The sequence below is a fragment of the Ruegeria sp. CDSB086 genome (assembly GCF_059611065.1).
In genome coordinates, this window is record NZ_JBXWOV010000004.1 from 227880 (window position 1) to 285550 (window position 57671).

Annotated in this window: 54 protein-coding genes, 3 tRNA genes and 1 riboswitch (1 of these 58 only partly in view); of the genes, 32 read left to right on the forward strand and 25 right to left on the reverse strand. The window is 54.2% G+C overall.

The genetic code is table 11. From position 1 onward, the window contains the following. The 6 genes from AC2FIO_RS10315 to AC2FIO_RS10340 all read right to left on the reverse strand — a co-directional run. Positions 1–1148, reverse strand: partial view of a methyltransferase domain-containing protein gene (locus AC2FIO_RS10315; RefSeq protein WP_496697405.1) — the 5' portion only. 187 nt of this gene lie to the left of the window's left edge; 1148 of the gene's 1335 nt are visible here — the first part of the coding sequence; the start codon lies at positions 1146–1148; its stop codon lies beyond the left edge, outside the window. 363 nt (positions 1149–1511) lie between these two features. Continuing rightward, positions 1512–2387 carry a hypothetical protein gene (locus AC2FIO_RS10320; RefSeq protein ID WP_496697407.1) on the reverse strand — a complete coding sequence of 292 codons (876 nt, stop codon included), beginning with the start codon at positions 2385–2387 and terminating at the stop codon, positions 1512–1514. 12 nt (positions 2388–2399) lie between these two features. Next, entirely contained in the window at positions 2400–3497 is a 1098-nt protein-coding gene (locus AC2FIO_RS10325; RefSeq protein ID WP_496697409.1) for a Gfo/Idh/MocA family protein, read from the reverse strand. A gap of 603 nt (positions 3498–4100) precedes the next feature. Further along, positions 4101–4760 (reverse strand): hypothetical protein, encoded by a 660-nt coding sequence (locus AC2FIO_RS10330; RefSeq protein ID WP_496697410.1) that lies wholly within the window; start codon positions 4758–4760, stop codon positions 4101–4103. 5 nt (positions 4761–4765) lie between these two features. Then, positions 4766–5623, reverse strand: coding sequence for a hypothetical protein (locus AC2FIO_RS10335; RefSeq protein WP_496697412.1), 858 nt, complete (start codon positions 5621–5623; stop codon positions 4766–4768). A 344-nt stretch (positions 5624–5967) separates the two neighbouring features. Then, positions 5968–7101: an aminotransferase class I/II-fold pyridoxal phosphate-dependent enzyme gene (locus AC2FIO_RS10340; RefSeq protein WP_496697413.1), complete on the reverse strand. Its 1134-nt coding sequence runs from the start codon at positions 7099–7101 to the stop codon at positions 5968–5970. A 154-nt stretch (positions 7102–7255) separates the two neighbouring features. Between AC2FIO_RS10340 and AC2FIO_RS10345 the strand changes: the two genes are divergently transcribed. Then, entirely contained in the window at positions 7256–9001 is a 1746-nt protein-coding gene (locus AC2FIO_RS10345; RefSeq protein ID WP_496697415.1) for a GMC oxidoreductase, read from the forward strand. A 162-nt stretch (positions 9002–9163) separates the two neighbouring features. On the opposite strand, the gene AC2FIO_RS10350 is transcribed toward AC2FIO_RS10345, so the two are convergent. Beyond that, positions 9164–9239, reverse strand: a tRNA-Lys gene (locus AC2FIO_RS10350). Positions 9240–9450: 211 nt separating this feature from the next. On the opposite strand from AC2FIO_RS10350, the gene dapF reads away from it, so the two are divergent. Continuing rightward, the gene (gene dapF / locus AC2FIO_RS10355; RefSeq protein WP_496697644.1) at positions 9451–10293 is read left to right on the forward strand and encodes a diaminopimelate epimerase; all 843 of its coding nucleotides are present in this window, start codon (positions 9451–9453) and stop codon (positions 10291–10293) included. Continuing rightward, positions 10290–11546, forward strand: coding sequence for a tRNA (N(6)-L-threonylcarbamoyladenosine(37)-C(2))-methylthiotransferase MtaB (gene mtaB, locus AC2FIO_RS10360; RefSeq protein WP_496697417.1), 1257 nt, complete (start codon positions 10290–10292; stop codon positions 11544–11546). The genes dapF and mtaB overlap by 4 nt, the downstream gene beginning before the upstream one ends. Positions 11547–11637: 91 nt before the next feature. Here the strand turns inward: mtaB and AC2FIO_RS10365 are convergent, their stop codons facing one another. The 4 genes from AC2FIO_RS10365 to AC2FIO_RS10380 all read right to left on the reverse strand — a co-directional run bounded on the left by AC2FIO_RS10365 (position 11638) and on the right by AC2FIO_RS10380 (position 14737). Continuing rightward, positions 11638–12423 (reverse strand): cytochrome c1, encoded by a 786-nt coding sequence (locus AC2FIO_RS10365; protein WP_108860629.1) that lies wholly within the window; start codon positions 12421–12423, stop codon positions 11638–11640. Between the two features lie 17 nt (positions 12424–12440). Next, positions 12441–13772 (reverse strand): cytochrome b, encoded by a 1332-nt coding sequence (petB, locus tag AC2FIO_RS10370; RefSeq protein ID WP_108860628.1) that lies wholly within the window; start codon positions 13770–13772, stop codon positions 12441–12443. 15 nt (positions 13773–13787) lie between these two features. After that, positions 13788–14372 carry a ubiquinol-cytochrome c reductase iron-sulfur subunit gene (gene petA / locus AC2FIO_RS10375; protein WP_058272711.1) on the reverse strand — a complete coding sequence of 195 codons (585 nt, stop codon included), beginning with the start codon at positions 14370–14372 and terminating at the stop codon, positions 13788–13790. 116 nt (positions 14373–14488) lie between these two features. After that, positions 14489–14737 carry a hypothetical protein gene (locus AC2FIO_RS10380; RefSeq protein ID WP_496697421.1) on the reverse strand — a complete coding sequence of 83 codons (249 nt, stop codon included), beginning with the start codon at positions 14735–14737 and terminating at the stop codon, positions 14489–14491. On the opposite strand from AC2FIO_RS10380, the gene AC2FIO_RS10385 reads away from it, so the two are divergent. The 3 genes from AC2FIO_RS10385 (at position 14736) to AC2FIO_RS10395 (ending at position 16444) form a co-directional block, all read left to right on the forward strand. Further along, the gene (locus AC2FIO_RS10385; RefSeq protein WP_496697423.1) at positions 14736–15284 is read left to right on the forward strand and encodes a helix-turn-helix domain-containing protein; all 549 of its coding nucleotides are present in this window, start codon (positions 14736–14738) and stop codon (positions 15282–15284) included. The genes AC2FIO_RS10380 and AC2FIO_RS10385 overlap by 2 nt on opposite strands. Further along, positions 15281–15814 carry a GNAT family N-acetyltransferase gene (locus AC2FIO_RS10390; protein ID WP_496697425.1) on the forward strand — a complete coding sequence of 178 codons (534 nt, stop codon included), beginning with the start codon at positions 15281–15283 and terminating at the stop codon, positions 15812–15814. Before AC2FIO_RS10385 ends, AC2FIO_RS10390 begins: the two co-directional genes overlap by 4 nt. Positions 15815–16000: 186 nt before the next feature. After that, positions 16001–16444 (forward strand): c-type cytochrome, encoded by a 444-nt coding sequence (locus tag AC2FIO_RS10395; RefSeq protein ID WP_282119709.1) that lies wholly within the window; start codon positions 16001–16003, stop codon positions 16442–16444. Between the two features lie 52 nt (positions 16445–16496). On the opposite strand, the gene AC2FIO_RS10400 is transcribed toward AC2FIO_RS10395, so the two are convergent. Both AC2FIO_RS10400 and AC2FIO_RS10405 read right to left on the reverse strand, forming a co-directional pair. Beyond that, complete coding sequence (locus AC2FIO_RS10400; RefSeq protein WP_496697428.1) at positions 16497–17105, reverse strand: glutathione S-transferase; 609 nt, start codon at positions 17103–17105, stop codon at positions 16497–16499. A gap of 74 nt (positions 17106–17179) precedes the next feature. Continuing rightward, on the reverse strand, positions 17180–17791 hold the full coding sequence (locus tag AC2FIO_RS10405) for an FMN-binding negative transcriptional regulator (RefSeq protein ID WP_496697430.1): 612 nt from the start codon (positions 17789–17791) through the stop codon (positions 17180–17182). A 53-nt stretch (positions 17792–17844) separates the two neighbouring features. Next, positions 17845–17992: riboswitch (FMN riboswitch) on the forward strand. Between the two features lie 72 nt (positions 17993–18064). Here AC2FIO_RS10405 and AC2FIO_RS10410 point away from each other — a divergent pair. The 5 genes from AC2FIO_RS10410 (at position 18065) to cobO (ending at position 21983) form a co-directional block, all read left to right on the forward strand. Then, positions 18065–18505, forward strand: coding sequence for a 6,7-dimethyl-8-ribityllumazine synthase (locus AC2FIO_RS10410; RefSeq protein ID WP_496697432.1), 441 nt, complete (start codon positions 18065–18067; stop codon positions 18503–18505). Between the two features lie 94 nt (positions 18506–18599). After that, positions 18600–19700: a chorismate synthase gene (gene aroC / locus AC2FIO_RS10415; RefSeq protein WP_496697434.1), complete on the forward strand. Its 1101-nt coding sequence runs from the start codon at positions 18600–18602 to the stop codon at positions 19698–19700. After that, positions 19684–20346: an HD domain-containing protein gene (locus AC2FIO_RS10420; protein ID WP_496697436.1), complete on the forward strand. Its 663-nt coding sequence runs from the start codon at positions 19684–19686 to the stop codon at positions 20344–20346. Before aroC ends, AC2FIO_RS10420 begins: the two co-directional genes overlap by 17 nt. Before the next feature lie 44 nt (positions 20347–20390). Beyond that, positions 20391–21326: a DMT family transporter gene (locus tag AC2FIO_RS10425; protein ID WP_058272776.1), complete on the forward strand. Its 936-nt coding sequence runs from the start codon at positions 20391–20393 to the stop codon at positions 21324–21326. A gap of 57 nt (positions 21327–21383) precedes the next feature. Then, positions 21384–21983 carry a cob(I)yrinic acid a,c-diamide adenosyltransferase gene (gene cobO / locus AC2FIO_RS10430; RefSeq protein WP_282119716.1) on the forward strand — a complete coding sequence of 200 codons (600 nt, stop codon included), beginning with the start codon at positions 21384–21386 and terminating at the stop codon, positions 21981–21983. 36 nt (positions 21984–22019) lie between these two features. Here cobO and AC2FIO_RS10435 read toward each other — a convergent pair whose 3' ends face one another. The 4 genes from AC2FIO_RS10435 to AC2FIO_RS10450 form a co-directional block, all read right to left on the reverse strand. Continuing rightward, positions 22020–22217, reverse strand: coding sequence for a hypothetical protein (locus AC2FIO_RS10435; RefSeq protein ID WP_496697439.1), 198 nt, complete (start codon positions 22215–22217; stop codon positions 22020–22022). Positions 22218–22591: 374 nt separating this feature from the next. Next, on the reverse strand, positions 22592–22957 hold the full coding sequence (locus AC2FIO_RS10440) for an SPW repeat domain-containing protein (protein ID WP_058272721.1): 366 nt from the start codon (positions 22955–22957) through the stop codon (positions 22592–22594). 109 nt (positions 22958–23066) lie between these two features. Further along, positions 23067–24017: an AraC family transcriptional regulator gene (locus AC2FIO_RS10445; RefSeq protein ID WP_282170693.1), complete on the reverse strand. Its 951-nt coding sequence runs from the start codon at positions 24015–24017 to the stop codon at positions 23067–23069. A gap of 128 nt (positions 24018–24145) precedes the next feature. Next, the gene (locus AC2FIO_RS10450) at positions 24146–25012 is read right to left on the reverse strand and encodes a branched-chain amino acid aminotransferase (protein ID WP_282119717.1); all 867 of its coding nucleotides are present in this window, start codon (positions 25010–25012) and stop codon (positions 24146–24148) included. A gap of 158 nt (positions 25013–25170) precedes the next feature. Between AC2FIO_RS10450 and AC2FIO_RS10455 the strand changes: the two genes are divergently transcribed. The 7 genes from AC2FIO_RS10455 (at position 25171) to AC2FIO_RS10485 (ending at position 31074) form a co-directional block, all read left to right on the forward strand. After that, entirely contained in the window at positions 25171–25683 is a 513-nt protein-coding gene (locus tag AC2FIO_RS10455; protein WP_058272723.1) for a MarR family winged helix-turn-helix transcriptional regulator, read from the forward strand. Further along, a complete protein-coding gene (locus tag AC2FIO_RS10460; RefSeq protein WP_058272724.1) occupies positions 25680–26381 on the forward strand; it encodes a response regulator in 702 nt (233 codons plus the stop codon). The genes AC2FIO_RS10455 and AC2FIO_RS10460 overlap by 4 nt, the downstream gene beginning before the upstream one ends. A gap of 69 nt (positions 26382–26450) precedes the next feature. Further along, positions 26451–27377 (forward strand): histone deacetylase family protein, encoded by a 927-nt coding sequence (locus tag AC2FIO_RS10465; protein ID WP_496697441.1) that lies wholly within the window; start codon positions 26451–26453, stop codon positions 27375–27377. Further along, on the forward strand, positions 27374–27616 hold the full coding sequence (locus tag AC2FIO_RS10470) for an exodeoxyribonuclease VII small subunit (RefSeq protein ID WP_058272726.1): 243 nt from the start codon (positions 27374–27376) through the stop codon (positions 27614–27616). Before AC2FIO_RS10465 ends, AC2FIO_RS10470 begins: the two co-directional genes overlap by 4 nt. Continuing rightward, complete coding sequence (locus tag AC2FIO_RS10475) at positions 27617–28483, forward strand: polyprenyl synthetase family protein (RefSeq protein WP_496697443.1); 867 nt, start codon at positions 27617–27619, stop codon at positions 28481–28483. A 14-nt stretch (positions 28484–28497) separates the two neighbouring features. Continuing rightward, complete coding sequence (dxs, locus tag AC2FIO_RS10480) at positions 28498–30426, forward strand: 1-deoxy-D-xylulose-5-phosphate synthase (protein WP_496697445.1); 1929 nt, start codon at positions 28498–28500, stop codon at positions 30424–30426. A 213-nt stretch (positions 30427–30639) separates the two neighbouring features. After that, a complete protein-coding gene (locus AC2FIO_RS10485) occupies positions 30640–31074 on the forward strand; it encodes a hypothetical protein (RefSeq protein ID WP_496697446.1) in 435 nt (144 codons plus the stop codon). A 78-nt stretch (positions 31075–31152) separates the two neighbouring features. Here AC2FIO_RS10485 and bfr read toward each other — a convergent pair whose 3' ends face one another. After that, positions 31153–31638 carry a bacterioferritin gene (gene bfr / locus AC2FIO_RS10490; RefSeq protein ID WP_496697448.1) on the reverse strand — a complete coding sequence of 162 codons (486 nt, stop codon included), beginning with the start codon at positions 31636–31638 and terminating at the stop codon, positions 31153–31155. 359 nt (positions 31639–31997) lie between these two features. Beyond that, positions 31998–32073, reverse strand: a tRNA-Thr gene (locus tag AC2FIO_RS10495). Between the two features lie 223 nt (positions 32074–32296). Between AC2FIO_RS10495 and AC2FIO_RS10500 the strand changes: the two genes are divergently transcribed. Genes AC2FIO_RS10500 through arsB form a run of 4 tightly spaced genes read left to right on the forward strand, consistent with a single transcriptional unit; the run spans position 32297 to position 36406 of the window. Beyond that, on the forward strand, positions 32297–33130 hold the full coding sequence (locus AC2FIO_RS10500; protein ID WP_496697450.1) for an arsenate reductase/protein-tyrosine-phosphatase family protein: 834 nt from the start codon (positions 32297–32299) through the stop codon (positions 33128–33130). Beyond that, a complete protein-coding gene (locus AC2FIO_RS10505) occupies positions 33127–34125 on the forward strand; it encodes an ArsJ-associated glyceraldehyde-3-phosphate dehydrogenase (protein WP_496697452.1) in 999 nt (332 codons plus the stop codon). Before AC2FIO_RS10500 ends, AC2FIO_RS10505 begins: the two co-directional genes overlap by 4 nt. After that, entirely contained in the window at positions 34122–35387 is a 1266-nt protein-coding gene (arsJ, locus tag AC2FIO_RS10510; protein ID WP_496697454.1) for an organoarsenical effux MFS transporter ArsJ, read from the forward strand. Before AC2FIO_RS10505 ends, arsJ begins: the two co-directional genes overlap by 4 nt. Then, positions 35384–36406: an ACR3 family arsenite efflux transporter gene (gene arsB / locus AC2FIO_RS10515; protein ID WP_496697456.1), complete on the forward strand. Its 1023-nt coding sequence runs from the start codon at positions 35384–35386 to the stop codon at positions 36404–36406. The genes arsJ and arsB overlap by 4 nt, the downstream gene beginning before the upstream one ends. A gap of 26 nt (positions 36407–36432) precedes the next feature. Here the strand turns inward: arsB and glf are convergent, their stop codons facing one another. The 3 genes from glf to AC2FIO_RS10530 are packed head-to-tail and all read right to left on the reverse strand — an operon-like array spanning position 36433 to position 39270. Next, a complete protein-coding gene (gene glf / locus AC2FIO_RS10520) occupies positions 36433–37581 on the reverse strand; it encodes a UDP-galactopyranose mutase (protein WP_496697458.1) in 1149 nt (382 codons plus the stop codon). A 1-nt stretch (position 37582) separates the two neighbouring features. After that, entirely contained in the window at positions 37583–38473 is an 891-nt protein-coding gene (locus AC2FIO_RS10525) for a hypothetical protein (RefSeq protein WP_496697460.1), read from the reverse strand. Continuing rightward, entirely contained in the window at positions 38470–39270 is an 801-nt protein-coding gene (locus tag AC2FIO_RS10530) for a glycosyltransferase family 25 protein (protein ID WP_282119727.1), read from the reverse strand. Before AC2FIO_RS10530 ends, AC2FIO_RS10525 begins: the two co-directional genes overlap by 4 nt. 586 nt (positions 39271–39856) lie before the next feature. Between AC2FIO_RS10530 and AC2FIO_RS10535 the strand changes: the two genes are divergently transcribed. From AC2FIO_RS10535 to rfbA, 10 genes are all read left to right on the forward strand, one after another. After that, complete coding sequence (locus tag AC2FIO_RS10535; RefSeq protein ID WP_496697462.1) at positions 39857–41653, forward strand: ABC transporter ATP-binding protein; 1797 nt, start codon at positions 39857–39859, stop codon at positions 41651–41653. A gap of 309 nt (positions 41654–41962) precedes the next feature. Beyond that, positions 41963–42394: a sugar 3,4-ketoisomerase gene (locus AC2FIO_RS10540; protein ID WP_496697464.1), complete on the forward strand. Its 432-nt coding sequence runs from the start codon at positions 41963–41965 to the stop codon at positions 42392–42394. Position 42395: 1 nt separating this feature from the next. After that, complete coding sequence (locus tag AC2FIO_RS10545; protein WP_496697466.1) at positions 42396–44003, forward strand: HAD-IIIC family phosphatase; 1608 nt, start codon at positions 42396–42398, stop codon at positions 44001–44003. Positions 44004–44005: 2 nt separating this feature from the next. Further along, positions 44006–44230, forward strand: a complete 225-nt coding sequence (locus tag AC2FIO_RS10550) for an acyl carrier protein (RefSeq protein ID WP_496697467.1) — start codon at positions 44006–44008, stop codon at positions 44228–44230. Positions 44231–44241: 11 nt separating this feature from the next. Then, positions 44242–45237: a GNAT family N-acetyltransferase gene (locus tag AC2FIO_RS10555; protein WP_496697469.1), complete on the forward strand. Its 996-nt coding sequence runs from the start codon at positions 44242–44244 to the stop codon at positions 45235–45237. After that, the gene (locus tag AC2FIO_RS10560; protein ID WP_496697471.1) at positions 45234–47810 is read left to right on the forward strand and encodes an FkbM family methyltransferase; all 2577 of its coding nucleotides are present in this window, start codon (positions 45234–45236) and stop codon (positions 47808–47810) included. The genes AC2FIO_RS10555 and AC2FIO_RS10560 overlap by 4 nt, the downstream gene beginning before the upstream one ends. 16 nt (positions 47811–47826) lie before the next feature. After that, positions 47827–48921, forward strand: coding sequence for a DegT/DnrJ/EryC1/StrS family aminotransferase (locus tag AC2FIO_RS10565; RefSeq protein ID WP_496697473.1), 1095 nt, complete (start codon positions 47827–47829; stop codon positions 48919–48921). Then, entirely contained in the window at positions 48905–50314 is a 1410-nt protein-coding gene (locus tag AC2FIO_RS10570) for a hypothetical protein (protein WP_496697475.1), read from the forward strand. Before AC2FIO_RS10565 ends, AC2FIO_RS10570 begins: the two co-directional genes overlap by 17 nt. A gap of 395 nt (positions 50315–50709) precedes the next feature. After that, positions 50710–51750, forward strand: coding sequence for a dTDP-glucose 4,6-dehydratase (rfbB, locus tag AC2FIO_RS10575; protein ID WP_496697477.1), 1041 nt, complete (start codon positions 50710–50712; stop codon positions 51748–51750). A 74-nt stretch (positions 51751–51824) separates the two neighbouring features. Next, positions 51825–52718, forward strand: a complete 894-nt coding sequence (rfbA, locus tag AC2FIO_RS10580) for a glucose-1-phosphate thymidylyltransferase RfbA (protein ID WP_496697478.1) — start codon at positions 51825–51827, stop codon at positions 52716–52718. A 74-nt stretch (positions 52719–52792) separates the two neighbouring features. On the opposite strand, the gene AC2FIO_RS10585 is transcribed toward rfbA, so the two are convergent. The 3 genes from AC2FIO_RS10585 to AC2FIO_RS10595 all read right to left on the reverse strand — a co-directional run bounded on the left by AC2FIO_RS10585 (position 52793) and on the right by AC2FIO_RS10595 (position 57639). Then, a complete protein-coding gene (locus tag AC2FIO_RS10585) occupies positions 52793–53779 on the reverse strand; it encodes a glycosyltransferase family 8 protein (RefSeq protein ID WP_496697480.1) in 987 nt (328 codons plus the stop codon). Positions 53780–54014: 235 nt separating this feature from the next. Beyond that, positions 54015–54091: transfer RNA gene (locus tag AC2FIO_RS10590), tRNA-Arg, on the reverse strand. Positions 54092–54402: 311 nt separating this feature from the next. After that, a complete protein-coding gene (locus AC2FIO_RS10595; protein ID WP_496697482.1) occupies positions 54403–57639 on the reverse strand; it encodes a M10 family metallopeptidase C-terminal domain-containing protein in 3237 nt (1078 codons plus the stop codon). Positions 57640–57671 lie beyond the last annotated feature (32 nt).

Here is a 57671-nt window from a genome sequence, read left to right on the forward strand (position 1 = left end):
ATTTTGGCAGTGCTCACGTCTACGGTGTACTCAAGAAGATCCGTCTTGACGCCACAAAAGTTCAAAAGGGTGTTTCCCTTGGCGGGTGCTCCGTACCCGACGACGAATTTTCCAGCTTCCTGCGCGTCCATCAGGAACCTCAACAGATCCCGCTTTGTTTTGTGAACCTGTTTCGCGTAATCTCGGTATCGATTGAGCGACGTTAATCCCTCAGCCACTTCGCGAACTTCAAGTTCGGCCACGGATGGCAACACCGGATGATGGGTATCCACGTCCTCCGCACGGCAGGCGAACACTCTCAACGACCCACCTTGTGGCGCGATCTCTTGCACCTCGAAGATCTTGAGCTTGTGGCGTTCAAAAATCTCCCGAACTGCAATCAATGAGAGGTAGGAATAATGCTCGTGATAGATCGTGTCGTAATAGTTCTTTTCGATCAGATTCAGCAGATGCGGGAACTCCATTGTAAGCACCCCGCCCTCCGCCAGGGCGGGATGGAAGCCGCTCACAAAATCGTCAATGTCCGGGACATGGGCCAGTACATTTGCACCGTGAAGAAGATTAGCCTGCAGGCCTTCGCTTTGCAGCCACTCACCAGTTTCACGGCCGAAAAAGCGAATTTCCGTTGGCAAACCGTTTTCGCGCGCAACCTTTGCGACTCCTGCCGATGGCTCAATCCCCAGCGTAGGTACGCCAATTGCGTGAAAATACTGAAGCAGATAGCCGTCGTTGCTCGCGATCTCGACAACCCGGTGTTCCGGGCCGATCCCAAATCGTTCGGTCATCTCGGCGACATAGCCTTTTGCGTGATTCAGAATCGTCGACGAGAAGGACGAGAAATAAGCGTAATCCTCATTGAATATGGTTTCGCGCTGTTCGACAGCTGGCAACTGGACCAGCCAACAGTGTGGGCAAACATATGCATGAAGCGAATAAAATGGCTCTGGCTCGAGAACTCTGGACGGATCTACATACGAATTCGCCAGCGGCGTGGCGCCTAGATCGACAAATGTTTCGGCTAAACCTTTGCCGCAACCTCGGCACGAAAGCTTGACGCTCTTTGGAAAAACCTGATCGGGCATAACAACATTCAAAACAATGAACAAACACGAATTTGGTAGCATAGATGGAACGTCACCCAAAGCCATTTTTCCTGACTAGGTAGACTCTTAGGTCGCCAATCAAACCTAAGTATCGGTTTCGTTGATCTGTGAAAAATGAGGCATATGAAACAGCTGGTCACCGTTTGATTCTGGCTTTTCAAGATTAGTCAGGAATCATCGGCGCTTAGCGCTCTGGCCCTTAGACCGGTTTTAACACCTGCACTATGGTTGAAAATCACGACGTCAGCGCGCAAAGCAATGCGCATCGGATTTCGGCCAAACCAATAGATATGCATGCTCCCGGATCCAAAAAACGCAATTGTATCGGGCATGCCTTATTGTTTGCAAAAGTTTGACAATAAGGACATCAGGCGTGTCGGAACGGCCGAGTAGCTTGACGGGCTCAATTCATGCATTGCGTCGCCCGCCAATGTATTTGTCAACCAACGCCTTCGTCCCACGAATATTTCCCGCGCTTGAAGCCCCGAACACAATCGACTCAACGCCCGGGAGCTCTGATATCCAGTGGATTGCTTCATCTGCGGGGATCGCCCCAGAGGCATAAACAGACATAGCGACAGCCCGCACACGTCCGGATTTCAATGCGTCAAGATAGGCATCATATCCGCCAGACATACGGAAGCCGATCTTGTTGATATTCGAACAGATTATTGGGCGTTCAATGCCCTGCTTTTCCAGTATATCAAGAAGCAGCGGCATGTTCATTGTGATGTAAGCAGGCTCGGCGCCGTATTTCTCTTGGATGTGATCGTGGAAAATTCGGAAAGCCCGATGGAACCCCACGCCAATCAACAAATCAGCAAAGACGTTCTGTATGAAAACAACAGGAGTTTTTGCTCCCGTGAACATCTTCATCTCCATATCAATCATTGCCCTGGCGATGCCATCCATTTCTTTTGATGCTAGGGCTTTTGTCCCCGCAAGCGCGGTTGCAAACAGACCATCATTAGGCATGAGGTGTCTTATGGCCCCCAACATACCGTGGTCAGTTACGGCGTTGGCGTATTTATGCGCGTAGGGCATACAGGGGTAGAACTGGAAATCGCTGTAACGAACGGGATCGGCCCGAACACGATCAGCCACTTCTGAAATCTGATCGTGGGTCGTACACATGAAAGTGCGAATACCCACATCATAGGCAACATCCAGAACGTCCATAATCGCGTCAGTTCTCTGAAAACGCATCGCTTGCGCCCGCGCTTTTTCTTCGGACATGTGGTTGACGCCAAAAAACTGATTATCGCCGAAAAGCAACTTATCCACGTCATGCACTCCTTAAAGACGAAACCATCCACGCCTTTTCGCGGGCGCGGGCTGCGTGACGATCGGGGCTTCACCAACAGGCATACCGGTGTCGGCATTGGACAATATCATCGACATAGTTTTGTCGGTTTCGGTGGCAGAAGCAAAATCGTTTAAAATGAGGTCTGGTTTTCCTTGGGCCACAGCGGTGATAAATCCATCAAGCTGGGCTGAGTATTCTTCGCCTCGCAGATAGAACCACACGTCGTCCGTAAGATCTGTCGTATATCTGACGTTCCAGCCTTTGGTATAAGTCGGCAATTCAGGATCAGCATTTCGCAGATAAAGCTGACACTCCTGACGGTCAGCGAAAAGGCGTCCATTGGTTCCAATCATTGTGATCTTCGTCGACATTTTTCGATGGCTCTCGTCAGACCAGTTGACTGAAAGCTGTGCCGTGGGTCCATTATCCCATCGTAGGGTCGACATCACCTGATCATCTGCATCTTCTGAGAAAACGCGCGTGAGAACTGAGCCGGAAACCTGCGTTGGAGTACCAAAGAACCAGTTCAAAAGGTTCAAAGGGTGAGCCGCATAATCATAAAGGCAGCCGCCGCCTTCGGAATTGTCAGTGCGCCATGTGCTACGCCGATGACGCAGTACGACGGGTCCATAAGCTTCGGCCTGCACGTGTGTGATATTACCCAGTGCTCCGGAATTCAGGATTCTCCTGACTTCCTGGAACGCGCCAACATATCTGTAGTGATAGCCAACCTGCGTGACGACGCCCTTGTCTTTCGCCAACTCCGCCAAACGGAGGCTATCCTGCCAGTTAAGGCAAAACGGCTTTTCGCAAAAGACGTGCAAACCTTTTTCTAGGGCGGCGTAGGCCATGGACGCATGCAGACGTGACGGGGTCGCAATGACGACCGCATCCAAATCCTGAGTGGCAAGCATCTTTGCGTAGTCACTGTGAATTGTAACTTGCGCGTTCTTTTTCAGCACATCGCTGATGAATCTGGAATCATCACAGGCTACCGCATTGGCCATCGGATGCACATTGGCTATGGCATAGTGTGACAAGCCCATTTTACCCAGGCCAACAACGGCAATGTTGATTTTGTCCGCCATTCTCCAGTGCACCTCAAACTCATTAAAAAATTGACGCATGTCGCCACGAAGGTTGCACAAACGTAGACAATTCCAGTGTCATACACCACCGGGCGAAATTCAAATTGCAATGCTAGTACTTTTTGACGCAGTGGATCTTCAGATGGGTATGGGTGCCTCGACAATCATTCAAAATGAACCGTAACAACTTGAAGTTCTTTGTTACCAACGCTGTTACATGCTAAATTTGTTGGTGCGACAGTAAATTGAAGTCTGCAATTACAGCCTCAGAATTAACACAGACGCCGCGTTGACAGCGCTACCTTCAATAAACGCAACTCGATTAGACGACACAAACAAAATCGGTAACAGTTTGAAACCACCCTAGTGTTATGTTTCTAAATTCGAAACACTCTTAGGCAGAATCACTCACACGAAGCCACATACAATGGCGACGCCAAAGGCTCATCGACATGACGCTTGGGCAATACCTTCGATCACCCCTGTGCAAAAAGACAAATAGCAAACGCGTGTCGGTTGGGGTTGACGTGCGCATCAAACGGCCGCTGGACCAGATCCATTGAATTTGTGCATCACCCAACATCTGCTGCTTAATAGAGGCCGCTAACGTTTGGCAAAGGCCTTTTCGTATCGGGCGTCAGGCCAGACGCACAGCAGACCGTTACTTACCCGTGCCAACAGTTCGGCGTCATCTTCGTGGTCCGTCACCACTGTGGCATCATCCAATTGTCCAGCATCAAAATACGCTTCGGCATTCGCAAGCTTGCCTGCGCGGCGCCACTTCCAGCCGGATCTTAAGGAAGCTGCTGCAAGCTCAGGTCGGGTTCCGGGGTAGCATTGCAGTAAGGGCGCGATAATAGCTTCATAACCATTTGAGAAAACGACTAACCGCGCCGGCCGAGCCTTGCCTATTAGGTCCTCAAGTGCTGTGTTGGCGAAAGTGCGACCAAGCTTGGGAGCGATGCGTGCCCAACTGCGAAGGGTCCATGGCATCAACGTCGCGATGGCCATCACACGAAGCCAATCACGATAGTCTCGCGCCCGTCGCCGCCCGCCAATGACCCTCCACGGGCGTGTCAAATCAAGACCGCGCAAGATTGCCGCTGCCAAAGGAGCAGGACGCGCATGGGCCAGAAAGCACTCGGTAGAATTGCGCAACCAAAGTGTCTCATCGAAATCGACGATCAGCAGCTTGCCCGCAGCTTTTTCCATGGCATGTGTGAGCTGTTCAGGAGAAGCAGTTTCGTAAAGGGGACGCTGCATCACCATTAACTGTCCATACCGCCTGAAGACGACCATTTGTCGTGCTGTACATGCTGCATCTCACGTACCACTTTTCTTGTTTGCTTGAACCCTCGCAAGCAGAGCCACCCCAGAATAATGCCCCCGTGAATAAGGTAGCTTTCGCTCAGATTGGATGGCAACAACAATAGCCAGATCGACACGAACGAGAGTATTCGCAACACTTTAGACGGAAGTCCTACAAGGCCACTGCGTCCGTATCGGTACACGATGTATGGCACCCAACGGCGCAGGCATTGCGCAAATATGAGGGCTGCGCCCGCAGCAGGCAGGTAAAAGAACAGCAACGGAAACCCGTATTTCAGGATCTGTAAGGGTAAATAGACCCATACGCGGCTCAACTTATCGATACGGTTGTACGCATAATAGACCGCCCGAAGACAACCCAGTAAAGTGATCCAAGTAAGCAGGTATAAGAGTACAAATAGCCCGGTTGCTTCGGGTTCTGTAACCCACGCAGCCAGCAATGCCCCAGGCGCCGCAAACGCCACCGCCCACAACCAAGCTTGGCGTTCGGAGAAGTACGTCGCGGCCCTGTCAAAGCCAGGCGTTACCTTGGCTTCATGTTCAAGGCTTGCCGACACCGCGTCGTTTTCGAAGTAGCCGATCTCGTAGACGGTCCAGAAAGAAATGTGGAAGAAAAAAATGGCTAGGGCGACGCTGATTGGATCCGATGAAAATGGCACGAATGCCAACAGAACCAACAGCAAATCATCGCCAAGATTATCGAGAAAAAACGGTAGGCCGGTAGACTTGTTGCGTTTGAAGCGAAACGAGTAGTCTAGCGGAACATACCTGCGCGGACTTTTTACATTGTTATCCATAAAGAACCTTTTACCGGGGCATTAGACGCACACGCATATCAATCACTATTCGATTATATTTTGACGACTCTACGATTTTTTGACGTGGTCGCAAAACAGATCAAGTTTCGACATAAGACTGCTGCCGCATTTGCGAATAGATGCTGTTTCCCTAAATCATTGGAAGCAGAACGTTTCTTTCAGATGTGAAGAAGGACAGTTTTTGACGTCTCGAGACCTTTTTGGATGTCGACTGCACATCAGTTCGGGCGGCAGGACGGTGCTTTGCGCGTCAACTCTGGGCCCCTTTCAATCTAGATACCTACTTTCACAATCGCGCAAACCAAAGTCCGAGGCGCATGAAATTATCCCTTGGAAAAATCGCGCGCGACCATTTTCACCAATGCGAGTGGATATCTCTCTCCAATCCCGACCCGGCAACTGCGCCGCAAAATATCCAGTGTTCGCGGGCACATGTCCGGAGCATATTCGATCGGCCGTTGCGCCCATGCCCAAGGATCGACCTTTGGATGGAAGGTCCTTTTTTCCAGGATCGGATCCCAGTTTGAATAAACGTGTTTAGTGCTGTCAAAAACACGACTAACCCCGCGGCGTTCGGCAAAAGCCTCGGCTTCGTTTTCCGTATCAAATGTAACGACGACACCAAGTGCATTCTCGGGGTCATTTTGTGGAGTGAGGGGGAAGCGACCTTTTTCTAGTGCTTCTGTCACCACCTCGTATCGCTTCTTCATACGTGAGATAACGCGGTGCAGTTTAGACAGTTGCGTATTCATCATGGCACCAGAAATCTCGTTTGCCCGCAGATTCAGCCCAATGAACAAAGGAGAGGGTTCGGTAAACGCATCATTCCGATAGGAAATCCCGATGTCGTGGTAGTTAAACGCACGAAAGTAGTCGTGATCGCTGCTTAACAAAACTGCGCCGCTTTCGCCGATGGTTATGTTTTTGTGCTGATTGAAACTGAAGGCGCCAGCGTCGCCAATTGCTCCGCAGTACTGACCCCTGTACTTTATCCCGACGGCCTGGCACGCATCCTCTACAACCAATAAACCGTGTTTCTTCGCGGTTTTAAGTATTGCGTCCATGTTGCACGGGCGGTTGCTCATGTGCACCGGCAAAATCGCCCGTGTGTAGGGTGAAATTTTGTTTTCTATGTCCTTTGGATCAATCGCCAGCGTCTCATCAATTTCGACCAGAATTGGCACCGCCCCAACGTGGACGACTGCCGCCGCGCTTGCCATCCATGTATATGCGGGAACCAGCACCTCATCACCGGGCCCGACACCCAAAGATGCAAGGGCCACGGTAAGGGCCGAGGTTCCGCTGTTAACCATCAGCGTTTGTTTCGCACCGGTCAGTTCGGACAATCGTTGCTCAAAACGGCGACAGTATTGGCCAGACCCAGAGTTTCGAAGCAGATCACCCCGAGCGATCGCTGTTCCCGCTGTCAACCACTCTCTAAATCCCAAACGCTGCACGCGACCGTCCCCCTGTCCCTGTTTTCAGATGGCCGTGCGAAGGTTTGCAGATCGCTAAAAAGATGTTTCCAATATTCATCTCTAATTTACTCGCAAAATTCACCAAGTAACTTTTTCCAATCGCGCCAGATAAAAAGCGCTCCGACACAACAATATGGAAATTATTCAACTCCAAGAAGTACCGCATGAACAGGTGATTCGAACAGACGTACTGATCGTCGGCGGCGGAGCCTGCGGTTTGACCATTGCCCGAGAGTTGATCGGGTCAGGTCTAAATGTGGTCGTGGCTGAAAGCGGTCTGCAACAAGAAACACCTGAACATTCAGCGCTCAACACCGTGGACATGCCCGATGCAGTTCGATCCCAAGCTCGGGCCAAATTCAATTCAGGTCTGGCGACTCATTGGGATCAAGACAGCCAGCCATTCGGCGTCCGGTGTCGCGGCCTCGGTGGGTCCACATTGGCGTGGGCTGGGAAGTCTGCAGCTTTCAGCGAAATCGACTATCAGCAGCGGGAATGGGTTATCGGCTCGGGTTGGCCGATTTCACAGCGCGAGCTTGCACCATATATCGAGCGAGCCGGACAAATACTTAACCTTGGTCCACAGGTATACAACTCTGCTTTGTGGGAGCTTTTAGGGACGACTCCGGCGCAACCTTCAATCGACCCGGCGGTATTCGAGGATTGTTTCTGGCAGTTTTCGCGTGGCCGAGAAAACCCTCTCGACCTTTTGCGAATGGGGAGCGAATTCGCCAATTTGACCGCCAAAAACGTGCGTGTTCTGCTCAACGCTACTGCAACTAAGATAAACGTCGACACTACCGGAACCCGTTTCGAAAGCGTGAGTTTTGCAACGCTGTCGCCAGAAATCCGTAATGTTACAATCCATGCGGAAAAATGCGTCCTGTCGGCAGGAGCAATCGAAAACGCAAGGTTGCTACTGGTGTCCAACGATGTTCACCCAAATGGCTTGGGCAACCGTTTCGACTTGGTCGGACGCTATCTTTGTGACCATCTGCAGGCGGAACTCGGTTATTTTGACGCCTCCGACGCACAGAGAATGACGCAGCGATTTGGCTTTTTTGGCCTCCCCACAGATGGGCGCACGCATATGTACTCTAGTGGGCTTGCAACCTCCCCGGCAATTCAGCGAACCGAAAAGCTGTTAAACGGCGCTATCTTTTTTCTGGAGGAACGTTCTCAGGAAGATCCGGTCAGTGCGTTAGGGCGGTTATTGGGCGGCAAGAGCCAATCCAGATTGCAAGACGTGATGGTTGTGGCGCGAAGCCCGGTTTTTGCTCTTAAGGCCGCTGGAATGAAAGCACTGAATAGCGGAAAGCTCCCCAAATCCGTTCGCAATCAGATCGCCGAAGCTGCTGATGCACTCTTTCCAAATTCCTCTGTCCGCGAATTTCGTTATCGAGGGCTCCCACACAAGCTGGATGGCATCGTGGCCCATGCAATAATCGAACAAGCGCCCAATCCTGAAAACAGAGTCGTGCTTTCAGATCGTCAAGATCAACTGGGACAACACCTACCCAAGGTAAACTGGTCGACCGGTTTTGAAGAGCGCCACACACTGCTTCAAATGGGGAAGAACTTTGTATCCGAGTTCAAGAAATGCGGCTTACCACCCCCTCAGGTTTCCGAGTGGCTGCGCAATGGAAAGCCGGATCAGGCGGATATGTTTGATGTCGGGCACACCATGGGGACCACGCGAATGTCACTGTCACCAAGGGAAGGGGTCGTTACAACTGATTTGAGAATTCGAGATATTGAGGGACTTTATGCTGCCGGCGGTTCCGTTATGCCAACGACGGGACACGCAAATCCAACACTTATGATGATGTCCCTATCGATTCGCCTTGCAGATCACTTTAAGCAAAAGGGGGCTTCTTAGGCTGAATACTCGTTTCGCAGGTGTTCAGGATGAGTCCATTCCCAAGCGGTGAACGGACGAACGATCCACTATTTTCTTTCGGCTGAAATCAGATCCCTACATACAATGAATGCTACGGTGCTTCTTTGATCACTTTGTAGCAAGGATGGATAATTAAAAAAGTGGTGAGCCGTGCAGGATTCGAACCTGCGACCCACTGATTAAAAGTCAGTTGCTCTACCAACTGAGCTAACGGCCCACTCTTTTGTTGGATCTTGTCGATCCGTGGCGCTCTTTAAGTCATTTTCCCGACCGGGTTCAAGACCTTATTTGCACCTCGTTTCGCCAAAGTAATCAGTATTTCCGGCGACCCGATAGGCGGCCTAATTAGGCAGGTGGCGCTGGGGGGTCAACCCCCTTTTTAAAGGAATCTGCGTCGCAGGGTGGATTCCTTTCAGGCGCAGGGTTATATGCGCGCCATGCAAGGATTACAGAACACTGGTTTGCCCTTCATGAAGATGCACGGGCTGGGCAATGACTTTGTCGTTGTGGACGCGCGCGCGTCTGCGACGCGGATTAGCCCGGCACTTGCGCGGGGAATCGGGCATCGTCAATTCGGCGTAGGTTTCGATCAGCTTGCCGTGATCGAAAACGGCAGGTCGGATGCGCATCTGGTGTTCTACAATTCAGATGGATCTACCTCGGCAGCATGTGGAAATGCCACCCGTTGCATCGCCCGTTTCCTGATGCAGGAATCGGATAGATCCGACCTGACACTGACGACCGAACGCGGCACTCTTTACGCCAAGGACGCCGGAGACGGCCTGACCTCGGTCAATATGGGGCACCCCCAACTGAACTGGAACGAGGTTCCGTTGTCTGAGGAGGTCGACACGCTGGAACTGCCCATCGAGGGAGCGCCGACGGCCACCGGGATGGGCAATCCGCATTGCACCTTTTTTGTTGATGATGCCGAGGCTATCCCTCTGACCGAGTTCGGTTCGCGTTACGAGCACCATCCACTCTATCCTGAGCGTACGAATGTCCAAGTGGCACAAATCATTGGACCGGACCACATCCGCATGCGCGTTTGGGAGCGTGGCGTGGGCATCACCCTGGCTTCGGGATCATCCTCATGCGCCACAGCCGTTGCTGCTGCGCGTCGCGGCCTGACCGGGCGCAAAGTGCAAATTGAACTGGATGGCGGGACGATCTGGATCGACTGGCGCGACGATGGCGTCTGGATGACCGGACCAACCCGCCACGTCTTCTCGGGCACACTGACACCGGAATTTCTGGAATCACTGGAATGAGCGCGCCGAAGTTCACCACCCTGGGCTGCCGCCTGAACGCCTATGAGACCGAGGCGATGAAAGAGCTGTCAGCGCAGGCCGGGCTCACCGACGCGGTGATCGTGAACACCTGCGCCGTCACGGCAGAAGCGGTGCGCAAAGCCCGGCAAGAGATTCGCAAGCTGCGGCGGGAAAACCCTGACGCGCGGCTAATCGTGACAGGCTGCGCGGCCCAGACCGAGCCTGACACCTTTGCCCGAATGGATGAGGTCGACGCGGTCATTGGCAATACCGAGAAAATGCAGCCCGAGACCTGGAAAGGCATGGCGGCGGACTTTATTGGCCAGACCGAGGCCGTGCAGGTCGATGACATCATGTCCGTCACCGAAACCGCAGGCCACCTGATCGACGGTTTTGGCACCCGCTCACGCGCCTATGTTCAGGTTCAGAATGGCTGTGACCATCGCTGCACTTTCTGCATTATCCCCTATGGCCGTGGGAACTCGCGCAGCGTCCCTGCCGGCGTTGTTGTGGATCAGATCAAGCGGTTGGTGGATCGGGGTTATAACGAGGTCGTACTGACCGGCGTTGACCTGACCTCTTGGGGCGCCGACCTGCCTGCGCAACCCAAGCTGGGCGATCTGGTCATGCGGATTCTGAAACTGGTGCCCGACCTGCCACGCCTGCGGATCAGTTCGATCGACTCGATCGAAGTGGATGAGAACCTGATGCACGCCATCGCGACCGAACCGCGCCTGATGCCGCATTTGCACCTTTCCCTGCAACATGGCGACGATCTGATCCTGAAACGGATGAAACGCCGCCATCTGCGCGATGACGCCATCCGGTTCACCGAAGAAGCCCGCAAGCTGCGCCCCGAAATGACCTTTGGCGCCGATATCATCGCTGGCTTCCCGACCGAAACGGATGATCATTTCGAAAACTCGCTGAGACTGGTGACCGATTGCGATTTGACTTGGTTGCACGTGTTCCCTTACTCCAAACGCGACGGCACGCCAGCCGCCCGCATACCGCAGCAGGTGAATGGGAACGTCATCAAGGACCGTGCCGCCCGCCTGCGCGCGGCCGGTAACGCGCAGGTCACGAAACACCTGCAGACCCAAATCGGCAAAACTCATCACATCCTGATGGAAAACCCGCATATGGGCCGCACCGAACAATTCACCGAGGTCGCTTTTGAGGCACCACAGCCCGAAGGGCAAATCGTGAAGGCAACAATCACAAGCGTCACCGGCACGCAGCTACAAGCCTGATCCGGCCTTCATCTGGCCCCCTACCCGATTGCTACAAAAAAACCCCCGCAGCCGTTGGCGCGGGGGTTCAAACATTTCGGGCCTGTGAAACTCAGTCTCGTTTCTTGCCTTTGACACCCGCCCACAGGCGCTTGTTCACAAGGTACAGAAGCACCGACAACAGCGACAGGAACAGAACGCCGACGAAGCCCGAGTATTTGCGCTCCATCATTTTTGGCTCGGCCGTCCACATCAGGAAGGCCGCGATGTCTTCGGACAAGGCTTCGACAGTGGCCGGGTGGCCATCGGCGAATTCAACCTGATCTTCGGACAGCGGCGGCGCCATCGAGATCCAGCCTCCGGGGAAGGCCTTGTTCTCATACAGGATGGTGCCTGCTTCTTCTTTTTCTTCACCGGTATAGCCGTCCAGCAGCGAGGCGATGTATTCCGCGCCACCCATGCCTTTGAAGAACTGGTTGATGCCCAGACCATAAGGTCCGTGGAATCCGGCGCGGGCCTTGGCCATCAGGCTCAGGTCCGGTGCGCCAACACCGTCATTGACCGGGAAGTGGTCGGTCGGGATGGCCGGACGGAAATCGTCCAGCTCGGGATCGAACACTTCGAAGTTGTCTGCCGAATAGGCGATGACTTCTTCTTCCGAATAGCCCAGCGCTTCGAGATCACGCAGAGGCACATAGCGCAGGCCGTGGCAGGCTGCGCAGACCTCGGTATAGATCTGAAGGCCACGCTGCAGCTGGTTTTGATCCCAGGTGCCAAAGGGGCCTTCAAACGAGAAGTGGAAGTCTTCGATGTGCTGCTCGCCACCACCCGCTGCGAAGGACGCAGCAGGGGTAAGGGCCAAAGCAAACGCGGCACCGATTGCAAGTTTCTTGAACATGTTTCCGGTCCCTCTTCTTACTCGGCCGGCGTGGCGTCGGCGTCGGCCTTGCCATAATGCGCGTTGAAGTCTTCTTCGATGGTCTCTGGCTGTGGCAGCGGTTTTTCAATGACACCCAGGATCGGCAGGATCACGAAGAAATAAGCGAACCAGTAGGCCGATGCGATCAGCGAGAAGGTCGCATAGGGCTCTTCCGCGGGCATTGCACCCAGCCACATCAGGGCAAAGAAGTCGATGATCAGCAGATAGAACCACCACTTGAACATCGGGCGGTATTTACCCGAACGCACGGTCGACGTGTCCAGCCAGGGCGCCAGCGCCATTGCCAGGATCGCACCGAACATCGCAATCACACCAAAGAACTTGGCGTCAACGATGCCACCGGTGATGAAGCTGGCAAATTGTACAACCCAGACCTCACCGGTGAAGGCGCGCAAGATCGCATAGAATGGCAGGAAGTACCATTCGGGAACGATGTGTGCAGGCGTTACCAGCGGGTTGGCTTCGATGTAGTTGTCCGGGTGGCCCAGATAGTTCGGCATGTAGCCGACGATGGCCCAGAACACGACCAGGATCACGGCCAGAGCGAACAGGTCCTTGATCACGAAGTACGGCCAGAATGGCAGCGTGTCTTTCTCGGCATCGGCTTTCGACGTGCGGCGAACTTCAACACCTGTGGGGTTGTTGTTGCCGGTGGTGTGGAAGGCCCAGATATGCACGATGACCAGAGCCGCGATAACAAACGGCAGCAGATAGTGCAGCGAGAAGAAGCGGTTCAGCGTGGCATTGTCCACCGCGGGTCCGCCCAGCAGCCAGGTCTGGATCGCGTCACCCACAAACGGGATCGCGCCAAACAGGCCGGTGATCACGGTCGCACCCCAGAAGGACATCTGACCCCAAGGCAGAACATAGCCCATGAAGGCAGTACCCATCATCATCAGATAGATAAGCATACCGATGATCCACGTGATCTCACGCGGGGCTTTGTATGAGCCGTAGAACAGGCCACGGAAGATGTGGATGTAGACCGCAACAAAGAACAGCGACGCGCCGTTCATGTGAATGTAGCGCAGCATATAGCCGCCATTCACGTTGCGCATGATGTGCTCGATGCTAGCGAAGGCCAGATCGACATGCGGGGTGTAGTGCATCACCAGAACAATACCGGTGACGATTTGCAACGCCAGGCAGAACGCCAGGACGATGCCCCAGATCCACCACCAGTTCAGGTTCTTGGGGGTGGGGATCATGATGGTGTCGTAAATCAGGCCGACGATGGGCAAGCGGCTGTTCAGCCACTTCTCGCCGTTTGTCTTCGGCTCGTAATGATCGTGGGGAATTCCGGACATAAGTTTGGGTCTCCCTTAGCCGAGTTTGATGGTGCTGGCGTCGGTCCACTCAGCGGGCGGAACGGGCAGGTTTTCAGGTGCGGGACCCTTGCGGATACGTCCGGCCAGATCGTAGTGCGATCCGTGGCAGGGGCAGAACCAGCCACCAAAGTCGCCAGCATCGCCCAGCGGCACACAGCCAAGGTGCGTACATACGCCCATCTGAACGATCCACGCGCCCGGCGCTTCGCCCTCGGGCGACGGCATCACGCGGTTGGCGTCGGTTGCCGGAGCATCCGCGTTCAGGTTGGAGTTGCGGGCCAGCGGATCAGGCAGTGCATCAACGCCTTCGGCGTCCTGTTCCTGCGCTTCTTGAATTTCGGCACCTGTGCGGTGGCGGACAAACACAGGTTTACCCAGCCATTTCACGGTCAGCTGCGTACCTGGCTCAACGCCGCTCACATCCACGCGGATCGAGGACAGCGCCTGAACGTCTGCCGATGGGTTCATTTGATTGATCAGGGGCCATACGGCTGCACCCGTCGCGACGACACCTGCGCCGCCTGCGACGTAGTAGAGGAAATCTCTGCGGGTGCCTTCGTGGTCTTCTGCGTGGGACACGAGGTTTTCTCCGATTCCGGCGCCCGGGGGTAACCCGAGCAAACATGCATCAGCACCGCATCAAAGCGGCGTCTCATCGCGGCTATCTATCCGGGAGAATTCGGTTCGTCCAGCGGTCATAGGCGCGCAGTGCGCCACAACAGGGCATTCATGTCACAACGAGGGGCGAAAGTTTCAAGATACGGACCTGTTTTTTGGCAAAAACACTCCGGTCCTCCGGCTTTTCCAAATGTGATTCGATTCGCTTCGGCGGGATAGAACGGTGCAGAACCGGCCCAGCCCCAAAAGGTTTTACAGAATGCCGATCCGCCCATCTTGAACTTTTCGTCATATTCGGGAATATTTCCGTATATGAGAAATTCCATGGAAGCCACCTCTGACAAACTGGCCACGCATTTGCGCGGATTGCGAGAGCAGCACGGCATGACCCTCGACACTTTGGCCGGAAGAACTGGTTTAAGCCGCGCCACCCTGTCGCGGATCGAGAAAAACGAAGTCAGCCCGACTGCCGAAACGCTAGGCCGTCTGGCAACGGTCTATGCGGTGCCGATCTCTCAGCTACTTGCCCCGCTGGAGCAAGGTTTCCAACCGATCGTCCGGCGGCACGACCAGCCGTTCTGGACGGATCGTGGGCGCGCGTTTCAACGTCGCAGCGTTTCGCCCCCCAGTGGGCACCTTTCGGTTGAATTGCTCGAAGGAACCCTGACCGCGCGGCAGCGCATCGCCTATGATGCACCCGCAGTTCCGGGGCAAGAGCATCACCTGTATGTCTTGTCCGGGCAGATCGAAATCACGGTCGAGAGGAAAGCTTATGACCTTCGGCAAGGGGATTGCCTGCGGTATATTTTATTTGGCGAAACCGTATTTGAAACGACCCATAGTCCCTGCACTTACGTGATCGCATTGTCATGACCGTTCAGACACCCAACGTCTTCCGCCTTACCCCGACGGATATCGACAACAATCTGACAGATCTATGCCGCACGCTTGTTGACAGCGTTGCCGATGGCGCCGCGATCAGCTTCATGATGCCGCTCGACCATGACAGCGCCGCGCGGTTCTGGACGGATGACGTCAAACCCGCCATCGAAACAGGCGAGCGGCACTTGTTTGGCGCATATTATCAGCGTCGCATGATCGGTACGGTCCAGCTGTTGCTTGCCATGCCCCCAAATCAGCCCCACCGGGCAGAAATCTCGAAGATGATCGTTCACCCTGATGCCAGACGTCGCGGTTTGGGCAAGGCCCTGATGCAAGAGGCCCTGAAATCCGCACAAGAAGCCGGGAAGACACTCATCACACTAGACACGCGCACCGGAGACGTCTCGGAATCCCTTTACAGGTCTGTCGGGTTCAAACCGGCAGGTGTCATCCCCGATTTCGCATTCGACCCGGACGGAAAATCCCGTCACGCGACGACCTATATGTACCGATACCTTTGACTTAAGCTCGAATTCACGGTGACGCCCGACATAGTAAGACGCGCCGCTTCTGCAGGGCATATAGATGTAGAAAATCTGAGTTAAAAATAGATATTTTACAAAGGCTTAGTCATGTTTGATTTCGATTGAACTTTAGACGCAAATGATCGAAATGCGGGAAATCCCAATCTCTGCAGGACGTCTCTCATGTCAAAGCTCTTTGCACCAACCCTGATCCTCGCACTGACCGTGCCCTTTCAGGCGATAGCGGCCGGTGATCCGGCGAAAGGCGAAAAACTCTACAATCGCTGCTCTTCTTGCCACGCAATCATCAAAGATGGCCAAATTCTGGTCAAAGGCGGCATCACTGGCCCGAATCTTTACGGCGTCGTCGGTCGCGTCGCAGGAACCGAGTCAGATTACCTGAACGGAAGCGAGCGTTTGCCCATCGGAATGTTCACCGACGACATGATCCGGGCGGGCCAGGAAGGGCTGGTCTGGACGCAAGAGAATATCGCCACGTATTCCAAAAACCCGATCGCATTTATTCAGGAGTATCTAGATGACGAAACCGCGCGCCCAAACATGAGCGTCAAACTGAAAAAGGGCGCCGATGACATCGCAGCCTATCTGGCGACGTTCAACGAATGATGTCTGTCGCTGGTCGTTCTGCCATCAAAGCGACCAGCGCATTGATCCCCGATCAGGCCGGCGGTTGCGTTGCGGCCATGCTGGGACGCTCGGCAAATTTTTCGTACCAGGCGGCCAGCGCGTCATTTCCCTTGCGCCATCCGCGCGCATCGTGACGGAAATCGACGTAGCCCAGCGCGCAGGCCACTGCGACCTGCCCCATACCCAACGGTCCGGACAGATGCGCCATCCACCGCTGGTTCAACGCGGCGCAGGCGCGTTCTATCTTGTCCCATTGCGCATCGGCCCAGCCCTCCCATTGCTTGTCTTCGGGCCGCATCCGAGCCTCATAGGTGATCAGCAACGCCGCATCCAGAATACCATCCGCCAGCGCCTCAAGCGTCAGCACATCCCAATGCCGGGCACCGTCCTGATAAAGACCGGCCTGCGCGCGCGCGTTCAGAAACGCACAGATAACGCGGCTGTCGAACAGGGTCGGTCCATCTGGGCGCTCTAACGCGGGCACTTTTGTCAGCGGAGCTTTGGCCAATAGCGACTCGGCCGGGGACATTGGCGTCGTTGCAACGTTCAGCAGTTCGACATCCTGTAACTGGTCTGTTTCATGCAACAAAACCATAACCTTACGGACATAGGGCGAAGTGGGACTGAAATAGAGTTTCATAAGAGATCTCCCTGAATTGCCGGAACTCTACAGCACCAAATTTAAAACAAAACCCGTCAATTGGTGCGCCAACCTCACCCTCTCATCAATTTTTGCAGAGCATCAAGCTCGGACCCGATCCCGTCGTTTGCGATGTGTTCTGCCGCGCTCAGGCGGACTGCATCGGGCTTGTTTTGATTCAGCTTCCAGGTGCCTTGAATGTCGTCAATGCGAAACCGGAACGGCACAATCATACGCATCATCTTATCCAACGCGTCCTTGCTCATCTTGCCGGTAGTCCAAGGGGATTTGGGCAGCAGACGCGCCTCATAAAAGGCGGACTGGCGATTTAGCAGGTCCAGCAACTCTTCTTGCGGGCGCTGTTCTAACTCACCGATCAAATGCACAGCGACATAGTTCCATGTCGGAACCTGGTCGTCGATCCCGTACCAATCCGGCGATACGTAGCCATCTGGCCCCGTGACAGCGATTCTGGCTGGTTTAGGGTCTTTCAGCATGCGGACGATCGGATTGGATCTGACAAGGTGCAGCTCGGCCAGCGCGCCATCCTCAGACAGCAGAAACGGCACGTGGCTAATCAACGGCGCTTCATCCGTCGACACCGCAAGAACCCCGAACGCGCGGTCACGCGCAAAGGCAACATGGCGCTCGGTCTCTTCCGCGCGAAATGCTGGATTGGGATGCATGGCTGTCCTCCTGCGAAATCTCTTGCAGAACCGGCCGCACCTTGGCAAGGTCCGCCCGTTCTCAGGGCGGGGTGAAATTCCCCACCGGCGGTATGCGGGCGATGATCCGTAAGCCCGCGAGCGGCCCCGGTGTGCGGGGTGTCAGCAGATCTGGTGAGATGCCAGAGCCGACGGTTAAAGTCCGGATGAAAGAGAACGTGCAGCGCGTCGGCCCTGGCTTGCGCCTGCCCGTGATCGCCTTGGGTGACGTGTCTGTTGCGAAAGGAGATCATGATGACACACACCCGCTATGCTTTTGTGAAAGCCAACTGGCATTCCGATATCGTTGACCAGGCTCTCGAAGGGTTTCTGGAGCTTGTCCCCGCCGAACAGGTTGACGTTTTCGACGTCCCCGGCGCATTCGAAATGCCGCTGCTGGCCCGCGATCTGGCCCAAACCGGGCGCTATGCCGCGGTCGCCTGCGCGGCGTTTGTCGTGAATGGCGGCATATACCGGCACGATTTCGTCGCGCAAGCCGTAGTCGATGGGTTGATGCGCGCCAGTATGGACACCGGTGTTCCGGTACTGTCAGTCTCGCTGACGCCGCACCAGTATCAGGAAACCGATCACCACAATGCCATCTACCGCGCGCATTTTGTCGAAAAGGGTCGCGAGGCTGCGCAGGCGGCCCTGAAGATCACCCAAACGCGTGCGTCGTTGACGCGTGCCGCATAGGCACAGCTGGTTGGGGTTCCCCTGCCCCAACCGCAAATCCGCTTGAGGCCAAGGGCCTCGCCCGCTAATCACGACGCGCAAAGGAGCATGCCCCATGTCGATGAACAGTTTTGGCCACCTTTTCCGCGTCACCACCTGGGGTGAAAGCCACGGGCCCGCATTGGGTGCGACCGTCGATGGCTGCCCTCCGGGTGTTACGATCGACGAGGCGATGATTCAGCAATGGCTGGACAAGCGCAAACCGGGTCAGAACAAGTTCACCACCCAGCGGCGCGAGCCAGATCAGGTCAAAATCCTGTCGGGCGTGTTCGAAGGGCAAACCACGGGCACACCGGTGCAGCTGATGATCGAGAACACGGATCAGCGCTCGAAAGACTACGGTGATATCATGGACAAGTTCCGTCCAGGGCACGCCGATATCACCTACTGGCAGAAGTACGGCATCCGCGATTATCGCGGCGGCGGGCGCAGCTCGGCCCGGGAAACTGCGTCGCGTGTGGCCGCAGGCGGGCTTGCGCGTGAGGCGATCAAACAGATCGCATCGAATGTGCAGATCACCGGATACATGACCCAGATCGGCCCGCACAAGATTGACCGGAGCAATTTCGACTGGTCCCAGATTGAACAGAACCCGTTCTGGACCCCGGACGCACAAGCCGCCGAAGACTGGGCCAACTACCTGGACGAATTGCGCAAGTCCGGGAACTCGGTTGGTGCGATTGTCGAGGTTGTGGCCCGTGGCGTCCCAGCAGGCATCGGTGCGCCGGTTTACGCCAAGTTAGACACTGATTTGGCCGCTGCGATGATGTCCATCAACGCCGTCAAAGGTGTCGAGATCGGCGAAGGCATGGCCGCTGCCGAACTGACGGGCGAAGCCAATGCGGACGAGATTTTCATGGGCCAGAACGGCCCGCAATACAGCTCAAACCACGCGGGCGGTATCTTGGGCGGTATCTCGACTGGGCAGGACATCGTTGTGCGGTTTGCGGTCAAGCCGACTTCGTCGATCCTGACCACGCGCAAAACAATCACCAAATCGGGTGAAGAGACCGAGATCATCACCAAGGGCCGTCACGATCCCTGCGTCGGCATCCGCGCCGTTCCGGTGGGTGAGGCGATGATGGCTTGCGTGATCCTCGACCACCTGCTGCTGCATCGCGGCCAGATCGGAGAGAACCGTGGACGAATCGGCTGATCTGCGCACGCGCCTGCGCGCCGTCGTTGCGCAACGTATGGAAACCGACCCTGCGCATGATCTGGCCCATCTGGACCGGGTCTGGGTAAACGCGCAGGCCATTGCAAACGACCAGACTGACATGCCGGTGCTGTTGGCCTCCGCTTATCTGCATGATCTGGTAAATTTGTCCAAGGACGACCCAGACCGCCATTTGGCATCGCGCCGATCGGCCGAAGAATCAGAGTCTATTTTGCTAAACTTGGGCTATTCTGCAGGTCAGATCCACGCAATCAAACATGCTATCGAGGCACATAGTTTTTCGGCCAACATCACGCCGGAAACGCTCGAAGCCTGCATTCTGCGCGATGCCGACAGGCTGGACGCGCTGGGCGCGATTGGAGTTGCCCGGAATTTCTCAGTCTCCGGTGCTTTGGGACGGTCGCTTTATGACCCGGCAGATCCCTTTGCTGCCAGCCGCCCGCTGGACGACCTGCATTTTTCAATCGACCACTGGAAGGTCAAACTACTGGGCCTTCCTGGCGATATGCTGACCGAGGGTGGCAAAGAGATCGCGCAGCGCAGAATCGCACGCATGATCCGCTTTCTGGAAGAGTTCGCGCAAGAGATCGGCAGCCCACTGCCGACCGATTGGACGAATCTGTAAACGACGCGTTGATCTTTCCCCGCCAAAAGCGCAGGTTCGCGCCGATGGCAAAACCCTTAACATCGCATCGACCTTTGCTGGCCGTCGCTCTGAAAACGAGCGCGGTGTTTTTGTTCACGGTCATGGCGGCGATTGTCAAAGCGCAGTCCGATCACTTCCCACCTGGCGAGATGGTGTTTTTCCGGTCCCTTTTTGCCATTCCGGTGATTGTCATCTGGCTGATGGCGCGCGGAGAATTGGCGCAAGGGTTCAAAGCCCGCAAACCTTCGGGTCATTTCTGGCGCGGCGTGTTGGGCACCACGGCGATGGGGCTTACATTTACCGGCCTTGGCTTGATCCCGCTGCCCGAAGCGACGGCGATTGGCTATGCCACCCCGATTTTCACCCTGATCCTTGCCGCGGTGATGTTAGGCGAACGCATCCGTAAGATCAGAATCGCGGCTGTGTCCATCGGGCTTTTGGGTGTCCTGATCATGATCTGGCCCAGACTGGGTGGCAACAACATGGAAGCTGCTGCCACCTTCGGCGCATTGTGTATTCTGGGTGCGACCGTTGCCAGGGCCTTTGTGCAGATCCACATCCGGCAGCTGGTGCAGGTCGACCATCCTGCGGCCATTGTCTTCTATTTCTCGATGACGGCGACCATCCTGTCCGGGCTGACTATTTTTTGGGGGTGGGTCATGCCCACATGGGAACAGGCAGGCTTTTTGATTCTGGCTGGTCTGATCGGAGGTGTGGCGCAGATTCTAGTGACTTCGTCCTATCGGTTTGGGCAGGCTTCGATGCTGGCGCCCTATGATTACACCTCGATGCTGTTTGCCATCGTCATTGGCTATGTCTGGTTCAGTGAACTGCCAACGCTGGTCATGCTGGCCGGAGCGGCGCTGGTGATTGTGGGGAACGTCGTGGTGATCTGGCGCGAACATCAACTGGGCTTGGAGCGCGGCAAGGCGCGCGCGGTCACGGATCCCAAAGCCTGACCTTTACCTTTGCAGAACTTCCCCTAGGGTGTGCCCAACACAAGATGAGGGTTTCCCATGAGCGACGCACAGGACCACAAGGAAAAGATGCAAAAGGTGCAGGCCCAGCACCGCAAGAAAGTGTCCGAGGCAGTTGATCCGGACCGCGGGCTGGTGCTGATCAACACTGGCAAGGGTAAGGGTAAGTCCTCGGCCGCGTTCGGGGTCGTGATCCGTGCGCTGGGTTGGGGCCAGAAGGTCGGCGTTGTTCAATTCATCAAAGGCAAGTGGAAAACCGGCGAACGTCGCTTTTTCGAAGAACGCGATCTGGTTACCTGGCACACAATGGGCGAGGGGTTCACCTGGGATACCCAGGACCGCGAACGCGACATTGCTGCCGCAAACGCCGCCTTTGACAAGGCACGCGTCCTCATGTCCAGCGGTGACTACGATCTAGTCGTTTTGGACGAGATCAACATTGCGCTTCGGTACGAATACCTGTCGGTTGAACAGGTGATCGATGGGCTGAAAGAACGGTCTGACAAGACCAGCGTGTTCCTGACGGGTCGGGATGCGCCGCAGGCGTTGCGGGACTATGCCGATCTGGTCACCGAGATGACCGAGGAAAAGCACCCGTTTCAGGCCGGAATCAAAGCCCAGCGCGGCGTGGATTTCTGAGCATCAGGGTCTAAACAGCCCCCCCCTCAGGGGCTGTTAAGCTGGCGGGTTTTCGTTGAGAAACCTGACCGATCCGCGTCGACACGCAGCGCTGTCCGGCACCGGTTGTTCAGCCCTGTCGCCCTGGGCTGCCTTGGGTTTGTCGACATAGGCGCAGTAATCGTCGTCACAGCAACATCCGCAAGCGGTGGCCGCTTCGTGTCGTGCCATGATTTCATCAAGTGAGTCACCCATCGTCATTTCCTATTGCGCGTGTCGTTTCCGAGGCGGTGGCGCGCTCTCACCAGGCTATACGCTAAGCCCGCAGACCGCCTCGAAACCCCGTGCTGGATGCTAACACATCTGGCCTTGATCTTTATCTGATTATTTTTGTCGGAATTTGCAAGATCAAAATAACACTTCCTGGATAGCCCCACAGTTGATCGGCTTGGAACGGAGTTACTTCAGGCGTTTTGAGAATACCAATTTCCTGAAATCTCCCTTTTTAGGTTCACATATGCTGATACACGGCGCGAACAAACAGATCAGCAAGCCGCTTGTCGGCTGGACAAGCGGCTCTGGTTTTTTGAGAATTCACCTTGTTGTGGTGAACACAAGGTGCGTCAGGTTCAGGCCGTAACACCCTGCTCTGGTGCGCTAAGCGAGATGACGGCGACCACCGCAGCCCCGTTCAGCCAGTAGAAAATTGCATCCAGGCCAGAAAACCCAAACAGGCTGGGCGCAGCCAGGAAAACGACACCGACCAGAAGATCGACCGCCAAGTGAAAGTTGTAGGGAAGAACACGCCAGATCCCCAAATGGTGATCCGTCAACACCGTCAGGACAAACGCCGCGACGCCGGTGACCACCGACAGCCACAACGCCATCGGGTTGGATTGCCCCAGTCCAAGCAAAAAGGGCAACCCCATCAGCGCAATGGCAACAGGATAGTCCAGATAAGCGTGAATATTGCGGGTGACAAAGCGGAGAGACATGAGAGTTCCTTTCCTGATATGGGATGACCTCAAACTAGGAAAGGATCTCGGAACGTTTAATTCTGGATCGTCCGTGAAACGTTGCAGATCGTCCAGAGTTTCAATTCGATCAGTGCATTGATCGATAGGCGGCTGGCGATACGCCAACCTGCTTCTTGAACACCCGCGAAAAGGCGGCTTCCGAAGCATAGCCGACCTCGGCCGCGGCATCGGCCACGTTCCAGCGGGCCTCAGTCAATCCGTGACACGCAATCTGCATCCGCCAATCGGTCAGATACTGCATGGGCGTTGTCCCCATCTTGTCTGCGAATAGCTGTGCGAACGCAGTGCGAGACATTCCGGCCTCACGTGCCAGAGACTCGACGCTCCACTCTTGCGCGGGCGAATGGTGAAACGCAGTCAATGCACGCGAAATGCGGGAATCGGCGAACCCGGCAAGCGCGGTTTCGCTGGGGCTTTGATGTTCAAGATGGGCCCGAATGGCCTGCGCAAACAGGACCTCGGACAGTTTCAACGCTATGAGGTCACCACCGATCCGCGCGCCGTTGATCTCGGACCCGATCATACGCAAGGTGGCTTCGATCCAGGCCCCGGCTTCCTCGCCATAGTTTTCGATCAGGATGTATGGGGGAAGCCGATCAATCAGCATATGCCCTGTTCCCTGTCGCCCCGGCGGCCCGGTGAAAGAGAAATGACCGCAGATCAATTGCGTATCGCGGCTTTTGTCTTCGCCGCCATAAATCAGAACCCCGTCGCCCTTGTACCCGGCCTCTTCCAATACGTGTTCAAGCGGCAGGGCATCCAGCGGTTGAACCTCATTGCACAATAACGCATGGGCTGATCCGTGCGGGATCACGATCAGGTCGCCTTGCTTCAATCGCAAGGTTTGCCCTGTGTTAGAGAGAAATACTTTCAACTCTCCGCGTTGTACAAAGTGAAATCTGGCCACATTTTGATAGGCCGGCACCTGTATACCGAAGGGCGGCGTGAAAGAGGTTCGAAAGTAAAACGTGCCCTTCAAGGACAGGCGGGTAAGTATATCGCTAAGCAGATCCAACATTGGATTAAGATAGCCGCGGCTGCGCGTTCGTCCAGCCATGCGGACGATCTGCAAGTCATTATGAACAAATGGCAATGAAAAAGCCCCCGCGATAGCGCGAGGGCTTCTGTCAATGCATCTGAGTGTTATCAGGCGCGGACCAGTGCCTCATAATCGGCGGCGATCTCGCGGGTCAGGTCTCCGACCTCAAACGTATAATCGCCGATCTGTCCCACCGGGGTCACCTCGGCTGCGGTGCCAGTCAGCCAGCACTGTTCGAAATCCGCCATTTCCTCGGGCTTGATGCGGCGCTCGTGGACGGTGATACCTTTGTTTTTCAGCATCTGAATGACGGTCTGACGGGTGATCCCGTTCAGGAAGCAATCAGCCAGAGGTGTATGTACCTCACCATCTTTTACGAAGAACACATTCGCACCTGTCGCTTCGGCCACGTAACCGCGCCAATCCATGAACAGCGCGTCCGAGCAGCCCTTGGCCTCGGCCTTATGCTTCGAGATGGTGCAGATCATGTACAGACCCGCCGCCTTGGCGTGCACCGGAATAGTTTCCGGGCTGGGGCGTTTCCATTCCGCGATATCCAGCTTGGCACCCTGCATCTTGGCGTCACCATAATAGGCACCCCAAGGCCACACGGCGACGGCCATCCGGACCGGGTTCTTGGCTGATGCCACACCCATGTCTTCCCCGGAGCCACGCCAGACCAGCGCACGGACATAGGCGTCCTGCAGACCGCTGGCTTTCAGCGCTTCGTCCTTGGCGGCCTCGATGTCATCCACCGAATAGGGCATAGGCATGTCCAGCGCTTCGGCCGAGGCAATCAAACGCTCAGAATGTTCGCGACTTTTGAAAATCTTGCCGTTATAAGCACGTTCACCTTCGAACACCGAAGACGCATAGTGCATCGCGTGGGACAGGATATGCACATTGGCTTCGCGCCAGGGCACAAGTTTGCCATCCAACCAGATGACGCCATCACGATCATCATACCCCGCCATGCGAAACCTCCTGACATGGGATCAATTTCCGATTATTGCGTAAATTAAGTCCACATCGGACATAAAGTTGCGCAAAAACTGCGATTCGATACCCGTCCACTCTTGGAATGTCAATAACGCTGACATAAACTCGGGTCGAGTAACGAATGAGGCATACTATGTCGGATACCCGCCCCGCCCCAGCCTTTGGTGGCGAGAGCCTGTTGTTTTTGACCGACGAACAGTTGCGGCAGGGGATCGAGGCGATGTTTTTCGCCTATCGCGGCTTTACCGCAGATCCTGATCGCATACTGACCGAAATGGCCTATGGACGGGCGCACCACCGGGCAATCCACTTCATCAACCGCGCGCCGGGTACGACTGTCAACAACCTTCTGGCCATTCTGGGCGTAACAAAACAGTCTCTGAACAGGGTTTTGCGGACGTTGATCGACGACGGTCTGGTCGAAAGCCGGGTCGGATCAGTGGACAAACGCGAAAGACACCTATTTCTGACAGAACAGGGCAAGGCGCTAGAGGCCAAACTGTCTGAGGCCCAGCGCGTCCGAATGCGTGCGGCGTACAAAAAGGCGGGACCCGAGGCTGTGTCGGGGTTTCGTAAAGTGCTTGAAGCAATGATGGATGCTGATATGCGTCATGCCTATACGAAACTGCGGGATACCACCTCATGAACGAAATGGATGCCCATCTGCTGATCGTCGACGATGACGAGCGCATTCGCGATCTGTTGAAGAAGTTTCTGATGCGGAACGGATTTCTGGTCACCGCTGCAAGGGATGCAGCACATGCACGGCGGGTGCTTTCGGGGTTGGATTTCGACATGATCGTGCTGGACGTGATGATGCCCGGCGAGGATGGGGTCAGCCTGACCAAGGCGCTGCGCGAAACCCATACCACTCCTATCCTGCTGTTGACCGCGCGCGGCGAAACCGAACATCGCATTGCCGGACTTGAGGCCGGTGCGGATGACTACTTAGCCAAACCGTTCGAGCCAAAAGAGCTGTTGTTGCGGATCAATGCAATCCTGCGGCGGATGCCGGAAACGCCTGCGCAGGACGCGACGGCGAAGATACTGCATCTTGGTCCGATCCGGTACGATATCGAGCGTGGCGAGATGTGGCAGGGCGAAGACCCGGTGCGCCTGACGGCGACCGAAAGCCAGTTGATGAAGATTTTTTCGGCCCAGCCCGGAGAGCCGATCAGCCGAACCAAACTGGTCGAAGATCTGGGCCGCGACAAGGGTCAGGCGCAGGAACGCGCGGTGGACGTTCAGATCACCCGTCTGCGCCGCAAAATCGAACAGGACCCCAAGCAGCCGCGTTACCTGCAGACCGTCCGCGGCGCCGGATATATGCTGGCACCAGATTGATTCAGCCGTGGCGCGGCGCTTTCTTGCCTTGGGCGAGGATAATTATGGCCAGATGAAGATGGGATCCCGATGACAACCGCCCTTTTGACCCACGCCGATTGCCTTGATCACGTGACACCGCAAGGTCACCCCGAGAGGGTGGCGCGGTTAGAGCATATTCTGCATGCGTTAGAAGGCTTGGAACTGACACGTGTAACCGCCCCTTTGGCGGCGGATGACGACCTGCTGCGCGTGCATCCGGAAAGCCATATCCGTGAAATCCGTAATAGCAGGCCATCCGATGGCTTTAAACAGATTGACGGCGACACCTTCATGTCTCCGGGGTCGGTGGACGCGGCTTACCGGGCTGCAGGTGCGGTTGTGCGGGCGGTAGATATGGTTTTGGGTGGCGAAGCCTCGAATGCGTTTTGCGCCATCCGCCCGCCCGGTCACCATGCCGAAACCGAAACGGCAATGGGGTTCTGCCTGTTTGGAAACGCCGCGCTGGCGGCCAAGCACGCATTGGATCATCATGGATTGAAACGCGTAGCCGTCGTCGATTTCGACGTTCACCACGGAAACGGCACGCAGGATCTGCTGTGGGACGAAAGACGTGCACTGGTGATCACCAGCCAGCAAATGCCGCTGTGGCCCGGATCGGGGCGCCCGGATGAAACCGGCGCTTATGAGACCGTTTTGAACATCCCGCTGGCACCCGGCACTGGTGGGACCGAGATGCGGACAGCTTACGAAACGCAAGCCTTCCCGAGACTGCGCGCATTCAAGCCGGAACTGATCATCATCTCGGCAGGTTTTGATGCGCATCAGGACGATCCGCTGGCCAACTTGAACTGGTCTACAGGCGATTTTGCCTGGGTTACGGCTGAGCTGTGCAAGATCGCCGATGAGCTGTGTGAGGGCCGTATCGTCTCGACTTTGGAAGGCGGGTATGATCTGAACGCCCTTGCCGAGGCCACTCGCGCCCATGTGGAAGAACTGATGAAGGCAGCCCGATGACCGATACTCCTGTTGATCAGATGACATTCGAACAAGCGATGAAAGAGCTTGAGGCCGTTGTCGGCCAGTTGGAGCGTGGTGACGTGGCGCTGGATCAGTCCATTGCGCTGTATGAGCGCGGTGCCGCGTTGAAGAAACGCTGCGAAGACGAATTGAAGCGGGCTGAAGAAAAGGTCGCAGCCATTACTTTGGATGCCAATGGGCAGCCAACCGGGACGACGCCTGTCGAAGGTCAGTAAATGTTCAAGGAAATTCTGGCGCAGGATGCCGCGCGGATTCAGGCTCAGTTCGATCTGGTCCTGAGCGCGCTGGACGAATTGGATGTTACCCGGGCGATGGCCTACACCACCCAGGGCGGCAAGCGATTGCGCGGGTTTCTGGTTCTGGAAAGCGCGCGGATGCATGGCATCGACTCAACACAGGCAATCTGGCCTGCGACAGGCATCGAAGCCCTACACGCCTATTCTCTGGTCCATGATGACCTTCCCTGCATGGACGATGACGATCTGCGACGTGGACGTTCGACCGTGCACGTAAAGTGGGACGAAGGCACCGCCGTTCTGGCCGGTGATGCCCTGCAGACACTGGCCTTTGAGCTGTGCACCCGGCCCGAGGTCGGAAGTGCAGAGGTTCGTGCTGAATTGGCTCTAACCCTGGCCCAAGCAAGCGGTGCGCAGGGAATGGTGCTGGGGCAAGCGCTCGATATGGCGGCTGAAACAGCGGCCGCGCCCCTGACACTGGAGCAGATCACCACGCTTCAGGCTGGCAAAACCGGTGCGCTGATTGAATGGTCCGCCTGCGCCGGTGCGCGTTTGGCCCAGGCAGATCCCGAACCCTTGCGCCAATATGCCCAGGCGCTTGGCCTTGCTTTTCAGATCGCTGATGACATTCTGGATGTTGAAGGTGATGCCGAGAAGGCCGGCAAACGACTGCAAAAGGACGCCCAGGCGGGCAAAGCCACGTTTGTTTCGCTTTTGGGTCTGAACGCCGCGAAATCCCGCGCCGTAGAACTGGTCGATCAGGCCTGCGCTGCGTTGGATGGTTACGGTGCCAAGGCTGAAACCTTGAAGGACGCGGCACGCTTCGTTATTGCCCGGGACAGCTAAGCCAGGAACGCCACATGTCTGACCGCCCGAATACACCCCTACTGGACCTTGTGAACCGCCCTGCGGATCTCAAGCAGTTTTCGGACGCACAGTTGCATAAGTTGGCGCAGGAATTGCGGACCGAGACAATATCGGCCGTGTCCGTCACCGGTGGGCATCTGGGCGCGGGTCTGGGCGTGGTCGAATTGACGACCGCCCTGCACGCCGTGTTCGACACGCCGCGCGACAAGATCATCTGGGACGTTGGTCATCAGTGCTATCCGCACAAAATCCTGACCGAGCGGCGCGACCGTATCCGTACGCTTCGCATGAAGGACGGGCTGAGCGGCTTCACCAAGCGCAGCGAAAGCCCCTATGACCCGTTTGGCGCAGCGCACAGCTCAACCTCGATCAGTGCCGCGCTGGGGTTTGCCGTTGCGCGCGATCTGGGCGGTGTGACGCCCGAGGGATTGGGTGACGCGATTGCCGTGATCGGTGACGGTTCAATGTCTGCAGGCATGGCCTTCGAGGCGATGAACAACGCCGGACACCTGAAGAAACGCCTGATCGTCATTCTCAATGACAATGAAATGAGCATCGCACCGCCTGTCGGCGCGCTGTCCAATTACCTGTCGCGCATTTACGCCGAAGAGCCATTCCACGATCTGAAAGCCGCCGCCAAAGGTGCAGTGTCTTTGTTGCCGGAACCCTTCCGCGAAGGCGCCAAGCGCGCCAAGGAGATGCTCAAGGGCATGGCCGTGGGCGGCACATTGTTTGAGGAGCTGGGCTTTTCCTATCTCGGCCCGATCGACGGGCACGATATGGATCAGCTGTTGCCTGTCCTGCGCACGGTCAAGGCCCGCGCCACGGGCCCGATCCTGATCCACGTGCTGACAAAGAAGGGCAAGGGGTATGCCCCAGCCGAGCAGGCCCGCGACAAAGGCCATGCGACAGCGAAGTTCGACGTCGTCACGGGCGAGCAGAAGAAAGCACCCTCAAACGCACCGTCTTACACATCGGTCTTTGGCAAAACGCTGGTGGAAGAGGCCGCGCGCGATGACAAGATCGTTGCGGTCACCGCCGCGATGCCCGACGGCACCGGGCTGAACTTGTTTGCGGAACGCTATCCGTCGCGCTGTTTCGATGTGGCGATTGCCGAACAACACGGTGTGACCTTCGCCGCCGCTCTGGCTGCGGGGGGGATGAAGCCCTTCTGCGCAATTTATTCCACATTTTTGCAGCGTGGATACGATCAGGTCGTGCATGACGTGGCCATTCAGCGCCTGCCGGTTCGTTTTGCGATCGACCGTGCAGGGTTGGTGGGCGCAGATGGCGCGACCCATGCGGGGTCGTTCGATATCGCCTATTTGTCCAACCTGCCCGGCATCGTGGTCATGGCCGCAGCGGATGAGGCCGAGTTGGTGCATATGGTGGCCACCGCCGTCGCGCATAATGAAGGCCCCATCGCCTTCCGCTATCCTCGCGGCGAAGGTGTCGGCATCGACTTGCCCGAACGTGGTAAAGTTCTGGAAATCGGCAAAGGCCGGATCATCCAAGAAGGCGCGCGGGTCGCACTATTGTCCTTCGGGACACGGCTGGCCGAAGTGCAGAAAGCGGCCGAAGCTCTGGCCGCGCGTGGGATCAACCCCACTATCGCTGATGCTCGATTTGCCAAGCCCTTGGACCGCGACCTGATATTGGATCTGGCCGCCAACCACGAGGCGTTGATCACCATTGAAGAAGGTGCCATCGGCGGCTTTGGCAGCCATGTTGCCCAACTTTTGGCCGATGAAGGCGTCTTTGATCAAGGCCTCAAGTACCGTTCAATGGTTTTGCCCGATACCTTTATCGACCAGGCCAACCCCGCAGATATGTATACAGTAGCGGGCCTGAATGCCGAGCAAATCGAGGCCAAAGTGCTATCCGTTCTGGGTGTAGCAACCATCGGCGAAAAACGCGCCTGAGGCACGATGCTAGGCAACTGAATTTCACCGTTGTTTGAAAATCCGTAAGCAGCGTTTTTGGCGTAATTTTCGGAAAGCCGTCGAATTCATCCGGTTTCGGGTGAGTCCTTCAGAACACAGAAACCACTTGCGTCCCGGCGCGCCGTTCCTGCACGCCCGCTTTTCTGATAATGGTAAGAAAAACGAAAACTCCACCCTTGAGCAGGCGGGCGGATGAGAAACACGATAGCAGCGTTGGCTACGCTCGTTCTGATGAGTATGCCGGCAAGTTCAAAAGAGATTCAGGTTGGCAATGATCCGGGTGGGCGGATTGTGGATCGCATGGTTCAGATCGAAATCGCCAACCGGACAAACGCGCAGTTTCAAATCATCGGAGATTTTTGCCACTCTAGCTGCACTATGCTGCTGGGTGCGGACGAAGTTTGCGTTTCGCCCGAGACTATCTTTGGCTTTCATGGCCCCCATCGCTCGAACCGAAAGAAAATGACGGCAGATGAGTTCGACAGGAAAAGCGCGTCACTGTCCAGCTACTACCCAAACCCGGTCAGAAACTGGTTTATGTCCAAAGCGCGGTTCGCCGGACCAAATGAACTTTTGTTCGTGACCGGCAAGTACCTGATAGGTCTCGGCGTGCAGGAATGTGCTTAGGGCAACGACGCCCTAATCCTGCAACCACCCGCTGATAGGAAACCCTATGCCCGCGGCCATCGTCGCCGACACGACCACCTATTCGGCATCTTCCATTTTGGTTGCATTGAGTTGCGCGAAAAGCTCGGGTCCGACGCGATCATACAGTTCGATCTGAGTCTCCAGAAAGTCGATATGACCTTCTTCATCCAACATCAGGCTTTCGAACAATCCCATCGAGACATAGTCTCCTGCCTCTTTGCAGACATCCCGCGCCTCTTTGTAGAGCGCGCGCGCGCTTTGTTCCGCCGCCAGATCGCATTCCAGCGTTTCCCGGGGGTTTTCGCCGATCCGCAGGGGATCAAGTTTTTGCAGGTTGGGATGACCTTCCAGGAAAATGATCCGCTCGATCAGTTTGTCGGCGTGTTCCATCTCTTCAATGGATTCTTCTCGACTTTTCTTGGCCATGCTGCCAAGGCCCCAATCGTCTTGCAGGCGATAATGCAACCAGTATTGGCTGACGGCTGTTAGTTCGTGGCGCAGAGCTTTGTTCAGGTATTCAATTACCTTTTTGTCACCTTTCATGATGAAACTCCTTGGCTTTGTCTAAGAATTGGCGTGGAAACAACTTTTTAAGCTGAATGCTACCACCAGAGCAGCTTAACCCAAAACCTTCAAATATCTGTTTTAAAACAGGTAATTGAAAATTTCCTGACGATTCTCGTTTGAATCAGAACCCGTCACTTGAAAGCGTTTTTCCACCGCACATACGATTCCCTGATACCTGCTTACCGATCGCAAGCATGGCCCTTGCGGATCAAAATCACGCAGGCAAATAGCTCCGGGGTGTGAACTGCGCCAGCATCCGATGACGGCCCGCAGGATCGAACCAAAAGTGAGATACGAGGTAGGCCGCTAGTTTAGCATATCTATAAAGGAGAAAATGGTGCCTCAAGAGGGACTCGAACCCCCGACCTTGTCCTTACGAAGGACCTGCTCTACCAGCTGAGCTATTGAGGCAAGCGACGGTTCCTTTAAACCCTCGGGCAGATGCGTGCAAGTCTCGATATCCTCGGACGCCTACCGGTGTGTGATGGTGATTCCCGCAGCTCAGATCGCTTGAAGCCCATTCCATCACCACGCTCCAGCAAGAATATCACGCCTGCTCCAACGCTTACGCGCACCTTCGATGGCCATGTATTTTCGGTTGACTGGGTTGTCTTATTTTAATATTTCATGAAATATGATAGAACAGATAACAGACCAATTGGCCATCCTGGGTCATCCGCAGCGTATCCTTGTGTTTCGCATGCTCATGCGACGTTTTCCTGACAGTGTTCCGGCGGGCGAGTTGGCGGCGGAGCTCGACGTGAAGGCCAGCACCTTGTCGAACTATCTGAACGCGCTTCAGCGTTCCGGGCTGGTCAAGCAGGAACGTTCCGGGACATCTCTGCTCTATTCGATTGAAATGAAAAACGTGCAGCAGATGCTCGACTATCTGATTGTCGATTGCTGTCGCGGTCGCCCTGATATCTGCATGCCGTTTGCTCAGGGAAATAAGGCGGCGACGGATCGGAAATTCAACGTCTTGTTTTTGTGTGTGGGCAATTCTGCCCGGTCGATTTTTGCGGAATCCCTGCTGCGCACGCTGGGAGGTGACCGGTTCAACGTTTTCTCGGCCGGCACGCAACCCACATCCGAGCTCAACCCGATGGCCGTGCAAGTTCTGGACGACAAAGGACATGACACATCCATCCTGCGATCCAAGAACATGTCCGAATTTGCAACCCCCGGCGCGCCCGAGATGGACTTCGTCTTCACGGTCTGCAATCAGGCCGCGAATGAGGAATGCCCCGCTTGGGAAGGCCAGCCAATCAGTGGCCATTGGGGCATGCCGGACCCGGTCAGGGCCGAGGGCACGGATGCCGAAAGAAGCCTTGCATTTCAACATGCATATGGCGCGCTCAAGCGCCGGATTGAGGCCTTTACGTCTTTGCCGGTCGAAAGCCTCGACCGGATCGCACTGCAAACTGCTGTTGATGACATCGGCAGGACGCCCACTGAGGACATGAAATGACGACTTATGCTGTGAACGGATTGGGCCGGATGGGAAAGCTGGCCTTGAAACCGCTGCTCGACAAAGGCGCAAAGATCGCCTGGATCAATGACGCAATAGGCGATCCCGAAATGCACGCGCACCTGCTGGAGTTTGACACTGTTCATGGGCGCTGGGATGCCGCGTTCGTGCATGACGCCGACAGCGTTACGATCAACGGCACCCGCCTACCCATTATCGGCACCAGAGATCTGGCGGAACTACCGCTGGACGGTGTCGATGTGGTGATCGACTGCACCGGTGTTTTCAAGACCCAGGCCAAGCTGGCCCCCTATTTCGAAGCGGGTGTTAAGAAGGTTGTTGTCTCGGCCCCGGTCAAAGATGGCCCGACCGCCAACATCGTTATGGGCGTGAACGAGGCCACTTATGATCCGGATGTCCACAGCATCGTGACGGCGGCCTCGTGCACCACGAATTGTCTGGCCCCAGTGGTCAAGGTCATCCACGAAAACCTTGGTATTCGCCACGGGTCGATGACCACAATTCACGACGTGACCAACACGCAAACCATCGTGGACCGCCCCGCCAAAGATCTGCGCAGGGCGCGATCTGCTTTGAACTCTCTGATCCCGACCACCACCGGGTCGGCCACGGCAATCACGCTGATCTACCCGGAACTCAAGGGGCGGCTGAACGGCCACGCGGTGAGGGTTCCCTTGCTGAATGCCTCGCTGACCGACTGCGTCTTCGAGGTTGAGCGTGAAACCACAGTCGAAGAGGTCAACGCGCTTTTCAAGGCCGCGGCCGAAGGTGAGTTGAAAGATATCCTTGGCTATGAGACGCGGCCGCTGGTTTCCACCGACTACACCAACGACGAACGGTCCTCGATTGTGGATGCGCCCTCGACCATGGTGGTGAACGGGACACAGGTGAAGATCTATGCCTGGTACGACAATGAAATGGGTTACGCGCATCGTCTGGTCGACGTTGCCCTGATGGTTGGTGCATCGCTGTGACCCAAAGGCCCGAAGGTATGTCGGCCTATATCACGGTCACAGCAGCCTATTGGGCCTTCATGCTGACCGACGGGGCCCTGCGTATGCTGGTGCTGCTGCACTTTCATAGCATGGGATTCTCGCCGGTTCAGTTGGCATATCTGTTTGTTCTGTATGAGATCGCCGGCATGGGCACGAACCTTGCCGCCGGTTGGATCGCGGCGCGGTTCGGGCTGACCTCGACGCTTTATGCAGGGCTGGCACTGCAGATTGCAGCGTTGCTGGTTCTTACGCAACTAGACCCTAATTGGGCGATCCCGGTAAAAGTTGTCTTTGTGATGATTGTGCAAGGGGCCAGCGGGGTTGCAAAGGACCTGGCCAAGATGTCCTCAAAATCCGCCGTCAAACTGCTGGCCCCGACCGAGGGCGGAGGGTTGTTTCACTGGGTCGCTATTTTGACCGGCTCGAAGAACGCTGTGAAAGGGTTTGGGTTTCTGCTTGGGGCGGCACTGTTGGCGACAGTGGGCTTCATGTGGGCTGTTCTGGCAATGGCGATCATACTTGCCGCATTCCTCGTCGCCGTCATCCTGTTAATGCCGACCGGTCTGCCCAAAGGGCGCAAAGGCGCCAAATTCTCCGAGGTCTTTTCAAAATCCGCCAATGTGAACTGGCTATCCGCCGCTCGTGTCTTCCTGTTTGGGGCGCGGGACGTGTGGTTCGTGGTCGGCATACCGATCTATTTCTACGCGGTGCTGTCGGACGGAACCGAGGATGGCAACCGTGCCGCATTTTTCATGATCGGTACATTCATGGCCGTTTGGGTCATACTTTACGGTGCTGTTCAGGCCAGCGCGCCGAAAATCCTGCGTGCAAAGGAACGCTCGGAAGGGGATCTGATCCACGCTGCCAAGAATTGGGCCGCGGCGCTGTTTTGCGTGCCTGCTACCCTAACCATCGCGGTTCTTCTCTCATCCGGCCCCGAGACATGGCTGACCGTTACGCTGGTTGTGGGCCTATTGGCATTTGGGGCAATCTTCGCCGTCAATTCGGCGCTGCATTCATACCTCATCCTGGCCTTCACCAAGTCCGAGCGTGTGACGATGGATGTGGGCTTTTACTACATGGCCAACGCGACTGGCCGCCTGGTCGGCACTATCCTGTCGGGACTTACCTATCAGATTGGCGGGCTTCCACTGGTTCTGGGCACCGCTGCTGCTATGGTCGCGCTGGCCGCCCTGACATCCGGCAAACTAACCGACCAGACGAATGAGGCATATACATGAGCATTTTCGAACGCTACCTGACCGTTTGGGTCGCGCTGGCCATGGTTGGCGGCGTATTGATCGGACTGGTTGCACCCGGCCTGGTTCAACTGATCGCCTCGGCCGAAGTGGCCAGCGTCAATCTGGTCGTGGCCTTGCTGATCTGGGCAATGGTCTACCCCATGATGGTCGGCGTCGACTTCGGCGCAGTGGCGGGCGTTGCACGCCAGCCACGCGGGCTGATCGTGACGCTGGTGGTCAACTGGCTGATTAAGCCGTTCACCATGGCCTTTCTTGCGGTTCTGTTCTTTGAGCACGTCTTTGCACCATGGATCGAACCTGAAGACGCGGCTCAATATACGGCCGGGCTGATCCTGCTGGGTGCTGCACCGTGCACCGCCATGGTGTTCGTCTGGTCTCAGCTGACCAAGGGCGATGCGACCTATACGCTGGTGCAGGTTTCCGTGAACGACCTGATCATGGTGGTGGCATTCGCCCCAATCGTGGCCTTTCTGCTGGGCGTGACCGACATTCAGGTTCCATGGCAGACACTGGTTCTGGCAACTGTGTTGTATGTGGTATTACCGCTGATCGCCGGCCTGATAACGCGGCGTACCTTGGGATCGCCCCAGGCCATCGACGCATTTTCCGCACGTGTCAAACCGTGGTCGGTCATGGGCTTGATCGCCACTGTCGTCATTCTGTTCGGCTTGCAGGGACAGACTATTCTGGCCAAACCGCTGGTGATCGTCCTGATCGCAGTACCCATCCTGATCCAGAGCTACGGCATCTTTGCCCTGGCTTATGGTGCAGCCTATGCCCTAAAGGTGCCGCACCGGATCGCCGCACCCTGCGCAATGATTGGCACGTCCAATTTCTTTGAGCTGGCTGTCGCTGTGGCCATCAGCCTGTTCGGTCTGAACTCGGGCGCGGCTCTGGCGACTGTGGTCGGCGTATTGGTAGAGGTCCCGGTGATGCTGTCGTTGGTGGCATTTGCAAACCGAACGCGCGCGCGGTTCCCCGAACCTGCGCCGTCGTAGACCTAACTAACGCTCCATCGTGTGTGTCAGAGAACTGGAACAAAGAACGGCTTTAGCCGTTCCTTTTCCGAGATCGCAGACAGCACCGCCCAGGCGGTATCCAGCGACTCGCGGATCGTGACATCCATATCCAGGTATCGATAGGTTCCCAAGCGACCGACAAATGTGACGTTTCGCGTGCTTTCAGCGAGCGCAACATACTCACCCAGTAGCGCTTTTTCCTTTAGCTGACGGATCGGGTAATACGGTATGTCATCCGGACCAGCAGCTCGAGAAAACTCGCGATAGCAGACCGAGCCGTCATGCGTTTCCCATGGCGAAAAGTGTTTGTGCTCGGTAATCCGGGTAAAGGGCACCTCTTCCTCGCCATAGTTCATCACCGCGCAACCTTGGTAGTCGCCGTCATAGGTGAACCGTTCGAAATCAAGCGTGCGATAACCCAGGCGCCCAAGCTCGTAGTCGAAATAGCCATCCAGCGGGCCAGAATAGAAAACGTGATCGAAGCCATCCGCCATGCCGCGATCGAAAGTGGTATTCAGCTTCACTGTGATGCCGGGGTGATCGAGGATGCCACCAATCATGTCGGTATACCCATTCTCGGGCATGCCTTGGAATTTATGGAAAAAGTAATTGTCGTCGTAGTTAAACCGCACTGGCAGACGTTTAAGGATCGACGCCGGCAGCTCGGATGGGTGACATCCCCACTGTTTGATCGTGTAGCCTTTGAAAAACGCCTCATAAAGGTCGCGACCGACGAACCGCATCGCCTGTTCCTCGAAACTCTGCGGGTTGGTGATGGATGTATCAGCCTGTTCTTCGGTGATAAACGCGCGGGCTTCGTCCGGGTGCATGGTCTTGCCAAAGAACTGGTTGATTGTATGCAAGTTCACCGGCAGCGAATAGACCTGCCCGCGCGAGGTGGTCTTGACCCGGTTCTTGTAAGGCAAGAAGTTGGCGTATTGGTTCACATACTGCCAAACCTCTTCGTCATCCGTGTGGAAGATATGTGGCCCGTACACATGGACCATCACGTCAGTATCGGCATCCCGTTCTGTATGGCAATTGCCGCCGATATGGTCGCGGCTGTCCACAACTGTAATGTCGTGCCCCTGTTCAGCAAGTTCCCGACCGATCACAGCCCCAGACAATCCGGCCCCAACCATCAAAAACTGCATATCAGGGGCTTTCCTGTTTCATCGAAATCGTCGTCATGTCGAGGGGTTTGATCAGCTGACGGCGGGCAATCTTGAATATACCCGACCGCGCCTCGCTGGCACTGCGGAACTTCGGCAGGACCGACATCCACGCCCGGCACATGTGCCATCCCAACTGCAAACGGCCGGAGATGGGTTGTCCACCTTGCAGGATCGCGGCAAAGACGACCGGAACGGTACGCCGCGACAGATCAAACATCTGCTTTAGAACGGCCTCTTCTTCCTCTGAGCTGAGGTTATTCGACTCGGCCATCGCAGCTTTCAGGTTCTTTCCGATCGGCCGCGTGTGGTGCATCGCAATTTCGTCCAGAATGGCGGTTCGAAACGCGCCAGCCTCGGCCCATCGGCACCATATATAGTCCAGACCATAGCCGCTCATGGTGCCCTGAAAAAGCGGCAGTGCTTTCTGCAGGATATCCTTGTGCAGGCACGGGGCCATGATCTCAATATAGTTTGTGTACCGCAGCACGAAGCCCGGGCATTGGCTGAATACAAAATGCGAGAAATAGCTTTCGGGGGTCAGCGACGGTTGTGCAATACGCAGTCCGTGAACCTGCATGGCATCAAACAGCGCATTTACATCCGTAGCGCTGATGTCCAGATCGTCATCCGGCAGCCAATAGTAGTCATACTTATCAAGGTCACGGTCAGCGAGGGTTTTGAACAACCCATCCCATTTGCCGCCTTTTACCAGCACAGCCTCGACACCGGGTTCAGGTTTGAATGCCGCAAATGCCTCGTCTGAGAAATAGCTGATCAGAAGATCGTAGGTGCGATCTTCATAGGGAATTTCTTGCCACCGATGGTGCAATGACTTGTTGCCCGCACGGACAACCACAAGGCTATTCTTCATGCGCGGTTCCGAACCCGATTGCCGGCCTGCATCAAAGGGCCGAGCCCTTCAATCATGTCTGGGTTCAACGGATGGCTCAACCGTCCGTACGTGTATTTTGTCTGGTACATTAGGTTTCGAACGAATCTGGCCATGGGCGAGCCGGGTTTCATTTTACTGCGGCAGTGATCAATCGTGCTGTCTACCTCTTTGCGCTCTGCGACCATCTGCTCGGCAAGTGTGAGGATAGGCACGTTGTGTTCCCAATAGAATTTCAGGTCGATGTCGATGGGGCGCGCAATCGGAGCCTCAATCGCCAAAAGCCGAGCGGCAGCACGTCGGCCGATGATATAGCCCGTGGTTCTGGGTGGCAGACGGTCCGACAAGACAAGGTCCTGATCTGCAATTGATTTAATGACCTGCCCGTTATTTCCCGACACGCCGTCGATTTTGATCATGACGTCTTCGAAACATTCACCACAGGCAGCCAGTTCACTGAAAAACGGTCTGGGATCCTGCACGAACGTCGCATCATCTTCCAAAACAAGGCTGACATAGTCGGAAGAGTCAGCAATTTCCTGCCAAATCTGACGATGCCCAAGGGTGCAGGCGACCTCGTTGCGGCTGAGCGGGCGCTTGAATTTAATCCGGTTCATGTCGGCATCATACAAATGATGCAACTCTGAGTTGTTTAGCTGATCTCCGGCAATAGCGTCGCAAAATTCATGATTCAAGCCAAAGCGGGCAAATTCGCTTTCGCAGAATCGTCGCCGTTCAACATCTTTCGGCAAACTCAGAATGACAGCCTTAATCGACACTGTTCCATTACCAATAATACATGCACCGCGTTACTATGGGCCATATTTACCAAGCACAAGGGCAAAAGGTCTACCCTTTTCCCCCTACGCATCAAGGATTTCCAGCGGCAAAAAATCGCTGAATTTCAGTCGTTACTCTCACGCTACGGTAATCTGCCCCACAATATCAGAGCTTCCATTTTTTCAAGCATATACATATCACAATGAATCCAAAAAGGAAATCATTTGACCTGATCACTCGCGGTAACGCGAGAAACTGCCGGCACCTCAATCTACTGGTCAGAATTCAGGGATCTTTCGTGGCAGAAGGTACATTCAGGACGCTATAAAGTTGTGCTGACACCTTCCGGCTTTGACTTTAAGTTCCACGCAGAGGCCCCGCGCGCGAAAGCCCACAATACACCGCGTCATCTTGTCAAAAGAGAACATCAAAACCTTGCACATCGCAGCGCCAGCCCTTATTTGACGGAGCCTCTGCGCAACCTTTTGATTGGGCAACACTGTCGCGCCATTTGATCTGCCCTTTAGGCGGGAATGATTATAGGTTATCTGAGCGAGCGCATGATTTCACGATCTGGAGAATGCAATGATTAAGCGTGCCTGGACCGAATGGCGATCAGGCTATATGGGCCGCCTCATTGGCGAGAGTTTTTTTGCCCAAGGTCCTCTTTATGCTGTCGCCATTGTTGCGATGATCGCCGTTGCCGCGACCACTGCTGGCTCGGCCTTCATGATGGAATACATCGTTGATGCGATGACCAGCCCCGATATGCGTGAGTGGGCGTTTGCAATCGCTCTAGGCGTTGTTCTCTTGTTTCTAACCAAAGCGGTGGCCTCCTATATCCAGTCTATATACTTGGCGCGTGCGGGGAACCGGATCATTGCGATGCAACAAGACCGCGTGTATCGTAAGCTGTTGCGGCATGGCATTTCGTTCTTCGCCCAGAATGAATCCTCTGACCTGCTCATGCGTACGACACACGGTGCACAAGCTGCCCGAACTTTGATTGATGTGGTGGTTACCGGTTTTGTTCGCGACGCCTTGACCCTGGTGGGCCTGATAATCGTTATGGTTTACCAGCAGCCCGTTCTTTCCATCATGTTTTTTGTTGTCGGACCCGTGGCTTTGCTGGGCGTGCGTTATCTGTTGAAAAGCGTGCGCTCGATCATGCAGCAAGAGTTCAAATCGCTGGCAGAAATTATTCGTGTGCTGCAGGAAACCTCGGCCGGCATCAAGATCATCAAGGTGTTCTCTCTTGAGGATCGGATGATCAACCGTATGGAAACAGCCATCCTCAAGGTCGAAGAACGCTCGAACGATATTGCGCGGCTGCAGTCGATCGCTAGCCCGCTGATGGAGTTTCTGGCCGGTCTGGCCGTTGCCGGCGTTCTGGTCGTTTCGACCTTGGGAATTGCAGGTACGGAACAACCAACAGCTGGGCAGTTGATGTCTTTTATCACAGCGTTGCTGATGGCTTATGAGCCCGCCAAACGTCTGTCGAAAATGCGCGTTCAGATTGAGGCGGCCATGGTCGGTGTTGGCATGTTGTTTGGCTTGCTGGATCAAGAAGACACCATGCAAGAAAGCCCCGAAGCGCGCGATCTGTTGGACGGGCCCGGCGAGATCGGCTTGCGCAATGTCACCTTTGGATACCACGGGTCAATTCCGGTAATCGAAAATATGAACGTAACCTTCGAGGCTGGAAAAACCACGGCACTGGTTGGTCAGTCCGGTGGCGGAAAATCGACGATCTTTGGCTTGATTATGCGGTTCTATGACCCTGATGAAGGATCCGTCGAAATAGACGGTCAAAATTTGCAGGACGCCCGCTTTTCTTCGCTCCGAAAAAAGATCTCGTATGTAGGTCAGGACACGTTCTTGTTTTCAGCGTCAGTGATGGAAAACCTGCGCTGTTCGGCACCAGACGCGACAGACGAAGAGGTCATCGAAGCTGCAAAGGCAGCATACGCGCATGATTTCATCTGTGATTTTCCCAATGGCTATGACACTCAGGTTGGTGAAAACGGGACCTTCTTGTCCGGCGGGCAAAAGCAACGGATTGCAATTGCGCGCGCAATCCTGCGCAATGCCGAGATATTGCTGCTGGACGAAGCCACCAGCGCGCTGGACGCGGAATCCGAGGCGCTGGTAAAGTCTGCGTTGGACACATTAACACAGAACATGACGGTGATCGTAATTGCGCACAGACTTTCGACCGTTCTGGAGGCCGATAAAATCATCGTTGTTCAGGACGGCGCTGTCATTGAACAGGGCAACCTCGACGAGCTTATGCAGCTCGAAGGTCAGTTCAAAAAACTCTTCGATCAGCAATTCAAGAAACGCGAACCTGTGGCCGAAGCAAAAGCTGAAGTCGCGGAGTGATGTTCTGCAGCTTCGGTCTGTCCACATCTGCATTCACCTACATTTGGCGTGATGGATAGGACTGACAATGCTCACGTTACACCGGCCAGCACCGGACACCCAAAGTTGGCGCCTCGGACCAAATTCAAAAGTCTGGGTTTCGGTCTGGCCCAATGACGGATACTGCACTCATTTAATGTCAGGCCGACGAACAGGCAAAAAATTCGCATTTTCTGAAATTGGATCGCGAAGGGTGTAACGCTACTATATACGCGCTGCGGAAACGGTGCTAAATCGCAAAAAATTGATTAACCTTTGGATGTGTGCTGCATGGACCGGTCTGAAAATAATTATGATGAACTATTCGGGCTTGTTGAACTACAGGTACGCGGCGATGATCGGGGGAACTTGGTCGTCGTAGAGCAACTCAAAGAAGTGCCATTCGAACTCAAGCGCATGTTTGCAATTTACGGAGCGGTTGGCGACGAGCCGCGCGGTAGTCATGCGAACCTGCGATCACGCTTTGGATTTTTGTGCCTTAACGGGCGCTGCCGAGTCAGGCTGGCAGCTCCTGACGGTGAATTTGCCAGCATAGAGCTGGACTCTCCTTCAAAACTCCTCTGGATTGAAAGAATGGTTTGGAAAGAGATGTACGACTTTAGCGAGGATTGCGTTCTGGTTGTTGTATCAGATAATCTCTACGACCCCGAAGAATACATCCACTCGTATGACGACTACAAAAACATGAAGATAAGTGGCTAAAATGGATAAACTTCTCGAATTTCACAGCCTCACATCAAGTCAAAATCTAAAGCGCAGCGATCTTATTGGCCGGGTGGACGAGCAAGCTCGCAACCTGAAGATCAATGTCATCCGCAACCACTCTTTTGAATTGGTCGCTGCGACTCTGAATGCCTTCCTGGAAATCTCGGGCTTGAAGGCAGAGTTCAATTACAGCGACTACGATGATGCATTTGCAAATGTCGATTTTTCGACAGGTGCAGACGCGCATATTCTCTGGGTTGATCTGGATCGGTATGATGACAAAGGGCGTGAACACATTGCTGCCCGCCTAAATGAACTCAGCCAAAGCGCGGCGGACCCCGTCATTATTGTACCAATTGGTGCGGAATTTGAAGCTCAGGAGCCTCTGTTCAAAGCGGACGTTACGCCCATAGTCACCCGCCTCGGGGACAAGTTCTTTGATGACCGGCTCGCTGATTTCACCGGCACCCGCTGTAGTCCGGCGGCATGTATGGAAATGTCCAGGCTGCTTGGGTTGCGCATCATTCCTGCTGTTATCTTGCCGGGATTGAAAGCAGTTGTAGTTGATCTCGACAATACCCTTTACAAAGGCGTGCTTGGCGAGGACGGCGCAGACGGAGTTGTTCTGGAACCCGGACATATTGCACTGCAGCAGAAGCTGGTTGAACTTGCGGGCCAAGGATTCTTTATTTGCGTTGCGTCGAAGAACGAAGCGGAAGATGCTGAGCATCTGTTCAACAGCCGCACTGACTTCCCTCTTCGCCCTGAACACGTGACCAAGTTTATGGTCAACTGGGATTCCAAATCTTCCAACATCCAAGGTTTGGAAAAATTCCTGAATATCCACCATTCTTCAATGCTGTTTGTCGACGACAATATGGGTGAGCTTTTTGAAGTAAGCAACGCGTTGCCGGACATCAAGCAGTTCTGGGCCTCACCTGACAGCGATGCCAATGCCCGTGGCGTCAGCATATACCCGGGCCTTCTGAAATCGAAAGTCACTGCAGAAGACGCAGCCAGAAGTAAAGACGTGCAGGCAAATGAAGAACGGCGACGCCTGCGAGAGCAGATGTCCCCCGAAGATTATCTGCGTTCGCTTGAGATTAAGATCAGCTTCAAGGCAAACGATCCTGAACAGGTGACCCGGGTTTCGGAACTCTCCCGGAAGACCAACCAGTTTATCTTCAACTACAAGCGATACTCACTTGCCGAAGTAAAAGCCGCGGCGGAAAGCCCGACTTCTTGCGTAATGACCGTTTCGATGAGCGACAAGCTGATCGATAGTGGCATCATTGGCTGTCTGGTTGCGCATAAACACGAGGACACCCTGCAGGTAGAAGACATGTTTGTCAGTTGCCGGGCGTTGGGTCGCGGCCTGGACGACGTTGTTGTTCTGGGCGCTATCAAATGCGCAGCGGATCAACTGGGGTGTTCGAAAGTCGGGATCGAGTTTCAAAAAGGCGACCGAAATGGCCCGGCAGAAGATTTCGTCGCGAAGTATCTAAACGAACACACCAACGTACCTTCGGAGCTAGACTATTCATTCCCTCAGGGAATCGTCGAGATCTCCGCCCCTGAACTAGATGTAGAAGAGCAGAGTTACTAACCATGTCTGAAAACGTTTTGTCCTTTGTAGAAAGCCGTGCGGGCCTGGGTGCAAAATTCCAAGCGCATTACGAAGATGCCGAAGTCTGGAGCTCGTTTGACCGCATCGAACACGCTTTGGCCGCCGAAGAAGAATTCGGGATTCAGTTCTCACCAGAGGAGCTGACGGAACTTGGCTCTCCAAAGAGCTTTGTTGATGCAATTCAATCGAAACTGAACGGAAACTAGGGAGCGGGTTCGTGACAGATGTACTTCGCTCGCGTCGTCTGACGGGGTTATCCTTTCAATTGCGCCCCGTTTCTGAAGACGATGCAGAGTACATCGTCAACTTGCGCAGCGCAGACAGCCAAAAACAAAAGTATCTCAACCCGATTTCCCCCGACGTAGAAGCGCAGCGGGCTTGGTTGCAGAAGCAGGCCCAGGCCGATCAGGATTATTACTTTCTGGTCCTGGATCGTTTCACCCAACAGAAGGTTGGTCTGATCGGGCTTTACGATATCAATGAAGGCCAGGCCGAATGGGGCCGATGGATTATCGAAGATGGCAGTCTTGCCGCCATCGAGAGCGTCAACCTTCTGATGTCGTTTGGCTTTCATGATTTGGGTTTGGCTGGAATCTATTGCCGGACCGTTTCCGAAAATACCAGTGTCGTGAAGTTCCATGATGGCTATGCAAAGCGGCGCGCTGCGGCCGCGCCGAATACCGTGGAATTGCGTGGCGAAACGTTCGAGTTGGTCGAGCATGTTCTAACTAAAGAAGAATATGTTGAAACGACGGCTTCGAAATGGGGAAGTTTTTGTCAGAACATCTTTAACCGTCGCCTGCAGGCAGAGTTAGGTGTCTTTGAATTCCATCATATCGGAATTGCTGCAAAATCAATTGAAGCCGCGGCCGCTGGATATCGCCTCGTCGGCTACACGGATGAGGCTCGATTCACGGACCCCGGTCAAGGCGTACACGGTCTGTTTATGACCGCAAAATCCCAACCCCGCATTGAGCTCCTCGAGAACATGGAAGGCTCGAAGACGCTGGACAGTTGGCTTTCACATAGTGTGGCACCCTATCACTTCGCGTACTATGTAAAAGACATTGAGACGGCCATGAGCACCATGGGACGCCTGGGTATTCGCCCCATAACTCCGGTGAAGAAATCCGTTTATTTTCAGACGCCAATTGTCTTCATGGTAATGCCCAACCGATTTATTGTCGAACTTATCGAGATTTCCGAAAAATGAATTTGCCAATTGTATTCTACTTCCCGTGGCGCGAGGCATCCGGCGGCCCGGTATACCTGACGTCTATTGCACGGCGATTGGCTGAGGTTTATTCCGGCAAGGTTTACTACACAGATTTCAAAGACGGAATTACGGACCCAATGCTCGAGGGGGCCAATGTGGAGAAACTCGAGCTGGAAGACGGGAACTTCGGCGTTGCATTGCAAGAGCCCGTTATGCTCATCATCCCAATTTATTGGGCTCATTGGCTGCCCGAACTTCACCCCGACAGCAAGATCATATTTGTGAATTGGCACAATTTGTGTGTTCCGGTTCTCAAAGATTCATGGAATATAGACTCGGACCGTCTTCTTGAGTTTCTTCAAACGGTCAGTGACAATCATGCCGTTTTCTTTTGCGATGCAGCGCATCGACAAGCGCAAACAGACTATGGGATCCCTTTCGACGAGAACTATGTTCCGATTGGCATCGAACCCAGCTCTACTAGGAAGACAAACTATGTGGCCCCTCAAGGCGAGTTGAAAGTTGCAATCCTCGGGCGCCTGTCAATTGACAAAGTCTTTGCGGTAACAAATCTGGCTCGTCATTTCGATGCCTATCCGTTTGAAGGCAAGAAAACCCTGTACGTCATCGGAAATGGTCCGGAAGAAAGCAAGGTAGTACCAGAGGACTACCCGTCTGTGAACATTGTGTTCACCGGACCCATGTTTGACGAAAAGCTTGATGCATTCCTGATAGAGAATGTCGATGTCATGTTTGCGATGGGCACGTCTGCCTTGGCATCGGGCCGGCTGGCTATTCCCACAGTCGTAGTTTGCAACGAAATACATGACTATGATGACGACATTTTCGTATACCTTCAGGAAGCCAAAGGGTTCTGCCTGGGCTGGCAAGTTGAACAGGCACCGTCCTTTGACATTCCGATCCGTACATGTGCAGAAGTCATGGGCGACATACTGGACGCAGAAAAACAAAAGCAACTCGGCGAAGACGTCTATCAGTACGTTTCTAAATTTCACAATGCCAAATTTGCAGCTGATGAATTCCTGAAAGCGGCCTCGAAATCAACACTCACGTACCGGGACGCGAAAGAGGCTTTCCTTGGGTGGCAAATCGAGAAGAAAACGTACCGACTTGGCTTCAAAGGGAAACTGCGGGCTGTGCGTTATACTAACGGCATGCTGGAGTTGCGGTACAAGGACAAGCTAATTCGGCGCATGAAGTTTAAGAGCCTGGAGTACAAGTTGTGGCTCTTGCTGATTGGATTGATCGCAATTGCTGCTCTTCCGCTTACATTGTTGCTGATCGGGGCGAACATGTTCCGGAAAGCCAAGAAGAACAGTCGGGCCACGAGGGCACTTAACACCCAACTTTTTGATCTTGTGACAAACCGTGTCCCGTCGCTCACCGCCAAGATGGACCAGCAACATAGTGAGCTTGCAAGCCAAGGCGGACAATTGAGCGCTCAGGCTGAGCGGATGGGCAATCAAACCGCTCAACTCGAAAAACAAGCGTCGCAAATCGCATCTCAATCCGAGCGGATTGAGGCGCTGAAGGCCGAGATTGTTCAGGAAGTCTACCAAAACACCTCAGCGACGGTTTTGGGCCCACCAACAAGTTATGTAAATAATGGCGCGCACATCGCACATATGGACACGTGTGAATCAATAATTGATCAAGTGTCCTATGAAAAGTTCAGCGGCGATGTAGAGCAGCTGTATTTGGACTTGATTGCCGGTCTGGACGAGGAAAGCCGCCGCATCATAACTCGGGTCCTGAAACGTATCCGCGACTATGCAATTGACGATGCCGGGGCCTTCCAGCTTACACGCGAAGAGGAAGATAAATTCCGCGAGTTGATGGATTTCCACTACAATCGCATCCTGAGACTATCGGACAAGTGGTATCTATATGACGGAAAATATCGTTTGCCGTCCGCAGATATCTCTTCAACGGTGTTCTATTACAAACACTTCATCACTGAACTTGAACGTCCTGAATTCCTGAAAGACAGGGCAATGATCGATGTAGGTGCATATTTCGGCGATTCCGTGCTGATAATGCGCGAGTTTAGCGACGGCGACATTTGGGCTATCGAACCTAGCCGCGAGAGCTTTGATCTCCTGAATGAGACGATCAAACAGAATAACATACAAGCCGTTCGATCATTGAATATCGGGCTTGGCAGTGAGCCGTCTGAAATGGCGGTGCTGGATCGTGGAGATCAGTCTTGCTTGATAACAGAGTCGGACGATCAGTCCGTCGAGCATGACAAAATTGCCGTCCGGACTCTGGACTCTCTGGTGGAAGAACATGGGATCAAAGTCGGCTTGATTAAGATTGACGTTGAGGGCATGGAATTCGATGTTCTGGAAGGTGCTCGAAAGACAATAATCGAGCAAAAGCCCGTTCTCCTCATCAGTATTTATCACAATTTTGATCAGTTCTTTAAGGCCCGGAAGTGGGTGGAAGAATTGGGTGTTGAATACGAATTCAAGGTTCGAAAACCATTGGACATGTCAATCGCAGTAGATACCAACCTGATCTGCGAACCGCGCGCCGTAGACAGCTGAAAGTAAGGAAGACGCTATGATCAGCTTTTTGAATTTGAAAGAGATTAACGCACGCCACAGCGAAGAAATCGCTCAGGCTATGCAAGACGTTCTCGCTAGCGGATGGTACGTACGTGGTACACAGTATCAGGATTTTTGTCGGGAATTCGCCGAGTACTGCGGCACTCAGCATGCAATCGGAGTAGGCAACGGCCTGGATGCACTAGAGCTTTGTCTGGATGCATTGGATTTGGACGCCGGTGCAGAAGTCCTAGTTCCAGCCAACACCTACATTGCGACCGTCCTTGCCATATCCAGAGTTGGTTTGACGCCCGTTCTGGTTGAGCCGGATCCCAATACCTTTAACCTGTCGAAGAACGGGCTGGCTGAAGCACTGACGCCCAAAACACGGGCAATTCTGGCGGTGCATCTATATGGGCGATTGGCGGACATGCCAGCCATATGCGAATTTGCCAAGGAACACGGATTGTTCGTCATCGAAGACTGCGCGCAATCCCATGGCGCAACTTTTAATGGAATACGAGCAGGAAACTTTGGCGATATCTCGGCGTTTTCCTTTTATCCAGGTAAAAACCTCGGCGCCTTAGGAGATGGCGGTGCCGTCGTGACAAATGACGATGCCCTGGCGGCAAAAGTGGACATGTTGTCGAACTATGGTTCGCGGAAAAAATATGTAAATGAAGCCAAAGGCCGAAATTCCAGACTGGATGAGCTTCAGGCTGCCATTCTCCGGGTCAAGCTGAGATACCTTGACGATGAAAACGCGCGACGCCGCGAAATCGCGCGCGCTTATTGTGATGGCATCAAAAGCAATCACGTGACGTTGCCGGAATTCCCAAGCGATGCGCTGACCAGCGTCTGGCATTTGTTTGTCATTCGCACGAAACATCGCGACCTGCTTGAGAAACACCTGAAAGAACGCGGTGTCCAAACTCTGGTTCATTACCCCATACCGCCCCACCAGCAGGCTGCATATGCTGAACTGGCCGATCTTTCCTTTCCCCTAACGGAAGCCATTCATGAAGAAGTGCTGTCGTTGCCAATTGATCCGACAATGTCGGATGAAGACGTGCGTGATGTTTGCGAGGCGTTGAATGCATTCACGGCGTGAATTGCTATCTAGGACGATTGCGAACGCCCAAAAGTTTGAACGTATTTGTTTTGAACTTGCCGCCATTAAAACGCCTTCTAAGAAAATGAAGGCCATAGAGGTGGCAGCGCATTTTGCCAATGGCACCGGTGCCGGTGTCTATCGGTCGCGCGAACTGGAGGCCGCCCTCTCCGAATTGGCCAAAACGATAAGGCCGCCAATCAATCCGGGGAAAACCGACCGTTCTGGTGTTTTGCACGTTATGAGCACAGCCTTTCCATGGGGAGGGCACACACGCGTCGTGGAACGCTGGATAGCCTTGGATGGTGAAAAGCGTTCACAATCCGTGGTTCTGACGGAACAGGGTACCCAGCCGGTTCCAAAACTATTGAACGACGTCGTGACCAATGCAGGTGGAACAGTACATAGGTTACGTGACAAGAAATCGATCGGAACACGCGCCGAGGAACTCAAGTCCATTGCGCTTGGGTACGCATTCGTTGTTCTGCACATTCATATGCACGATATTGTGCCGTCCCTCGCATTCGGGCTGCCCTCTTTTCCTGTGCCCGTGATTTTTTACAATCATGCCGATCATCGTTTCTCAGTCGGAATGGAGGTGGCGCATGCGGTTGCGGAAACCCGTAGCTGGGGAAGAGCGTTGACCGGGACAAGACGCGGTATTTCAAACAGCAAGCGACTGGGGATCCCTCTGTCCGTCCAAAAAAAAGGGGCAAGCACTGATCAAGGTTTCAGCCGCGACCAATTTTCGATTCCAAAAGAAGCCAAAATCGCGATTGCGTCAGCATCGCAATACAAATTCCAGCCGTTTCTGGATTTGAACTTCTTCGAAACGGTCAAGAAAATACTTAGGCGAAACAACCGGATTTGGATACTTCTCGTTGGTGTGTCAGAGACCTTCTGTCGACAACAATTGATCGCCGTCGGCTGCGACGCGCACGACCTCCAGCGGGTGATACCAATTCTTGCTTGCGACGAAGCCCAGTTCAAGAGCTACCTGAAAGCAGCGGATGTTGCACTGGACACCCTGCCAGAAAACGGCTGCACCGCTGCTATGGACTATATCAGCAATGGTCTTCCGGTGGTTTCCAGAAAGACCTTTATCGGGCAAATGGACTATCTGATCGATCAGCCCGAATATATCCGGACGGACGACGAGTTCATTGACCAGGTTTTGGATTTGATGGACGCAAATGGTGACCGCAAAATCACCGCAGCACGGCAATTTGAAAGCCTGAACAATGACTGCCGTAGGGACGTCTTCTTAGACAGGCTGGATGATCTGTACACCTTGGCAACCGTTCAAAACCCTGTTGGCATGGCTGATGGCAATCTCTTCCACGGTTTTTCGGATTTGGATTTATTTCACACTCATAGAACGACATTAATCTAAAAAGATCGGCGGTAATCCGCGCCAGCAAAGAATGCCACATATTGTCCACATCCGATTGCGATCCGCCCTCAAATTGTCTGGTTATGCTATCCAAGCAATTGACCCTTTTTGTAATGGGAACCAGGTTAAATTACAGCGGTGCGCCGTTGCGATGCCGTCGTCTCAGGACATAACTCCAATCGCTATTGTCAACCTTACTGAAGGGACCTAGAGATCAGAAAGCTATTTGAAACAGTAGCAGTTGGCAGCGTGTTATGAGAAAGCTCACATGAAAAGTCCGGCGGGGGTATCTTTGCTGCTTCCAGGTTTCCTGCCAGATTTAGCAACGTATTAAATTTCTTTTGCACGGAAGCAATCGTGCCATCATACAGCCCACACATGAACGAGGTAGTGACGTGAAAATACTGGTAACAGGCGGAATGGGGTTTATCGGCTCGGCAGTGGTGCGCCTGGCAATCCGTAGCGGTCATTCTGTGATCAACGTTGATTCACTCACCTATGCGGCATGCACCGAAAATGTTGCCAGCATCGCCCAAAGCCCGAACCACATTTTTGAAAAAGCCGACATATGCGACGGCGTTAGAATGCTGGAGTTACTTGAACAGCATAAGCCTGACGCGATCATGCATCTTGCCGCTGAAAGCCACGTAGACCGTTCAATTGACGGTCCGGGCGCATTTGTCGAAACCAATATTGTCGGAACCTACCGGCTACTTGAAGCAGCCCGCCACTGGTGGGTATCGCAGGGTCGGCCAGAAGGATTTCGTTTTCATCATATCTCAACCGACGAGGTATTTGGTTCACTTGGGACAACCGGATTCTTTGTTGAAGACAGCCCCTACCAGCCGAACTCTCCATATTCGGCTTCCAAAGCCGGGTCAGATCACCTGGTACGTGCATGGCATGAAACCTACGGGCTGCCGATTGTGATGACCAACTGTTCTAACAATTACGGGCCATTTCAGTTTCCCGAAAAACTGATCCCGGTGGTGATCCTCAAGGCTTTGGCCGGCGAGGCTATTCCGATCTATGGAAAAGGCGATAATATTCGCGACTGGCTACATGTCGAAGATCATGCCGAAGCCCTTCTTTTGGTCTTGGAAAAAGGCGAACTTGGCCGCAGTTACAATATCGGCGGCGAAAACGAGATGACCAATCTGGAGCTGGTTGAAAAGCTGTGTGGGGTCCTGGATCGCTTGAGACCTGCAGCTGCTCCCTATTCCGAACTGATCACGTTTGTGAAAGATCGCCCAGGCCACGACAAGCGCTATGCAATTGATGCGACACGCATTAGTGAAGAGTTGAGCTGGCGCCCATCTCACACGCCAGAGACAGGATTGGAACAGACTGTTCAATGGTACCTTGAAAATGCGGACTGGTTGGAAAACCTCAAATCCCGTACGGGTGTGGGTCAGCGTTTGGGTTCTTCCGGCTAACATCATTTTTGCAGAATATGTGAAATTCGCCAAATTTCCGGCGGATCGATCACAGCAATTACAAAGGAAAGAAAATGAAACGTAAGGGCATTATTCTGGCTGGGGGCTCGGGTACGCGCTTGTACCCAATCACAATGGCTGTTTCGAAACAGCTATTGCCGATCTACGATAAACCGATGATCTATTACCCCCTTAGCGTTCTTATGCTGGCGGGTATTCGGGAAATCGCGATTATCACTACGCCGCAAGACCAAGCCCAGTTTCAAAGACTTTTGGGAGATGGAAGCCAATACGGGCTAGACCTGACCTGGATCGTTCAGGACTCGCCGGACGGGCTTGCCCAAGCTTATCTGCTTGCCGAGGATTTTCTGGACGGTGCGCCATCTGCAATGATCCTGGGCGACAACATTTTCTTTGGTCACGCATTGCCCGAGCTCCTGGACGCCGCGAACAATAATACTGAAGGTGGAACGGTTTTCGCCTATCGGGTTGCTGACCCCGAACGTTATGGCGTCGTGGATTTTGATGGCGACAAGGTACGTCACATAGTTGAGAAGCCCAAAAACCCTCCATCAAGATATGCCGTAACAGGTCTGTATTTCTTGGATGGAGACGCTCCCAAACGGGCCCGTGGTATCCAGCCGTCTGAGCGCGGGGAACTGGAGATCACTACGCTTTTGGAAACATACTTGGCGGATGACCTATTGAATGTTCAATCACTGGGGCGTGGTTTTGCTTGGTTTGACACCGGAACGCACGCGTCCCTTCTGGATGCCGGCAACTTTGTGCGTACACTCACGGAACGGCAAGGGATGCAGGCCGGAAGCCCCGACGAAATAGCATGGGTGCAAGGTTGGATCGATAGTTCTGTTCTGGCTGAAAGAGCCGAAATCTTCAAGAAAACGCAGTACGCCGACTATCTGAGACTACTGTTGGAAGACAAAATGATGCAGCCAAAAAACGACTGAATCAGAGCGGGTTCCCAAAAACGCAGCGTGGTTGACAACCACGCTGGCGATTGCCGTTTCTATATCAGGCTCCACTAGTTGTCTGCGCTGACCATCTTGCGTGACTTACTGAATCGGCTACGAGCGAAATCTATTATTTTTCGGCGCAATCGCTCGCTGGATGTTTCCTGCCATGGCGTCTGGTTGCGAATATCCCAATAGAGCTCTCGCAAGGGATGGTTGCAGTTTGAATTCCACGGTTTTCTGTTGTCGGTAAAGTGCAGGATGCCGGGCGAAATTCTGGCAATTTTTGCTTCTTCCGGCGTATAGGCTGGCTCTAATTTGTTGAGGGTGTACAAGCGCGTATTCGCATTCCACCGCAGATCCAGTTTTGCCGCTTGTCCCTCGAACATCAGGTTCAGAATGTCCTGATCCTGTAGTTCGATCTCGACATCCGTACGCGAGACCGTCTCTTCAACCTTGGCGGCGAATTTCTTGGGATCGATCGCATTCAGATTGAAAATCAGTACCCCTGCATTGAAATAGAAAGCCGTTTTGGAAAAGTTAAGGCGCTCGGCTTGTGTAACGCCGCCCTCATCCGGGGCTGCAGCAATCGGCGAAGTGCCAATATCGGTCGCCCATAATATACTCAATCGATCGGTTATGATCGTATCACAATCCAAGTAGATTACCCGGTCGGCAACCTTGTGCAGAATTTCCGGAATGAGCAGGCGAATGTAGGTTGCCCTTGATATATGCTCACGGTTGTCAGGGAGGCTGTCAAATCGGTCACCATCAACCCGATGCCACAGGATGTTGGCACGCTGCGACAACCCTTCGAGCGAACTCCGGGATCGGTCATCTATGTCATCGACGTGAAGAATATGCACATTCAGTTTGCACTCGTTCCCAACTGAACGGATGGCCGACAACAAAGTGACCGCAGCATGAGGAACAAATTTCCGGTCGAAAGTCAGACAGATATCAATTTCGGCTACTTCTTCGTTGGCTTCTATATTGGAAAGCTGTTGATTAATGTTCTCGACGATCGGGCTTTTTTTGTTTGATGATTGCACAGTCATGCTCGCTTCTTCACACTAATCTGGCTGTACCGACGTCTAATACACCGTTGATACGAAATTTCACCTAGTTTTAGTTACTGCACCCGTCAGCTTTCGAAGCCTTGCGCCTAAGTTGGCTTAAAACCCAGCCACAGCATCACGCGAACGTCCAATAAAGCTGAAACAGGCGCATCGTTAGATAGTACAGCCACGCGCGAATTCCCGGTATGACATCACAGTTTAAAGAAGAACCAAATGGCGACCCCGGCAGGATTCGAACCTGCAACCTGCCCCTTAGGAGGGGGCTGCTCTATCCAGTTGAGCCACGGGGCCGTCCTTTGAAAAACAACAGGTCAGATTGTCTTACAGCAGACGATTTGAGAACACATAAACGGTTCATTTAGCCTTGCTTATTCGATCAGTGAACGCATTCCAAGGGGCCTGAGCCCTCGCTTTTTGAAAGATAGGGCGCGCGGTTGATCTAAGCGTTGCCTACATCGACGGTTTAAATCAGGATACCCTACGCAGCTTCAGAACGTCAGCTATCCCAAACAGATACGACATTTTTACTTCTCGCCGTTCCAGCCCTGCGCCAAACAGCCCAGTCAAAACCGATGGGACTGACATTAGCTTCATTATTGCTTTTACAGAAGAAAGGCGTCGTCTTCTAACAAGGTTGAAATCACCTGATCATCGTCTTCAATGCCTTCGAATTCCTTCAAAAGAGACCCAGCTTGCCGCTCGGACCCTTCGCTACCAGACAGTTCAGATCGGCTTGAGAACAACAAAGAAAAGTCATCTTCAATTTCATCCGCCGGCAAGAGGTCAGAAGCGAATTTGAGAAGATCAGCAGGTTCCTCCAGAAGCGCGTTGTCCGAGGCTTCCCTGGCGCTCACTGCAAGCCCTGCCGTTGGCAAGAACGGGCTCAGCCTTGGCTCTTCATACCCAAGGTTACCATCGCCGTTCAGATCGTATTGATAGAAGCTTTCAACGTCGATTACCTCCGCGATAGCCACGCTGCTAACAAATTCTCCGGTAACGGAAACCGTCCATTCGCTAAACGCGCCATCCTCATTCTTCCACAGCACTTTAAAGCCATCCTCAAATGCCTCGGCATGAAGCGCTTGCCAACCGGGGAAGCTGTTGGGGCCGATTTTGGCTTCGTTCAGTGTCAGCTCGATCGAGGCATTGATCACATAAACACCGCGCGTTGATGAGGCGAGCGTGGTGGATCCGTTCGTTTCTATAGTAGTCGTGAAATGCCCGGTCCGGCCGTCATCATTCAGATCGACGTTGTAGAACTCTTCGACGTCGATGACATTTTCGACCCCGTTGCTGCCTTTAAACTTGCCGTCGGCGCCAACGGTCCATTCGCTGTACGCACCGTCCGCGTTCTTCCACAGCACCTTGTAGTTGCCGCCAGAGGCTTCGGCGTGAATCGCATCCCAACCGCCAATAGTACCGGGGCCGACAAGCCCGCCGTTGAGGGTCAGACCAATATTGTCGTTCAGAAGGTAAACGCCATGGGTCGACGAGTAGAAAGACGTGTCTCCGTCGTTTTCGATAAGGGTTGAGAAGTGTCCGGTGCGGCCGTCGTTATTTAAGTCAACGTTGTAGAACGCTTCGACGTCGATGACATTTCCGACCCCGTTGCTGCTTTGAAACTTGCCGTCGGCGTCAACGGTCCATTCGCTGTACGCACCGTCCGCGTTCTTCCACAGCACCTTGAAACCACCTTCAATGGCTTCGGCCTGAATCGCATCCCATCCGGCCAGAGTGCCAGGGCCGACCAGCAGCAGCCCATCGTTCAGGGTCAGACCGATATTGTCGTTCAGCAGATAAACGCCATGAGTTGACGAGTAGAAAGACGTGTCCCCGTCATTTTCGATAAGGGTTGAGAAGTGTCCAGTCCGACCGTCGTTATTCAGATCGACATTGTAGAACGCCTCGACGTCGATGACATTTCCGACCCCGTTGCTGCCTTGAAACTGACCTGCGCTGTTAACGGTCCATTCGCTGTACGCACCGTCCCCATTCTTCCACAGCACCTTGAAACCACCTTCGATGGCTTCGGCCTGAATCGCTTGCCAACCGGCAATGCTGTTAGCACCGATAAGGCCGCCGTTCAGGGTCAAGCCAATATTGTCGTTCAGAAGATAAACTTCATGAGTGGACGAAAAGAGCGAAGTGCCCCCCGTGTTTTCAACAAGGGTCGAGAAGTGACCTGTCCGTCCGTCGTTATTTAGATCGACATTGTAGTATGTTTCGAAGTCGACAATGTTTTGGATGCCGGCGCTGGCGACAAACTGACCCGCGCTGTTGATGTACCACTCGCTGAATGCTCCGCTTGCGTGTTTCCAAAGCAGTTTATAGCCACTTAAATACACTTCGGTCTGAACGGCTTGCCAACCTGCAATCGAGTTTTGTCCGACCGCCTGACTATTCAAAGTCACACCGACATTCGAGTTGCCCGCATCCACTACATAGACACCCTGATTTGCGTGCTTCAGTGTCAATCCAGTGGTGTCGATATCCGAAAGCTGTGTCGCGTTTATGATGCTTGACCGGTCATACTGAATCAAACCGTTCTGGAATTGGATCAGTTCCACGTCACTTGAAATCGAAAACGTGATACGCGTTACGACATTCAGAAACTGGTAAGTCGAACCGTTACTAATGAACAGATAACCGCTCAGCGCACTGACAAACCTAGCGATATCTGTGCCGGTTCCGCCGGAGAAAGATCCGGCATTGCTTGAAATAACGGCAACATCATTGCCTTGTTCGCCAAATACCTGATCTGCACCGGTGCTGACCGCGACGTAAATCAAGTCGTTACCATACCCGCCGAAGATTGAGTTATCGCTTCCATCCGAAAGTGACTGGAACGTGTCGTGGCCGCTGTTGCCGCGCAAAATGTTCTGGGCATTGTTGCCAAAGATCAGATCGTCACCTGCACCGCCATAGGCGTTTTCGATCACAACCCCCTGTGCGATGGTAAAGCCGCCTTTTACTCCTTCGGCAAACGAAATTACACCGCCACCGGTGTCAGTGTAATCCAGTGTCGCCGGGCGCAAGTCGATTCTTGCGTTCGCACTACCCTGATACCAGATCGAGTCATAACCGCCGGTGTCCCAGATAGCCTGATATCCGACACCTGCGACGTTCGCGGACGGGATGACATATGTATTATTCCCCGAGTTGGTCGAGGTGTTCGCACCGTACATGGCCTGAAGCGCCGCGATGTCCAGAGCACCTAACCCGGTCGACCCACCATAAGTCGCATTTGCCGGGAGAGTTCCGTTCTTTGAGGTCCAGCCGTCATTGTATGACATGACTGTGTAGGCACCCTGATTAAGGCCGCCGACACCAAATGAGTTAAAAGGCGCGGTAACCCCGGCCATGACCGTCGTGCCCAGACCATCATCCTGTGGATGACCTAACCCAAGCGCGTGGCCCAATTCGTGCAGCAATGTCGTAAAGAAGAATCCACCCGGGTCGCCGTTGCTGTTAAAACCGGCTGTCCAGAAATTCGTGTTGAAGGCGCCAACAGAGACCCCATCGGATGGGGTGGAATGAAACCCAAGAACATTCGGTGAATCAAAAAATGTCGCCGGCGCGATAGCTTCCACCAGATCAGCCGACCCAAAAAATGGAGTTTCGACAAATCTGATGTTCGCCACAGCTTCTATCGCAGCGAGCGCCGCACGAAACTCGGCTTTGTACTCTGAAGTCCACGTCCGTGTATCTAGGAAATTCCCGAAATGGTATGTAATCGTGGTAACGGTCGCAGGGTTGCCATCGCCATATGCGCGCGTACCTTGAATTGCACTGAGGGGGGAGGATGCAGGCGGTCTTGCGACAAATGTAGTAGCAGTCATTAGGGATTCTCAACTTAAACGATATTGATTGC

Bases quoted from the DNA above. Each gene is read 5' to 3' on its own strand.
- AC2FIO_RS10390 (WP_496697425.1), top strand. From the start codon at position 15,281: ATGACCGTTCAGACACCCAACGTCTTCCGCCTTACCCCGACGGATATC.
- AC2FIO_RS10525 (WP_496697460.1), bottom strand. From the start codon at position 38,473: ATGAAGAATAGCCTTGTGGTTGTCCGTGCGGGCAACAAGTCATTGCAC.
- AC2FIO_RS10335 (WP_496697412.1), bottom strand. From the start codon at position 5,623: ATGGATAACAATGTAAAAAGTCCGCGCAGGTATGTTCCGCTAGACTAC.
- AC2FIO_RS10395 (WP_282119709.1), top strand. From the start codon at position 16,001: ATGTCAAAGCTCTTTGCACCAACCCTGATCCTCGCACTGACCGTGCCC.
- AC2FIO_RS10460 (WP_058272724.1), top strand. From the start codon at position 25,680: ATGAACGAAATGGATGCCCATCTGCTGATCGTCGACGATGACGAGCGC.
- AC2FIO_RS10410 (WP_496697432.1), top strand. From the start codon at position 18,065: ATGACACACACCCGCTATGCTTTTGTGAAAGCCAACTGGCATTCCGAT.
- AC2FIO_RS10440 (WP_058272721.1), bottom strand. From the start codon at position 22,957: ATGTCTCTCCGCTTTGTCACCCGCAATATTCACGCTTATCTGGACTAT.
- AC2FIO_RS10545 (WP_496697466.1), top strand. From the start codon at position 42,396: ATGGATAAACTTCTCGAATTTCACAGCCTCACATCAAGTCAAAATCTA.
- AC2FIO_RS10505 (WP_496697452.1), top strand. From the start codon at position 33,127: ATGACGACTTATGCTGTGAACGGATTGGGCCGGATGGGAAAGCTGGCC.
- petB (WP_108860628.1), bottom strand. From the start codon at position 13,772: ATGTCCGGAATTCCCCACGATCATTACGAGCCGAAGACAAACGGCGAG.
- AC2FIO_RS10570 (WP_496697475.1), top strand. From the start codon at position 48,905: ATGCATTCACGGCGTGAATTGCTATCTAGGACGATTGCGAACGCCCAA.
- AC2FIO_RS10455 (WP_058272723.1), top strand. From the start codon at position 25,171: ATGTCGGATACCCGCCCCGCCCCAGCCTTTGGTGGCGAGAGCCTGTTG.
- AC2FIO_RS10560 (WP_496697471.1), top strand. From the start codon at position 45,234: ATGAATTTGCCAATTGTATTCTACTTCCCGTGGCGCGAGGCATCCGGC.
- AC2FIO_RS10500 (WP_496697450.1), top strand. From the start codon at position 32,297: ATGATAGAACAGATAACAGACCAATTGGCCATCCTGGGTCATCCGCAG.
- AC2FIO_RS10485 (WP_496697446.1), top strand. From the start codon at position 30,640: ATGAGAAACACGATAGCAGCGTTGGCTACGCTCGTTCTGATGAGTATG.
- bfr (WP_496697448.1), bottom strand. From the start codon at position 31,638: ATGAAAGGTGACAAAAAGGTAATTGAATACCTGAACAAAGCTCTGCGC.
- AC2FIO_RS10595 (WP_496697482.1), bottom strand. From the start codon at position 57,639: ATGACTGCTACTACATTTGTCGCAAGACCGCCTGCATCCTCCCCCCTC.
- dxs (WP_496697445.1), top strand. From the start codon at position 28,498: ATGTCTGACCGCCCGAATACACCCCTACTGGACCTTGTGAACCGCCCT.
- AC2FIO_RS10405 (WP_496697430.1), bottom strand. From the start codon at position 17,791: ATGCATCCCAATCCAGCATTTCGCGCGGAAGAGACCGAGCGCCATGTT.
- AC2FIO_RS10445 (WP_282170693.1), bottom strand. From the start codon at position 24,017: ATGTTGGATCTGCTTAGCGATATACTTACCCGCCTGTCCTTGAAGGGC.
- aroC (WP_496697434.1), top strand. From the start codon at position 18,600: ATGTCGATGAACAGTTTTGGCCACCTTTTCCGCGTCACCACCTGGGGT.
- AC2FIO_RS10540 (WP_496697464.1), top strand. From the start codon at position 41,963: ATGGACCGGTCTGAAAATAATTATGATGAACTATTCGGGCTTGTTGAA.
- AC2FIO_RS10475 (WP_496697443.1), top strand. From the start codon at position 27,617: ATGTTCAAGGAAATTCTGGCGCAGGATGCCGCGCGGATTCAGGCTCAG.
- AC2FIO_RS10550 (WP_496697467.1), top strand. From the start codon at position 44,006: ATGTCTGAAAACGTTTTGTCCTTTGTAGAAAGCCGTGCGGGCCTGGGT.
- AC2FIO_RS10470 (WP_058272726.1), top strand. From the start codon at position 27,374: ATGACCGATACTCCTGTTGATCAGATGACATTCGAACAAGCGATGAAA.
- AC2FIO_RS10450 (WP_282119717.1), bottom strand. From the start codon at position 25,012: ATGGCGGGGTATGATGATCGTGATGGCGTCATCTGGTTGGATGGCAAA.
- AC2FIO_RS10425 (WP_058272776.1), top strand. From the start codon at position 20,391: ATGGCAAAACCCTTAACATCGCATCGACCTTTGCTGGCCGTCGCTCTG.
- AC2FIO_RS10565 (WP_496697473.1), top strand. From the start codon at position 47,827: ATGATCAGCTTTTTGAATTTGAAAGAGATTAACGCACGCCACAGCGAA.
- AC2FIO_RS10345 (WP_496697415.1), top strand. From the start codon at position 7,256: ATGGAAATTATTCAACTCCAAGAAGTACCGCATGAACAGGTGATTCGA.
- mtaB (WP_496697417.1), top strand. From the start codon at position 10,290: ATGAGCGCGCCGAAGTTCACCACCCTGGGCTGCCGCCTGAACGCCTAT.
- rfbA (WP_496697478.1), top strand. From the start codon at position 51,825: ATGAAACGTAAGGGCATTATTCTGGCTGGGGGCTCGGGTACGCGCTTG.
- glf (WP_496697458.1), bottom strand. From the start codon at position 37,581: ATGCAGTTTTTGATGGTTGGGGCCGGATTGTCTGGGGCTGTGATCGGT.
- AC2FIO_RS10385 (WP_496697423.1), top strand. From the start codon at position 14,736: ATGGAAGCCACCTCTGACAAACTGGCCACGCATTTGCGCGGATTGCGA.
- AC2FIO_RS10400 (WP_496697428.1), bottom strand. From the start codon at position 17,105: ATGAAACTCTATTTCAGTCCCACTTCGCCCTATGTCCGTAAGGTTATG.
- AC2FIO_RS10380 (WP_496697421.1), bottom strand. From the start codon at position 14,737: ATGGAATTTCTCATATACGGAAATATTCCCGAATATGACGAAAAGTTC.
- AC2FIO_RS10330 (WP_496697410.1), bottom strand. From the start codon at position 4,760: ATGCAGCGTCCCCTTTACGAAACTGCTTCTCCTGAACAGCTCACACAT.
- AC2FIO_RS10435 (WP_496697439.1), bottom strand. From the start codon at position 22,217: ATGGGTGACTCACTTGATGAAATCATGGCACGACACGAAGCGGCCACC.
- AC2FIO_RS10325 (WP_496697409.1), bottom strand. From the start codon at position 3,497: ATGGCGGACAAAATCAACATTGCCGTTGTTGGCCTGGGTAAAATGGGC.
- AC2FIO_RS10365 (WP_108860629.1), bottom strand. From the start codon at position 12,423: ATGTTCAAGAAACTTGCAATCGGTGCCGCGTTTGCTTTGGCCCTTACC.
- AC2FIO_RS10585 (WP_496697480.1), bottom strand. From the start codon at position 53,779: ATGACTGTGCAATCATCAAACAAAAAAAGCCCGATCGTCGAGAACATT.
- cobO (WP_282119716.1), top strand. From the start codon at position 21,384: ATGAGCGACGCACAGGACCACAAGGAAAAGATGCAAAAGGTGCAGGCC.
- arsB (WP_496697456.1), top strand. From the start codon at position 35,384: ATGAGCATTTTCGAACGCTACCTGACCGTTTGGGTCGCGCTGGCCATG.
- AC2FIO_RS10535 (WP_496697462.1), top strand. From the start codon at position 39,857: ATGATTAAGCGTGCCTGGACCGAATGGCGATCAGGCTATATGGGCCGC.
- dapF (WP_496697644.1), top strand. From the start codon at position 9,451: ATGCGCGCCATGCAAGGATTACAGAACACTGGTTTGCCCTTCATGAAG.
- AC2FIO_RS10465 (WP_496697441.1), top strand. From the start codon at position 26,451: ATGACAACCGCCCTTTTGACCCACGCCGATTGCCTTGATCACGTGACA.